Origin of the sequence: Frigoribacterium sp. ACAM 257 (genome assembly GCF_007954365.1) — a bacterium.
Classification (GTDB): Bacteria; Actinomycetota; Actinomycetes; order Actinomycetales; family Microbacteriaceae; genus Frigoribacterium.
Genome location: NZ_VOLO01000007.1, coordinates 1 through 57,049, shown reverse-complemented (window position 1 = coordinate 57,049; position 57,049 = coordinate 1). Strand labels below are relative to the sequence as shown.

Annotated in this window: 50 protein-coding genes (1 of these 50 cut by a window edge); 27 read left to right on the top strand and 23 right to left on the bottom strand. The window is 73.6% G+C overall.

Features of this window, described 5'->3' with window-relative positions:
- Positions 1-2,875 carry the 5' portion of an FtsX-like permease family protein gene (locus ES689_RS14735; protein ID WP_146906204.1) on the bottom strand. 299 nt of this gene lie to the left of the window's left edge, so the window shows 2,875 of its 3,174 coding nt (coding positions 1-2,875); its start codon is at positions 2,873-2,875; the stop codon falls past the left edge of the window.
- A gap of 212 nt (positions 2,876-3,087) precedes the next feature.
- Here ES689_RS14735 and ES689_RS14730 point away from each other — a divergent pair, with 212 nt between their 5' ends.
- Positions 3,088-4,137, top strand: coding sequence for an LLM class flavin-dependent oxidoreductase (locus ES689_RS14730; protein WP_146906202.1), 1,050 nt, complete (start codon positions 3,088-3,090; stop codon positions 4,135-4,137).
- A 52-nt stretch (positions 4,138-4,189) separates the two neighbouring features.
- Here ES689_RS14730 and ES689_RS14725 read toward each other — a convergent pair whose 3' ends face one another.
- The gene (locus ES689_RS14725; RefSeq protein WP_146906200.1) at positions 4,190-4,963 is read right to left on the bottom strand and encodes a FadR/GntR family transcriptional regulator; all 774 of its coding nucleotides are present in this window, start codon (positions 4,961-4,963) and stop codon (positions 4,190-4,192) included.
- Positions 4,964-5,057: 94 nt separating this feature from the next.
- On the opposite strand from ES689_RS14725, the gene ES689_RS14720 reads away from it, so the two are divergent.
- The 3 genes from ES689_RS14720 (at position 5,058) to ES689_RS14710 (ending at position 8,514) form a co-directional block, all read left to right on the top strand.
- Positions 5,058-5,975, top strand: coding sequence for a proline iminopeptidase-family hydrolase (locus tag ES689_RS14720; protein ID WP_223269636.1), 918 nt, complete (start codon positions 5,058-5,060; stop codon positions 5,973-5,975).
- A 125-nt stretch (positions 5,976-6,100) separates the two neighbouring features.
- Entirely contained in the window at positions 6,101-7,546 is a 1,446-nt protein-coding gene (locus ES689_RS14715) for an APC family permease (RefSeq protein ID WP_146906196.1), read from the top strand.
- Between the two features lie 8 nt (positions 7,547-7,554).
- Positions 7,555-8,514 carry an acetamidase/formamidase family protein gene (locus tag ES689_RS14710; protein WP_223269635.1) on the top strand — a complete coding sequence of 320 codons (960 nt, stop codon included), beginning with the start codon at positions 7,555-7,557 and terminating at the stop codon, positions 8,512-8,514.
- Positions 8,515-8,591: 77 nt separating this feature from the next.
- Here ES689_RS14710 and ES689_RS14705 read toward each other — a convergent pair whose 3' ends face one another.
- From ES689_RS14705 to ES689_RS14695, 3 genes are all read right to left on the bottom strand, one after another.
- Positions 8,592-9,308 (bottom strand): hypothetical protein, encoded by a 717-nt coding sequence (locus tag ES689_RS14705; RefSeq protein WP_146906194.1) that lies wholly within the window; start codon positions 9,306-9,308, stop codon positions 8,592-8,594.
- A gap of 121 nt (positions 9,309-9,429) precedes the next feature.
- Entirely contained in the window at positions 9,430-10,605 is a 1,176-nt protein-coding gene (locus tag ES689_RS14700) for a M20/M25/M40 family metallo-hydrolase (RefSeq protein ID WP_223269634.1), read from the bottom strand.
- A 105-nt stretch (positions 10,606-10,710) separates the two neighbouring features.
- Positions 10,711-11,319 (bottom strand): hypothetical protein, encoded by a 609-nt coding sequence (locus ES689_RS14695; protein ID WP_146906192.1) that lies wholly within the window; start codon positions 11,317-11,319, stop codon positions 10,711-10,713.
- Positions 11,320-11,428: 109 nt separating this feature from the next.
- Here ES689_RS14695 and ES689_RS14690 point away from each other — a divergent pair, with 109 nt between their 5' ends.
- Positions 11,429-12,688, top strand: a complete 1,260-nt coding sequence (locus ES689_RS14690; protein WP_146906190.1) for an exonuclease SbcCD subunit D — start codon at positions 11,429-11,431, stop codon at positions 12,686-12,688.
- A complete protein-coding gene (locus tag ES689_RS14685; RefSeq protein WP_146906188.1) occupies positions 12,685-15,927 on the top strand; it encodes an AAA family ATPase in 3,243 nt (1,080 codons plus the stop codon). The genes ES689_RS14690 and ES689_RS14685 overlap by 4 nt, the downstream gene beginning before the upstream one ends.
- Positions 15,928-16,087: 160 nt before the next feature.
- Here the strand turns inward: ES689_RS14685 and ES689_RS14680 are convergent, their stop codons facing one another.
- The 3 genes from ES689_RS14680 to ES689_RS14670 form a co-directional block, all read right to left on the bottom strand.
- Positions 16,088-16,348, bottom strand: coding sequence for a DUF6458 family protein (locus ES689_RS14680; RefSeq protein WP_123547128.1), 261 nt, complete (start codon positions 16,346-16,348; stop codon positions 16,088-16,090).
- 293 nt (positions 16,349-16,641) lie between these two features.
- Positions 16,642-17,436 (bottom strand): type I 3-dehydroquinate dehydratase, encoded by a 795-nt coding sequence (gene aroD / locus ES689_RS14675; RefSeq protein ID WP_146906186.1) that lies wholly within the window; start codon positions 17,434-17,436, stop codon positions 16,642-16,644.
- 1 nt (position 17,437) lies between these two features.
- Positions 17,438-18,334 carry a shikimate dehydrogenase gene (locus ES689_RS14670; RefSeq protein WP_223269633.1) on the bottom strand — a complete coding sequence of 299 codons (897 nt, stop codon included), beginning with the start codon at positions 18,332-18,334 and terminating at the stop codon, positions 17,438-17,440.
- Between the two features lie 91 nt (positions 18,335-18,425).
- Between ES689_RS14670 and ES689_RS14665 the strand changes: the two genes are divergently transcribed.
- Entirely contained in the window at positions 18,426-18,917 is a 492-nt protein-coding gene (locus ES689_RS14665) for a GNAT family N-acetyltransferase (protein WP_146906182.1), read from the top strand.
- A 72-nt stretch (positions 18,918-18,989) separates the two neighbouring features.
- Here the strand turns inward: ES689_RS14665 and ES689_RS14660 are convergent, their stop codons facing one another.
- Positions 18,990-19,880, bottom strand: a complete 891-nt coding sequence (locus tag ES689_RS14660; RefSeq protein ID WP_146906180.1) for an EamA family transporter — start codon at positions 19,878-19,880, stop codon at positions 18,990-18,992.
- A 212-nt stretch (positions 19,881-20,092) separates the two neighbouring features.
- Between ES689_RS14660 and ES689_RS14655 the strand changes: the two genes are divergently transcribed.
- From ES689_RS14655 to recQ, 3 genes are all read left to right on the top strand, one after another.
- A complete protein-coding gene (locus ES689_RS14655; protein WP_146906178.1) occupies positions 20,093-22,399 on the top strand; it encodes a bifunctional UDP-sugar hydrolase/5'-nucleotidase in 2,307 nt (768 codons plus the stop codon).
- A gap of 88 nt (positions 22,400-22,487) precedes the next feature.
- Positions 22,488-23,441 carry a CPBP family intramembrane glutamic endopeptidase gene (locus ES689_RS14650; protein WP_146906176.1) on the top strand — a complete coding sequence of 318 codons (954 nt, stop codon included), beginning with the start codon at positions 22,488-22,490 and terminating at the stop codon, positions 23,439-23,441.
- A gap of 31 nt (positions 23,442-23,472) precedes the next feature.
- On the top strand, positions 23,473-25,692 hold the full coding sequence (gene recQ / locus ES689_RS14645; protein ID WP_146906174.1) for a DNA helicase RecQ: 2,220 nt from the start codon (positions 23,473-23,475) through the stop codon (positions 25,690-25,692).
- A 285-nt stretch (positions 25,693-25,977) separates the two neighbouring features.
- Here the strand turns inward: recQ and ES689_RS14640 are convergent, their stop codons facing one another.
- Complete coding sequence (locus ES689_RS14640; protein WP_146906172.1) at positions 25,978-26,643, bottom strand: hypothetical protein; 666 nt, start codon at positions 26,641-26,643, stop codon at positions 25,978-25,980.
- A 180-nt stretch (positions 26,644-26,823) separates the two neighbouring features.
- Between ES689_RS14640 and ES689_RS14635 the strand changes: the two genes are divergently transcribed.
- The 5 genes from ES689_RS14635 to ES689_RS14615 all read left to right on the top strand — a co-directional run bounded on the left by ES689_RS14635 (position 26,824) and on the right by ES689_RS14615 (position 32,053).
- Complete coding sequence (locus ES689_RS14635; RefSeq protein ID WP_146906170.1) at positions 26,824-27,588, top strand: 1-acyl-sn-glycerol-3-phosphate acyltransferase; 765 nt, start codon at positions 26,824-26,826, stop codon at positions 27,586-27,588.
- 181 nt (positions 27,589-27,769) lie between these two features.
- Positions 27,770-28,693, top strand: a complete 924-nt coding sequence (locus ES689_RS14630) for an NAD(P)-dependent oxidoreductase (RefSeq protein ID WP_191330511.1) — start codon at positions 27,770-27,772, stop codon at positions 28,691-28,693.
- A gap of 181 nt (positions 28,694-28,874) precedes the next feature.
- Positions 28,875-29,960, top strand: coding sequence for an alkene reductase (locus ES689_RS14625; RefSeq protein ID WP_146906168.1), 1,086 nt, complete (start codon positions 28,875-28,877; stop codon positions 29,958-29,960).
- Between the two features lie 253 nt (positions 29,961-30,213).
- Positions 30,214-31,323: a septum formation family protein gene (locus tag ES689_RS14620; RefSeq protein ID WP_146906166.1), complete on the top strand. Its 1,110-nt coding sequence runs from the start codon at positions 30,214-30,216 to the stop codon at positions 31,321-31,323.
- A 106-nt stretch (positions 31,324-31,429) separates the two neighbouring features.
- Positions 31,430-32,053, top strand: coding sequence for a CDP-alcohol phosphatidyltransferase family protein (locus ES689_RS14615; RefSeq protein WP_191330509.1), 624 nt, complete (start codon positions 31,430-31,432; stop codon positions 32,051-32,053).
- Positions 32,054-32,202: 149 nt separating this feature from the next.
- Here ES689_RS14615 and ES689_RS14610 read toward each other — a convergent pair whose 3' ends face one another.
- Both ES689_RS14610 and ES689_RS14605 read right to left on the bottom strand, forming a co-directional pair.
- A complete protein-coding gene (locus tag ES689_RS14610) occupies positions 32,203-32,991 on the bottom strand; it encodes an aminoglycoside 3'-phosphotransferase (RefSeq protein WP_146906161.1) in 789 nt (262 codons plus the stop codon).
- A gap of 241 nt (positions 32,992-33,232) precedes the next feature.
- The gene (locus tag ES689_RS14605; protein WP_146906159.1) at positions 33,233-33,445 is read right to left on the bottom strand and encodes a hypothetical protein; all 213 of its coding nucleotides are present in this window, start codon (positions 33,443-33,445) and stop codon (positions 33,233-33,235) included.
- Positions 33,446-33,650: 205 nt separating this feature from the next.
- On the opposite strand from ES689_RS14605, the gene ES689_RS14600 reads away from it, so the two are divergent.
- The 3 genes from ES689_RS14600 to ES689_RS14590 are packed head-to-tail and all read left to right on the top strand — an operon-like array spanning position 33,651 to position 37,158.
- A complete protein-coding gene (locus tag ES689_RS14600; RefSeq protein ID WP_146906157.1) occupies positions 33,651-35,393 on the top strand; it encodes a circularly permuted type 2 ATP-grasp protein in 1,743 nt (580 codons plus the stop codon).
- A complete protein-coding gene (locus ES689_RS14595; RefSeq protein WP_133738954.1) occupies positions 35,387-36,316 on the top strand; it encodes an alpha-E domain-containing protein in 930 nt (309 codons plus the stop codon). The genes ES689_RS14600 and ES689_RS14595 overlap by 7 nt, the downstream gene beginning before the upstream one ends.
- Complete coding sequence (locus ES689_RS14590) at positions 36,313-37,158, top strand: transglutaminase family protein (protein WP_146906155.1); 846 nt, start codon at positions 36,313-36,315, stop codon at positions 37,156-37,158. The genes ES689_RS14595 and ES689_RS14590 overlap by 4 nt, the downstream gene beginning before the upstream one ends.
- 5 nt (positions 37,159-37,163) lie before the next feature.
- On the opposite strand, the gene ES689_RS14585 is transcribed toward ES689_RS14590, so the two are convergent.
- The 5 genes from ES689_RS14585 to ES689_RS14565 form a co-directional block, all read right to left on the bottom strand.
- Positions 37,164-38,039 (bottom strand): endo alpha-1,4 polygalactosaminidase, encoded by an 876-nt coding sequence (locus ES689_RS14585; protein ID WP_146906153.1) that lies wholly within the window; start codon positions 38,037-38,039, stop codon positions 37,164-37,166.
- Positions 38,040-38,113: 74 nt separating this feature from the next.
- Positions 38,114-39,109, bottom strand: coding sequence for a dihydroxyacetone kinase subunit DhaK (dhaK, locus tag ES689_RS14580; protein ID WP_146906151.1), 996 nt, complete (start codon positions 39,107-39,109; stop codon positions 38,114-38,116).
- Positions 39,110-39,179: 70 nt separating this feature from the next.
- Positions 39,180-39,827, bottom strand: a complete 648-nt coding sequence (dhaL, locus tag ES689_RS14575; protein ID WP_146906149.1) for a dihydroxyacetone kinase subunit DhaL — start codon at positions 39,825-39,827, stop codon at positions 39,180-39,182.
- A 76-nt stretch (positions 39,828-39,903) separates the two neighbouring features.
- Positions 39,904-40,674 carry an HAD-IA family hydrolase gene (locus tag ES689_RS14570; protein ID WP_146906147.1) on the bottom strand — a complete coding sequence of 257 codons (771 nt, stop codon included), beginning with the start codon at positions 40,672-40,674 and terminating at the stop codon, positions 39,904-39,906.
- Positions 40,671-41,525 carry a class II fructose-bisphosphate aldolase gene (locus ES689_RS14565; protein WP_146906145.1) on the bottom strand — a complete coding sequence of 285 codons (855 nt, stop codon included), beginning with the start codon at positions 41,523-41,525 and terminating at the stop codon, positions 40,671-40,673. Before ES689_RS14565 ends, ES689_RS14570 begins: the two co-directional genes overlap by 4 nt.
- A 150-nt stretch (positions 41,526-41,675) precedes the next feature.
- On the opposite strand from ES689_RS14565, the gene ES689_RS14560 reads away from it, so the two are divergent.
- Positions 41,676-42,413: a GntR family transcriptional regulator gene (locus ES689_RS14560; RefSeq protein WP_223269632.1), complete on the top strand. Its 738-nt coding sequence runs from the start codon at positions 41,676-41,678 to the stop codon at positions 42,411-42,413.
- 82 nt (positions 42,414-42,495) lie between these two features.
- Here the strand turns inward: ES689_RS14560 and ES689_RS14555 are convergent, their stop codons facing one another.
- The 3 genes from ES689_RS14555 to ES689_RS14545 all read right to left on the bottom strand — a co-directional run bounded on the left by ES689_RS14555 (position 42,496) and on the right by ES689_RS14545 (position 45,195).
- Positions 42,496-43,104, bottom strand: a complete 609-nt coding sequence (locus tag ES689_RS14555) for a hypothetical protein (RefSeq protein WP_146906141.1) — start codon at positions 43,102-43,104, stop codon at positions 42,496-42,498.
- Positions 43,105-43,345: 241 nt separating this feature from the next.
- Positions 43,346-44,734, bottom strand: a complete 1,389-nt coding sequence (locus ES689_RS14550) for an MFS transporter (protein ID WP_146906139.1) — start codon at positions 44,732-44,734, stop codon at positions 43,346-43,348.
- Positions 44,731-45,195, bottom strand: a complete 465-nt coding sequence (locus ES689_RS14545) for a MarR family winged helix-turn-helix transcriptional regulator (protein ID WP_146906137.1) — start codon at positions 45,193-45,195, stop codon at positions 44,731-44,733. The genes ES689_RS14550 and ES689_RS14545 overlap by 4 nt, the downstream gene beginning before the upstream one ends.
- Before the next feature lie 143 nt (positions 45,196-45,338).
- Between ES689_RS14545 and ES689_RS14540 the strand changes: the two genes are divergently transcribed.
- The 6 genes from ES689_RS14540 (at position 45,339) to ES689_RS14515 (ending at position 51,746) form a co-directional block, all read left to right on the top strand.
- Positions 45,339-46,091 (top strand): SDR family NAD(P)-dependent oxidoreductase, encoded by a 753-nt coding sequence (locus tag ES689_RS14540; protein ID WP_146906134.1) that lies wholly within the window; start codon positions 45,339-45,341, stop codon positions 46,089-46,091.
- A 216-nt stretch (positions 46,092-46,307) separates the two neighbouring features.
- Positions 46,308-46,985 carry a response regulator transcription factor gene (locus tag ES689_RS14535; protein ID WP_133738958.1) on the top strand — a complete coding sequence of 226 codons (678 nt, stop codon included), beginning with the start codon at positions 46,308-46,310 and terminating at the stop codon, positions 46,983-46,985.
- Entirely contained in the window at positions 46,978-48,648 is a 1,671-nt protein-coding gene (locus ES689_RS14530; protein WP_223269631.1) for a cell wall metabolism sensor histidine kinase WalK, read from the top strand. Before ES689_RS14535 ends, ES689_RS14530 begins: the two co-directional genes overlap by 8 nt.
- A gap of 259 nt (positions 48,649-48,907) precedes the next feature.
- Complete coding sequence (locus tag ES689_RS14525; RefSeq protein ID WP_146906132.1) at positions 48,908-49,606, top strand: PepSY domain-containing protein; 699 nt, start codon at positions 48,908-48,910, stop codon at positions 49,604-49,606.
- A gap of 149 nt (positions 49,607-49,755) precedes the next feature.
- Entirely contained in the window at positions 49,756-50,634 is an 879-nt protein-coding gene (locus ES689_RS14520) for an alpha/beta fold hydrolase (RefSeq protein ID WP_146906130.1), read from the top strand.
- Positions 50,635-50,696: 62 nt separating this feature from the next.
- Entirely contained in the window at positions 50,697-51,746 is a 1,050-nt protein-coding gene (locus ES689_RS14515; protein WP_146906128.1) for a biotin/lipoate A/B protein ligase family protein, read from the top strand.
- Positions 51,747-51,925: 179 nt separating this feature from the next.
- Here ES689_RS14515 and ES689_RS14510 read toward each other — a convergent pair whose 3' ends face one another.
- Entirely contained in the window at positions 51,926-52,210 is a 285-nt protein-coding gene (locus tag ES689_RS14510) for a GNAT family N-acetyltransferase (RefSeq protein ID WP_146906125.1), read from the bottom strand.
- Positions 52,211-52,269: 59 nt separating this feature from the next.
- Here ES689_RS14510 and ES689_RS14505 point away from each other — a divergent pair, with 59 nt between their 5' ends.
- Positions 52,270-53,157 (top strand): site-specific DNA-methyltransferase, encoded by an 888-nt coding sequence (locus tag ES689_RS14505; RefSeq protein ID WP_146906124.1) that lies wholly within the window; start codon positions 52,270-52,272, stop codon positions 53,155-53,157.
- Here the strand turns inward: ES689_RS14505 and ES689_RS14500 are convergent.
- Both ES689_RS14500 and ES689_RS14495 read right to left on the bottom strand, forming a co-directional pair.
- On the bottom strand, positions 53,154-53,759 hold the full coding sequence (locus ES689_RS14500) for a MarR family winged helix-turn-helix transcriptional regulator (RefSeq protein WP_146906122.1): 606 nt from the start codon (positions 53,757-53,759) through the stop codon (positions 53,154-53,156). The genes ES689_RS14505 and ES689_RS14500 overlap by 4 nt on opposite strands.
- A gap of 183 nt (positions 53,760-53,942) precedes the next feature.
- Entirely contained in the window at positions 53,943-55,787 is a 1,845-nt protein-coding gene (locus ES689_RS14495) for an MDR family MFS transporter (protein ID WP_370512383.1), read from the bottom strand.
- Positions 55,788-56,029: 242 nt separating this feature from the next.
- Between ES689_RS14495 and ES689_RS14490 the strand changes: the two genes are divergently transcribed.
- Entirely contained in the window at positions 56,030-56,914 is an 885-nt protein-coding gene (locus ES689_RS14490; RefSeq protein ID WP_146906120.1) for a M15 family metallopeptidase, read from the top strand.
- The last annotated feature ends 135 nt before the right edge of the window (positions 56,915-57,049 follow it).

The following is a 57,049-nucleotide window of genomic DNA, read 5'->3' as shown; positions in this document are numbered from 1 at the left end:
CGAGGCTCGCGGCTCGCCGCAGCCGTCGTCGGGGCACCCCGGCCGACTCGAGCGCCGCCCGGTCGCCCCGCCGCGACGGCGCCGAGACGACGCGCGCGGCCACGGTCGCGGCGAGCGTCAGCAGCAGGGCGGCGGCTCCCACCACGAGGGCCAACGAGGAGGCGCGGGTCGGCGACGCGTGCCGGTACCCGGCCGTCACCTCCTGCAGGGTCCTGGTGCCGACGACCTCGACGCCCTGGTCGGACAGGGCCGAGACGACCCGCGCCTCCTCGGCGCTCGTCATCGGCGCGAGCCACACCTCGTGCTCGGCCTCGGACGCGCCGGGATCGCTGACCCGGTCGAGCAGCGGGAGGTCGACGAGGATCCCCTCGCCGCCGATGCGCGGCAGGATCCGGGCGTGGCCGACCTGGGCCAGCACGCGCGACGTCAGGTCGGGGGCGACGCCGACGAGGCCGCCCTCCACCCCGGCGAACGGGGTCGTCGCGGTGCCGTCGGCGACGACGACCGACAGCGGCTCGGGCGCGTCGAGCGGCGCGATCGACGCCGTGTTGCCGCCCTGCTGGTCGAGGAACGACAACGCCAGCCCGGGCACTGCGCCGCCCCGGTCGACCGCGTCGGCGATCGCGGTCGTCGCCGGGCGGGTGGGGTCGACGGCCTCTCCGACGCGGTCGCGCCACCGGTCGGGGGCGAGCCAGTCGGCGGTGTCGGCCGCCGCCTCCTGGTCGGTCGAGATGCCGGTCACGGTGAGGGCGACGCCGAAGGTCGGGGTGGTCGCGCGCGAGCTGGTGACGCCGAGCCAGACGACCCGGCAGCCGGCCTCGCACGGGAACCGGCCGGGCACGCTCGTCAGGGTGCCGTCGCGGGGGTCGCCGAGGTCGACCGTGTGCCAGCCGTCGGCCGCCTGCACCACCACGCGGAGCGACACGTCGGCGAGGTCGGTCGGGAACCCCTCGACGGTGAGCCCCTGCGGCGCGATCGTCGTCACGTCGGCGACGTCGAGCGAGAGGCTCGAGCCGGTCAGCACGAACGAGTCGCCGACCGGCGGGGCGAGCAGCTCGGCCAGGCGCCCCGGGGTGCCGGCGGAGCTCCAGCCGGCCGACCAGGCGGACACCGCGCCGAGGCGCTCCGTGTCGACGGCGACGATGCGGCCGACGCCCTGCCCGCGGCGGAGCACGTCGACGGCCATCGCCCGGTCGCCGTCGGGATCCGCGGCGCGCACCGCGCCGACGAAGTCCACGTCGTCACGGACGCCGACGCTCAGCACGCTGGAGGCCCCCACGGAGGCGCGGGCCCGGTCGACCTGCAGGCGGTCGGCCGTCACGGCGACCTGGCTCGCCCACCCCGTCACCGCCACGCCGAGGCAGACGAGCACGGCCGCGGTGAGCACCGACGGCGTCCGGCCGAGCCGTCGCGTGACGAGCAGAGCGCCGAGCGAGCGAGGCGGTCGTCGGGCCGAGCGGCCGGCGAGCAGGGCGACGAGCCGGAGGGCGCCGACGCCGACGAGCACGGCGACGAGGCTGGGCGCGAGCAGCGCGACGCCCGGGCCGGTGGCCTCGCCCTGCGTGACGAGCGCGCCGAGCACGGTGACGGTGACGAGCGCGAGGCCGGCCTGCACGACGACGCCGAGCCGACCGAGCCGTCTCGGGTCGGCCGACCCGCCGAGCAGCTGGTCGAGGGGCACCCGCGCCGAGCGCAGGCTCGCCACGCCGAGCGCGACGAGCGACCCCATGAGTGCCAGGGAGGCGGCGCCCACCACGAGCGGGCTGGTCGGCTCGACGCGCACGGCGTCGCCCAGCCAGGTCCGGGCCGCGACGGCGGCCGAGCCCCAGCCGGCCAGCGCCCCGAGCACCGCGCCGAGCGCGACGGCCAGGGCGGGCTCGGTGAAGACCGTGGCGAGCCAGCGGCTGCGCGTCAGGCCGCGCAGCCGCGCGAGGCCCCACTCGGCCGCGCGGACGCGCGCGAGGCGCTGCACGACGAGCGCGACTGCGAACCAGGCGAGCGCGAGGGCCTGCAGCGCCGTGGCCGCGGCGATGACGGCGGCCGCGTCGGCCTGCCGGTCGACCTGGCCGAGCACGCCGGTGAGGCCGGTGCGCAGGCTGGCACGGGCGGCGGCGCCGTCCGTGCCGAGGGTCGCCACCTCGAGGGCGGCGGCGTCGGCACGGACCCGGGCCACGTCGTCGAGGGCGAGCGGCCGCGACGGGACGAGGGCGGCGTAGACCTTGGCGTTCAGCAGCAAGGCGTCGAAGCCGTCCGACGTCACCACGAGGTCGTCGGCGCTCGGGACGTCGACCCGCACGGCGCGGGAGGGGGCGGCGAAGAACCGGCCGTCGTCCCGCGTCGGGTCGTAGCGCCCGCTGACGGTCAGCTCGACCTGGTCGCCGTCCGTGACGACCGTCAGGACGTCGCCGACGGCCACGCCCTCGACGGCGGACGACACCATCACCTGGTCGCTCCCGACGGGGCACGTGCCCTCGTCGAGCACGGTGTCGCCGCAGTCGTCGCGGAGGAGGCTCGACACGCGGGCGCCGCCCGTCACGTCCGCGTCGCTCGCCGACGTCCAGAGCACGTCGGCGGCCGACTCCGCGGCCACCACGGGGGCGCGCCACACCGGGCCCGCGTCGACCGACTCGACGACGTCGCGGCCGTTCGACATGCCCACGAGGGTCGAGTCGCCGTAGAGGTCGGACACGACGACGAGGCTCAGGTCGTCGACCCGCGACAGGGCGGTCGCCTCGGCGAGGCCCTGCTGCTGGACGGCCCGGAGCAGCATCGGCGCCAGCACCGAGATCAGCACGGCGAGGGCCGAGAGCACGACGAGGGAGGCGGCGCCCGCGGGACGGCGGCGCACGCTCGTGACCCAGGCAGGTCGAGCCACCGGGCACCTCCTCGTGCGGTCGCGGACGAGCAGACACTACCGCCGAACGGTGCCGCGGCTGCACGTTCCCGGGCGCGGTGGCCGCGTCGGCGCCCCGTCGCTGCGCGAGGCAGGCGTCGTGGGACGGGACAGGCGTGGGCCCACGCCTGCCTCGTCCCACGACGCCGGCGTGACGACGCGCGCGGCGCAGCCGCCCCTGCGAGACTCGGGTCATGCCCGAACACGGTTTCCCCCTGCAGCGCCTCGGCTTCCTCACGATCGGGTCGTTCGACTCCGCGTCGCCGGCCGGCGGCCACGAGGACACGCTGCGCGTCATCGAGCGCGGCGAGCAGCTCGGCCTCGACAGCGCGTGGCTGCGGCACCGGCACCTGCAGCCCGGCATCTCGTCGCCCGTCGCGATCATGGCCGCCGCGTCGCAGCGCACCAGCCGCATCGAGCTCGGCACCGCCGTCACGCCGATCGGCGCCGAGAACCCGTTCCGCCTCGCCGAGGACCTGGGCACCGTCGACGTGCTGCTCGGCGGCCGCCTCAACCCCGGCTTCTCGACGGGCACGCCGATGAACTTCGACCTCTACCGCGACGCGATCTACCCGGACACCCTCGACCAGGAGGACCTCGGTCCCGACCGCCTCCTGCGCCTCCGCGACCTCGTCCGCGGCGACGTTGTCAGCAGCTCGCCGGGCCGCCGCGGCATCGAGGAGTTCAGCGACGTCGTCCAGCCGCACAGCCCGGGGCTCGTCGACCGGCTCTGGTGCGGCGTAGGCAGCACTCGGTCGGCGGTCTGGGCCGGCGAGCATGGGTTCCACCTGCTGGCGTCGAGCGTGACGAAGGCCGAGCAGGGCACCGACTTCGCCGTGAACCAGCGCGCCCAGATCGACGCGTACCGCGACGCCCACCCGGCCGGCGCCTCCGCCAGGGTCTCGCAGGGCCTCGTCGTCGTGCCGACCGACTCGGCGACCCCAGAGCAGCGGGCCCGCTACGCCGCGTACGCCGAGTCACGCGCCGGACGAGTCGGCGTGCCGCAGGGCCCCGGGCAGCTGCTCTTCGCCGCCGACCTGGTCGGCACCTCGGCCGAGATCGCCGACGCCCTGCACGCCGACCCGGCCTACCAGGCGGTCGACGAGGTCGCCTTCGCGCTGCCCTTCGCCCTCGAGCCGGACGACTACGCGCAGATCCTCACGGACCTCGCCGAGCACCTCGGGCCCGAGCTCGGCTGGGCGCCTGCCCCTGCCCCTGCGCCGGCGCCGGCGTCGGCGCCCTGACGCCCGCGGCCACGGCCGCGCAGGAACGCGGTTCGAGGTGGAAGAGAAGACCTCAGGCGCCGCCGCCGCGCACCACGCGCTCGAGCAGCTCCAGGTCGATGCCGACGTGCGCCCGGGCCAGCGACGCCGCCTCGCGCGCACGCCCGGCGCTGATCGCGTCGACGATCGCCTCGTGCTCGGCGAGCGCGCGCAGCTCCATCGCGCGCATGCCGTCCGGCCCTCCCCAGGGGTGGGCCGGCGCGGCGATGCTGACCCGCGCCTCCAGCTCGAGCAGGACGTCGCGCAGCACGGCGTTGTGGGCGGCCTCGGCGATGGCCACGTGCAGCAGCTCGTCGGCCTTCTGCGACGCGAGCCCCGAGTCGGCGGCGCGGTAGGCCTCGAGCCGCTCGCGGAGCAGGACGACGTCGGCGTCGGTGCGGTTCTCGGCGGCCGCCTCCGCGACGGTGCCGTGCAGGCGTCCGATGGCGGCGCTCGTGTCGCTGAGGTCCGACCAGCGGGCCGCGAGCGTGCGCCGCGCGACGGCGGACGTCGATCGGGCGTCCTGCTCGGGGCGGGAGTCCTGCGCGAGCACGAACGAGCCGCCGCCGCGCCCGCGCTGCGTCTCGATCAGCCCCTGCTCGACGAGCCGCGCGAGAGCCTGCCGCACGGTCATGCGCCCGACGCGCAGCGAGGTCGCGAGCTCGCGCTCGGCGGGGAGGCGCTGGCCGGGCAGGTACTCGCCGGTCGCGATCGCGGTGACCAGGCGGTCGGTGATGTCGTCGGCGCGCGTGGTCGGCTCGAGGGGAGCGTCGAGGGCGCCGGAGGCGGTCGTCTCGCTCGTCGTCATCCGTCCCGCCCCTGCCTGCGTCCGTTGTTACGTCCACGTTAAGTCACGAACAAAGGTCTTGGCACGAGACCTTTCCGGGTGCATGCTCTCACGCATGTCCACGAGCACCGCCGACGTCCTCCCCTTCCGTGACGGCCACACCTGGCTCCAGGTGACCACGCCCGACGAGCCGCGCGCGGGCGCCCTGCCCCTCGTCGTGCTGCACGGCGGCCCCGGGATGGCGCACGACTACCTGCGGAACCTCGTGGCGCTCGCCGACGAGACCGGCCGCACGGTCGTGCACTACGACCAGTTCGGCTGCGGCCGCAGCAGCCACCGGCCCGGCGCCCCCGTCGAGACCTGGACCCCGGCGCTCTTCGTCGCCGAGTTCGACGCCGTCGTGGCGCACCTCGGCCTCGCGCGGTTCCACGTGCTCGGCCAGTCGTGGGGCGGCATGCTCGGCGCCGAGATCGCGGTGCGCCAGCCAGCCGGGCTCACCAGCCTCGCGATCTGCAACTCGCCCGCCTCGATGCAGCTCTGGGTCGAGGGCGCGGCCGAGCTGCGGGCCCAGCTGCCGGCCGACACGCAGGAGGCGCTGCAGCGTCACGAGGACGCCGGCACCACCACCGACCCCGAGTACCTCGCCGCGACGCAGGTCTTCTACGAGCGCCACGTCTGCCGAGTGGTCCCGATGCCCCAGGACTTCGTCGACAGCGAGGAGCAGATGGAGGCCGAGCCGACGGTCTACCACACGATGAACGGGCCGAACGAGTTCCACGTCATCGGCACGATGCGCGACTGGAGCATCGTCGACCGGCTGCCGCGCGTGTCCGCGCCGACCCTGGTCGTGGCCGGCGAGCACGACGAGGCGACACCTGCCACCTGGCAGCCCTTCGTCGACGGCATCGCCGACGTCCGCTCGCACGTCTTCGCCGGCGCCAGCCACTGCAGCCACCTCGAGCAGCCCGAGGAGTTCCGCCGCGTCGTCGCGGGGTTCCTGAGCGAGCACGACGTCGCACCGCAGAGCGCCTGACTCCCTCCTGACCGGCGCGGGTCGCGCTCCCTGAACCGACGCGACCCGCGCCTCCCGCACCTCCTCCGTCCCACCCCCACCGCACCTCCTCGTCGTTCACCCGCCTCGACCCGAGAAGAGACACCATGTCCGAGAAGACCGCGTCACCCGAGCTGAGCAACCAGCAGCAGCTCGAGCAGTACGGCTACAAGCAGGAGCTGAAGCGGTCGGTCTCGACCGTCGACCTGCTCATCTACGGCCTGATCTTCATGGTGCCCATCGCGCCGTGGGCGATCTTCGGCACCGTCTACAACGCGTCGTCGGGCATGGTGCCGCTGGTCTACCTCGTGGGCCTCATCGCGATGATCTTCACGGCGCTCGCCTACGCGCAGATGGCGAAGTCGATCCCGCTCGCCGGCTCGGTCTTCTCGTACGTCGGCCGCGGCATCCACCCGATCGCCGGGTTCTTCGCCGGCTGGGCGATCCTGCTCGACTACCTGCTCGTACCGACGCTGCTCTACGTGTTCGCGGCCGAGTCGATGATCGGCATCTTCCCGGGCAGCGCCCGCTGGATGTGGGCGCTCATCTTCGTCGCGATCAACACCGCGGTGAACCTGCTCGGCATCAGCTCGATCAAGATGATGAACCGGGTGTTCCTCGCGATCGAGGTCGTGTTCATCGCGATCTTCGTCATCATCGCCGTGATCGCGCTCAACAACGGCACCATCCCCGGCGCCGAGTTCACGACCGACCCGATCTGGGACTCCAGCAAGGTCACCGCGCCCCTGATCGCCTCGGCGCTGTCGATCGCGGTGCTGAGCTTCCTGGGCTTCGACGGCATCTCGACGCTGTCGGAGGAGAGCACCGGCAAGCGAGGAGGCGCGGGCAAGGCGATGATCATCGCCCTGTTCATCGTGGCGTTCTGCTTCGTCCTGCAGACCTGGCTGGCTAGCGCGCTCGCGGGGGGCCGGGACTCGTTCCCCGAGGGCGAGGCCGGCAACGCGTTCTTCGACCTGGTCAGGGCCGCGTCGAACAGCGGCTGGGCGACGGCGTTCTTCGTCGTGAACGTGCTCGCGGTGGGCATCGCCAACGCGATGGCGGCGCAGGCCGCGACCTCGCGCCTCCTCTTCTCGATGAGCCGCGACAAGCAGCTGCCGGCGTTCCTGTCGAAGATCAACACGCGCAAGGTGCCGCAGGCCGCCATCCTCGTCGTGTCGGCGCTGTCGGCCGTGCTCGTGCTGTTCTTCGTGGGCCAGATCAACCTGATCGCGTCGCTGGTGAACTTCGGCGCGCTGTTCGGCTTCATGCTGCTGCACGTCTCGGTCGTCGTGCACTACGTCGTGAAGAAGAAGTCGCGCAACTGGCTGCTGCACCTCGTCGTGCCCGTGATCGGGTTCCTGATCATCGGCTACGTGCTGGTGAACGCGGCGCCCGAGGCGAAGATCGGCGGGCTCGTCTGGCTCGTGCTCGGCGCCGGGGTGTTCCTGTACTACCGCAGCCGAGGAGGCGCCGCCCCGACCCTGGGACAGGGCGCCGACGACGCTGCGGTCGCGTCCACCCCGGCCGCCGACTCCGAGCGGCACGACGCGTGAGCGGCGGCGTGACTGCCCCACGCGGCGTGACCGGCTCGCGCGACGGCATCGACCACTTCCTCGGCAACGAGCTCGGTCGCCCGGGCTTCAGCGCCGCGGCCTCGCCCGTGCTGCGGATCACACCGGGCACCGGCGAGACGATCGGCTTCGAGACGAGCGACGCGGTCTACGCCGAGCTGCACGACCACCACGACCTCGCGCAGTTGTCGGTGCCGATCAACCCGGTCACCGGCCCGGTCTTCGTCGAGGGCGCGATGCCCGGCGACGCCCTCGCGGTGACGGTGCACGACATCCGCCTCGTCGACCACGGCTGGTCGGTCAGCCTGCCCGGCTCTGGCGCGCTGCAGCACGTGATGGGCGACGAGATGTTCACCCGGCGAGTGCCGATCGACGCCGACGGGGTGCACGTGACGTCGCGGCACACCTTCGCGGCACGGCCGATGATCGGCTGCATGGGCACCGCGCCCGCCGAGGGCGAGAACTCGACGATCATGCCCGCGTACCCGCAGGGCGGCAACATGGACGTCACCGAGAACACGATCGGCTCGACCGTCTTCCTGCCCGTCATGGTCGAGGGAGCGTACCTGTCGATCGGCGACGTGCACGCGATCATGGCCGAGGGCGAGTCGTCGTTCGTGGCGATCGAGGCGCAGGGCACCGCGGTCGTGTCGGTCGACCTCGTGAAGGGCCTCGCGCTGCGGGCGCCGCGGATCGAGACGGCCGACGACTGGATCTTCGTCGGCCTCGGCGATCCCGTGCAGGAGAGCGTGCGGCGGGGGTACGAGGACGCGTTCTCGTTCTTGGTGGACGACCACGGCTGGTCGCGGGGCGACGCCTACGCCGTGCTCAGCGCGGTCGGGCACTCCCGGCTGGGCGGGCCGACGGGGTCGGTCGCCCCGGACCCGCTGCACCCGTTCGCGGCGGTCGGCGCGGTGACGCTGCACCGCGTGCCGAAGAGCGTGCTGTAGCGCGTCTCGCGAGCGGGCACCCGCTCGGAACGCGGTTCTCCGCGAGAACCGCGGCCGCATCGCCGGAGCCGCGCGGGTCAGCTCTCGAGGTGGGCGAGGATCGAGCCGATCAGGTCGTTCGTCGGCACGTTGAACTGCTCGACGGCGATGTAGAGGTCGCCCCGCACGAACCACGTCGCGGCGGCCTCGACGTCGTAGGGCTCGGTGTTCGTCAACGGCTGCTGGCAGAGCTGGCCGCCGTGCGCCTCCTGGCAGGTGGCGCCCGCGGCCGAGACCTGGTCGAGCAGGGAGGCGGCGGTCGGCTGGTCGAGGCGCCCGAGGACCACGCCGATGCCGGTGATGTCGGCAGCGGGGTCGCGCCACAGGCAGTCGAGCTCCGCCGCGGCGTCCACGATCTGGAAGGGCTGGGCTCCGGCCGCAGGGACGGAGGCCGTCCGGGCGCCGCGGGCGGTGCCGTCGCGACGGGGGAACTCCGCCGGGTTGAGCGGGGTGCTGCCGAAGGTGGCCGCGGCCGTGGCCTGGTCGACGATCTGCGTGCAGTCGGCAGGGATGGTCACGAGGGGAGCGGCGACCGCCGTCTCGGTCGGCTCGGCCGTGTCCGTCGGGCCCGTCGGCTCTGCCGTGGGTGACGGGGTCGTGCCCGGCGTCGTCGTGGGTGCCGGGACGGTCACGGTCTCGGTCGGCTCCGCCGTCACGTCGTCGCCGGCGGCGCCTCCCGCACAGCCCGTGAGGCCGATCAGCGTGGCGGCCACGAGAGCCGTGACCCCCAGCGTGGTGCTGCGTCGTCGTGTCATGTCGTTCCCCTGCCTGCCCGTGCGCCCGTCGGTGCGGGCCCCTGCGCTCACGGTAGCGAGCACGAGGAGGCGGACCGTCCTCCCGGAGGATGACGCGGCCGCCTGCCCGGTCACGATCAGGTCACGCCGCCGGTGAGCCCTGCGCCAGCTCGACGAACAACGCCGCCACGAACTCCGTGCGCTCGACCATGCCGCCGAGGCTGATCCACTCGTGGCGCGCGTGCGCCCCGCCGCCGACCCCGCCGACGCCGTCGAGCACCGCGCAGCCGAGCGCCGCGGCGAAGTTGCCGTCGCTGGCACCGCCCACCGAGACCTCGCGCAGCTCGAAGCCGAGCGAGTCGGCCACGGCGGCGGCGCGTCCGTAGAGCGCGGCCGTCGCCTCCGTGCGCTCCATCGGCGGTCGGTTCCAGCCGCCGGTGACCTCGACCCGTGCCAGCGGGTCGTGCGGCGCGAGGGCGGCGAAGACCGCCTCGACCCGCGCGACCTCGTCGGCCGAGGTGACGCGCACGTCGACCGAGGCGCGGGCGTGGCCGGCGCGCACGTTGGTGCGGGTGCCGCCCTGCACGATGCCGACGTTGAGCGAGGTGCCCGCGTCGATGTCGGCGGCGCCGTGCAGCTGCAGGATGATCCGGGCCATCTCGTCGACGGCGCTCGCGCCCGAGCGCGGGTGAAGCCCGGCGTGCACCTCGACGCCGAACGTCTCGACCTCGAAGATGCCCACGCCCTTGCGGGCGGTCTTGACGGCGCCCTCGGCAGCGGACTCGAAGACGAGCACCGCGCCTCCTCGGGAGACCTCGGCCTCGATGGCGGGACGCGACGCGAGGCTGCCGATCTCCTCGTCGCCGTTGAGCAGGAGGCGGACGCCGGGTCGGGGCAGCCCGAGGGCGTCGGAGGCGGCCATCGCGTGCCCGAGCTGGATCAGGCCCGACTTCATGTCGAAGACGCCGGGGCCTGTCATGTGGTCGCCGTCGATCGTGACCGGCCACTCGGCGAGGGTGCCCTCGGACCAGACGGTGTCGTAGTGGCAGAGGGCAGACACCCACTCGGTCGAGCCGCCGGGCGACGGGTACTCGAGGGTGACGGTGTCGCCGAAGCCCTCGACGACGTGCACGCGTCGTTCGGCGGGCGGCCCGACGGTGCGGCCGAGCCAGTGCTCGATCCACTCGAGGCCGCGGGCGAGCAGGTCGACGTCGTCCGACGGCGTCTCGAGCGACGCGTAGCTGACCAGGTCGGCGACCATCGCCTCGCGCCGCTGCTCGATGCGCTCGCGCAGGGCGGTGATGTCGAGGTCTGTCACGGGGGTGCCTCCGGGGGAGTGGCGGCGCGGACGCCGACGTCGCTCGCCAGGAGGACGCACCCCCAGGGTAGGAGGCGCGGGTCGTCACCGCCCGCCGGTCCCGTCTCAGGGCGCGTGCTCGCCCGGTGCCGGCGGCTGCAGCACGACCTGCTCGGCGCCCTCGCGGTCGAGCGTCCCGGGGAAGTTGTACCGGCCGAACGCGCCGGTCGGGTCGTGCGGGCTGACCGGCCGGGCGATGCGCGAGCCGCGGACGACGGCGAGCAGCAGCTCACGCCGCTCGTCGTCGAGCACGTGCTCGGCGCGGTCCCGCAGCAGGACGGACGCCTTGCGTCCCCTCTTCTGCCCGAACCTCAGCAGCAGCCCCGACGCGTCGTCGTTCGACAGGGGCACGAGCTCGGCCGAGTCGACCTGCTCGAACGCGAGCACCCGGCCGCGGATCCGGAGGCGGCGCCCCGTGACGTCGACGGCGAACGGCCGCGAGAGGCGCAGCACGACGTTCCAGGTGATGGCGGCCGCGGTGCTCCAGCCGACGAACCAGATCGGCACCGTGATCAGGCCCCAGGTCTGGAACGGCGACTCGCCCGACTTCGAGAAGAAGGCGCTCGCCGTGCCGACGAGCACCATGATCGGCAGCGCAGTCCGCATCACCCGGAGGAACGCGCGCTGCTTCGGGGCGTCGGCGAACTCGACCCAGGTGCCGGCGTCGTCGGACATGCCCTCGAGGCTACGTGACGCTCGCGCAGGCGGTGTCGGCGGCCGCCGATACAGTGACGGCGACCTGACAGGGACGACACCACCACACCGATCACGACGAGAGGCGACCGTGCGCATCCTGCACACCAGCGACTGGCACCTCGGGCGCACCCTGCACGGGGTCGACCTGCTCGAGCACCAGGCGGCGTTCGTCGACCACCTGGTCGAGCTCGTGGCCGAGCGCGACGTCGACGTCGTCGTGGTGGCGGGCGACGTGTACGACCGGGCCGTCCCCTCGGTGCCGAGCGTCCGCCTCCTCGGCTCGGCCCTGCGGCGCCTCAGCGAGCACGCGGTCGTGATCGTGACCCCGGGCAACCACGACAGCGCGGTGCGGCTCGGCTTCGCGGCCGAGCTGATGCGGGCGGGGCTGCACGTGCTCGCCTCGGTCGAGGCCCTCGACCAGCCGGTCGTGGTCGACGACGAGCACGGGCCCGTCGCGTTCTACGGGCTGCCCTACCTCGACCCGGACACGGTCCGGCACACGTTGGCGCCCGGTGCCGGTGCGGCCGCCGGCGGCGATGCGGGCCCCAGCGCCGACGCGGGCCCCAGTGCCGACGAGGGCCCCAGTGCCGACGCCGGCCCCGACGCCGAGCGCCCGCCGTTGCCGAGGTCGCACGAAGCCGTCGTCGCGGCCGCGATGGGCAAGGTGCGGGCCGACCTCGCCTCGCGTCCCGGCACCCGCTCGGTCGTCGTCGCCCACGCGTTCGTCAGCGGAGGCGAGGCCAGCGAGAGCGAGCGCGACATCCGCGTCGGCGGGGTCGACTCGGTCCCCTCGGCCGTGCTCGCCGGCGTCGACTACGTCGCGCTCGGCCACCTGCACGGTGCGCAGCGCATCGGGGCGTCCCGGGGCGAGCGGCCCGTGATCCGGTACTCGGGCTCGCCCGTGGCCTTCTCGTTCGGCGAGCTCGGCCACGCCAAGTCGACCGCCCTCGTCGACATCGACCGCGACGGAGGCGTGACGGTCGAGCTCGTCCCCGCTCCCGTCCCGCGCAGGCTCGCGGAGGTGACCGACACGCTGGAGCACCTGCTCGACGGCCGGCACGACGGCCTGCGCGACGCGTGGCTGCGCGTGCACGTCACCGATCCGGTCCACCCCGAACGTCTCTACAGCCGGGTCAAGGCGCATTTCCCGCACGCTCTCGTCGTGCTGCACGAGCCCGTCGGCGCGGTCGACGCCCCTGCGCTGCGCCTCGTGACCGCCGAGACCGACCCGCTCGAGGTGGCCGCCGACTTCGTCGCCTTCGCCTCGGGCGCCCTGCCGACCGAGGCCGAGCTCGCGGCCGTGCGGCACGCCTACGAGTCCGCCCGCCGTGCCGAGGAGTCCGCGTGAACCTGCACCGCCTCACCCTCCGCGCCATCGGCCCCTACGCGGGCGAGCACACCGTCGACTTCGCCGAGCTGGGGGCGTCCGGCACCTTCCTGCTCGAGGGCCCCACGGGCGCGGGCAAGTCGACGGTGATCGACGCGATCGTCTTCGCGCTCTACGGGTCGCTCGCCGGCGAGGGCGCGAGTCGCGACCGGCTGCGCAGCCACCACGCGGCTCCCGAGGTCGAGCCGTTCGTCGAGCTCGTCTTCGAGACGGCCGCGGGCATCCACCGGGTGCGGCGCACCCCGGCCTGGCGGCGGCCGAAGAAGAGCGGCACGGGCACGACCCCGGCGAACGCGACCGCGACCCTCGTGCGTCTCACTGCGCCGGACGCGACGGCCGGCGAGCCGGTGTCGACCAGCACCCAGGAGGTCGGGGGCGAGATCGGCCGCATCCTCGGCCTGACCCGACAGCAGTTCGTGCAGACGGTCGTGCTGCCGCAGGGCGAGTTCGCGGCGTTCCTCCGCTCGACGGGCGAGGAGCGTCGCACGATGCTCCAGTCGCTCTTCGGCACCGAGGTCTACGAGGCGACGACGGCGCAGCTCGTCGAGGCGCGGCGCTCGGCGAACACCGAGGTCGCCGCCGCCGACCACGCCGTCGAGCTCGGCTGGGCACGTCTGCGCGAGGCCGCCGGGGTCGGCAGCGACGACGAGCTCGTCGGCGCCCGCCACGAGCCTTCAGCCGGCGACTCCGAGGTCGTCGGCGACGCCGCCCCGGGCGACGGGGCATCGTCCTCCGAGAAGCCCGCCCCCGTCGGCATCGTCCGCGGCCTCGCCGAGCGGCTGGACGCCGGGCCCGCCGCCGACCCGGACGCGGTGCTGGCCGACCTCGCCGTGGCAGCGGCCACGGCGCAGTCCGAGCGTGACTCACGGGCTGTCCGTCGTGACGAGCTGAGGTCCGACCTCGAGTCACGACGCCGGCTCAGGCAGGCGCTCGACCGCCGAGCCGCTCTGCTCGTCCGCGCGGCCGAGCTCGAGGCTGCCGAGCCGGCCGTCGGCGAGGCGCGTGAGCGCCTGGACGCCGCCGCCCGGGCCGATCTCGTCACAGGGGCAGCCCGAGGGGCAGCCCGAGCCGAGGAGGCGGTCCGCGCGACGGCGGACGAACTCGCGCGGGCAGCGCGGGCGGCCTCGGCAGCCGGGGTTGCCGCCGCTGCCGACCCCGATCTCGACCCCGACCCGGCGCCCGAGGTCGACCCCGACCCGGCGCCCGAGGTCGACCCCGACCCGGCGTCCGAGGTCGACCCGGCGCGCGATGCGGACCCCGATCCCACGCCCGCCCCTGACGCGGCCGAGCTGGCCGCCGAGCGCGACCGCCTCCGTTCCGAGCTGGCCTTGCTCGCCGAGACGGCCAAGGTCGAGGCCGCGCTGCCGGCCCGCCGAGCCGCCGTCGAGTCGACCCACGCCCGGCTGTCAGCACTCGACGAGGCCCGTGGCGCCGCCGACGCCGAGCTCACCGGTCGACCCGCGGCCCGAGAGGCGCTCGTGGCCGAGCGCGACGACGCCGCGCGGCGAGCAGGTGGCCGCCCCGCCGCCGAGCAGGCGCTGACGACCGCCGAGCAGCAGGCAGCCGCCCTCGATCGTGTCGTGGTCCTCGACCAGGACGCCGAGCAGGCCGCTGCCGCACTGACGTCCGCCAGTCGCGACGCGGTCTCGGCCGTCGAGGCCGAGTCCGCCCTGCGGCTCCGCCAGATCGCCGGGATCGCGGGCCAGCTCGCGACGACGCTCTCGGCGGGCGAGCCCTGCCCGGTCTGCGGCTCCCTCGAGCACCCTGCCCCGGCCGCCCTCACAGCCGAGCACCCGAGCGACGACGACGTCGAGCGCGCCTCCGCCCGTGCCCGGTCGGCGCAGGGCGAGCAGCGCCGCGCGGCTGAGCTCGCCTCCGTCGCCGAGGCCCGACGCGACGACGCCCGTGCCGAACTCGGCGGCCTCGAGGCCGACGCGGCCCGGACGGTCGTCGACGCCGCGCGTCTCCTCGTGCGCGAGGCCGTGGCCGCCGAGCAGTTCCTCGCGGCGGCCGAGCGCGCGCTCGCCGCGTTCGACGCCGACACCGAGCGTCGGCGGTCGGCGCTCGCCGCGGTCCTGACCGAGCACGCGACCCTGGCCGAGCGCCTCATCGGCGAGCAGCGGCGACTCGACGACGACGCGGCCGTGGTCGCGGCCGCGCTGGCGGGGGCAGGCGAGTCCGTCGCCGGCATCGTCGCCGAGCGTCGGGCCCGTGCCGAGGTCGTCGAGCGCCTCCTGCGGGCTGTCGACGCGCACGGGGCCTCGGTCGACGCGCGGGCCCAGCGTGCGGCCGAGCTGGACGCGGCCCTCGCTGAGTCGGGCTTCGACGACGCGGCCGCCGCGGCACGAGCCGTCCTGCCGGCGACCGAGCGCGACGCGCTGCGTGCCCGGGTCGGCCGCCACGAGGCCGATCTCGCGGTCGTCGCCTCGGGGCTCGCCGAGCCCGAGGTCGCCGATCTGTCCGGCGACGAGGAGGCCGATGTCGACACCGTCGTCGAGGCGCTGGAGGCGGCCGAGGCCGCCCTCGGGACGGCATCGGACCTGGCTGCCCGGCGTGCCGCTCGGTCGACCGCGTCGGCCGCGGCCCTCGACGATCTGCGACGAGCACAGCGGGCCGGTGCCGAGGTCGCCGACGAGGCCCGCGCCGTCGTGAGGATGGCCGACCTCGCGAGCGCGACCGGCTCCGTCAACGTCAAGGGCGTGACCCTCGGCACCTACGTGCTGCTGCGGCGGTTCGACGACGTGGTCGCCGCCGCCAACGCCCGGCTCAGCGTCATGTCGAGCGGCCGGTACGCGCTGGAGGCGTCCGACGAGCGCGAGCAGCGGTCACGGTCGCGCCGGGTCGGCCTCGCCCTCGCCATCCGCGACCACGCGACGGACACCACGCGCGACCCCGCGAGCTTCTCGGGCGGCGAGACCTTCTACGCGTCGCTGAGCCTGGCGCTGGGGCTGGCCGACGTCGTGCAGGCCGAGGCAGGCGGGCTCGAGCTCGGCACCCTGTTCGTCGACGAGGGCTTCGGCTCGCTCGACCCCGAGACGCTCGACGCGGTGATGACCGAGCTCGGGCGGCTGTCCGAGACGGGACGGGTGATCGGCATCGTCAGCCACGTCGACGAGCTCAAGCAGCGGATCGCCGACCGCATCGAGGTGCGACGGCAGCCCGACGGCTCGTCCGTGCTGCGCACCACCGTCGGCTCCTAGGTGCACGCGTCCGCGCCCTCGCCCGGCTGCGCCGGAGCCCGCACCGGGCACACGACGACGGGCGGGTCCGTCGAGACCGGGCGCTCATGAGCGCCCGTCTGCGACGAACCCGCCCGACGTCGTGCGTCGGCCCGGGGAGGGCGCGTGTCGGCAGGGGCGGTCAGACGACCGGGCCGCCGCCGTCCTGCGTCGAGCGACGCGTGACCTGCTCGCCGCTGGCCGGGTCGACCGCCGTGCGCGCCTCGGTGACCGTGCGACGACGACGCGTCGCGAAGACGATGCCGAGGATCGTCACGAGCACGCCCGCCGCGATGAGGATGTAGCCGATCAGCATGATGTCGATGCCCGCGACCTGGAAGTCCAGGGCGTACGCGAGGATCGCGCCGATCACGATCAAGGCGATTCCGCCGCCGATGCTCATGGTGTCTCCTTCGTCGAGCGGGGGAGTGTCCACCGCGGTGGGCCACGGTACCGACACCGCGCCTCCCGCGTCACCCCTTCTTCGGGCAGGTGCCCGGTACTGCGACGACGTCCGTTGCGCAAGTCCTCCCGCCAGGCCTGCTCCTCGCGCTATCCTCGACTCACTTCGGCGGATCCCCGGCCCTGGAGTCCCTGTTCAGCGACGCCCGTCGCTCGTGTTTCCCGGTGTGGGACACAGGGCCGGGTCCGTCGGAGCCCTGACCGTGACAGATCCTCCGGCGGCACGGCAGGCGGTCAGGACCCGGTGGTCGCCGCTCCGTGCAGCAGGTCCAGCGCCGCGTGCACGCCCGACGCGTCGAGCTGTCCGGGGGCGCTCACGCCGTCGGCCGTCGCCGCGGCGAAGGTCAGGCACGACCCGAAGGTCTCCCCGACGAGTCGCGACGCCGCCCCGAGCGGTCCCATCGACATGGTGACCGCCGGCACGAGCCCCGGGCCCGACCGGAAGTCGTCCGTCGCCGCGAGCAGGGTGAGCACGTCGGCCGGGCTCGACGGCATCGCCGCGAGCTTGACGACGTCGGCCCCGTGCTCCTGCTGCTGCAGCAGGCGCGACAGGATCTCGGCCCGCGACGGCGTGGCCGCGAAGTCGTGCGACGACATGACGACGACGACGCCCGCGTGGTGCGCGGTCTCGACCACCGCCTCCCGGACGTCGGGCTGGGTGAACATCTCGACGTCGACCGCGTCGACGACGCCGTCGCGGATCGTCCGCGTGAGCAGGTCGCCGTACTCCTCGGGCGTGATGTCGCGGTCGCCGCCCTCCTGCTTGGTGCGGAAGGTGAAGAGCACGGGCACGTCGTCGGGCAGCGCCGCCCTGACGGCCGCGACCGCCTCACGGACCTTCTCGGCGTCGTCGACAGCGGTGAGGTGGTCGACGCGCAGCTCGACGAGGTCGTAGGAGGCGCGGGTCAGGGAGCCGGCAGCCCCGCCGAGCGCCGAGGCGGTCCGGCCGACGAGGGGCACGCACACCGCGGGCCTGCCGTCGCCGAGCACGAGCGACCGCAGCGTCGCGGGCTGGGGCGTCGGGCGCACGTCAGGCCACCGCGGAGGTCGCCGGCGGCGTGCTCGTCGACCGCGTCGCCAGGCCGACGGCCGCGCGCATCGCCGAACGCACGCGGTCCTCGTCGTCGAGCGGCACCTCCTGCGGGAGTCCCGTGAAGAGGCGCACCTGCGACACCGCCTGCTCGACGAGCATGTCGAGGCCGCTGAACGCGATCCCGCCGTCGGCTGCCCAGGTCGACGCGATGCGGGTGGGCCACGGCTCGTAGGCGACGTCGAACAGGACGGACGACGCGCTCCGGGGACGCAGCGGCAGCGCGTCGGCGACCCCGCCGGGCAGGGTGCTGATGACGAAGTCGAGCGGGGCCAGCGTGCCGAGCTCGGTCAGGGGCGCGACGCTGATGTCGCAGCCCAGCTCGCTGGCGAGCGAGGTCAGCTCGCCGGCGCGCATCGGGTTCCGCAGGTGCACCGAGAACGAACGGGCGCCGAGCTGCCACGCAGCCCACATCGCCGAGGAGGCGGTGGCCCCGCCGCCGAGGATCGTCGCGCTCGCGGGGCGCGCGTCGTGGTGCGACTCGACCGAGCGGACGATGCCGTCGACGTCGGTGTTGTGGCCGTGGCGGCGACCGTCGTCGTCGATGACGACGGTGTTCGCGACGCCGAGCGAGGCCGCGAGCGGCGACACCGTGTCGAGCAGGGGCAGGACCTCGCGCTTCAGGGGCATCGTGAGGCTGAGGCCGCGCCAGGGGCGGGCGGCGGTGCCTGAGCCAGCCTGGTCGAGGAACTGCCCGAGCTCGCCCGAGGCGACCTCGGCACGGTCGTAGTGCCAGTCGAGCCCCAGCTGGGCGTAGGCCGCGCGGTGCAGGGCAGGCGACAGGGAGTGGGCGATCGGGGAGCCGAGCACGGCCAGGCGGCGGGGAGCAGCGGACAAATCGGGCACCTCTCGGACGGCGGACGGACGCGACACAGTATGCCCGGGGCCGCTGGGGCGACCCTGCTCCCGTCCGTGCCAGCATCGTCGGATGCAGATCCGCGCCTTCGACCCTGCCGACACCGAGCCCGTCGTCGCCCTCTGGCACGAGTGCGGCCTCACTCGCCCGTGGAACGACCCCCACCGCGACATCGAGCGCAAGCTGGCGGTGCAGCCCGAGCTGTTCCTCGTCGGCACCGAGCTCGTCGAGCCGCGCGCCGCGGAAGGCGACGGCGACGGCGACGGCGCGAGCGACGGCACCGACGGCGGCAGCACCGAGGAGGTGCTGGTCGCGACCGCGATGGCCGGTCACGACGGCCACCGCGGCTGGCTCTGGTACGTCGCCGTCGCGCCAGGGCACCGCGGCGGCGGCCGCGCTCGGCAGATCGTCGCCGAGGCCGAGCGTCTCCTCACGGAGGCCGGCTGCCCGAAGGTGATGCTGATGGTGCGCTCCGGCAACGACGCGGCCGCGGCCACGTGGGGCGGCCTCGGCTACGAGCCGGACGACGTCGCCGTGTACGGCAAGCGCCTGATCGCCGACTGACCCGCGCCCCCGGCGAGCGGCAGGCCCGAGCGGCCGGCGCGCAGACGCCGAGCAGCCGCCGCGCGGCATCGCTCAGTCGAGCGCCAGCAAGGCCGCCGCGCCGAGGGCGAGCACGAGCCCGCCGACCTGCGACCGGGTCAGCCGCTCGCGCAGCACGACGGCCGCGAGCACCACCGTCGCCGCCGAGTAGAGGGCGGTCAGCACGCTCATCACGGTGAGGTCCCCGACCCGCAGCCCCACGAGGATGAGCACGTTCGCCCCGCTGTCGGCGACGCCGCAGGCGACGGCCAGCCCGAGGGCGCGACGCAGGGGCAGCAGGTGCGGGCCGTCCTGCGGGTGCGCTCGCGCTCGCCGCCGCGTCCGGGCCCGGGCGACGACCAGCAGCACCAGCACCGTCCCGCCCGTCAGCACCAGGTTCGTCGCTCGGTTGGCGACGAGGGGCACGAGCCCGGAGTCGTCGGGCGTCCGGTCGAGGAACACCAGCACCAGCCCGATCCCCGCGCCCGCGCCGAGCGCCATCAGCAGCCCCCGTGCGCTCGGTCGCGGTGCGGCAGGGTCGGGGACGAATCCGACCAGCACCACCGCGACGAGGGCGAGCGCGATGCCGGCCCAGCCCGCCCCTCCCAGCCGGGAGCCCTGGGCCAGCCCCACGGCCACCGGCACGACGGCCGAGACGACCGCGGTCAGCGGCGAGAGGATGCTCATCGGCCCGAGCGCGAGGCACGCGTAGAGCAGCGCGAGGGCCACGGCGCCCGCGACGCCGCTGAGCAGGCCCCAGCCGACCGCGGACGTCGAGGCCGTGCCGGGAACGACGAGCAGCAGCAGGGCGAGCAGCACCAGTCCGCTCGCGGCGGCGATCGCGGTGACCCGCAGCGGGGCGAGGCGTCGCGCGGCGAGCCCGCCCAGGAAGTCGGCCGAGCCGTAGGAGGCGGCGGCCAGCAGGCCGAGGACGGCGGCGATCACGGCGACTCCAGGAGGTGCGGGGCGGGCCAGGACGACAGCTGTCGTCTCGCGAGACGGTCGTCGCGTTAACAACGGATGACGAAGCCGCGGGAGGCCTTGTCGGACTCCCAGCTGGATCTTATGGTCGTGGGGGCCGCCCCTCGACCGGGGGGCAGGCCGTCGGGGCCGATCCGGCCCCTCCACCTCGCAGCCCACCAGGAGACACACTCGTCATGCGCCCCCGCCCCACTGCCTCACCTCAGCGCGAGAACGGGGGCGGGCGACGTCGCCGCGCCGCCCTCTCGCTCGTCGCCGTCACCACGATGGGGCTCGGCGTGCTCGTCGCGGCCCCGGCCGCCCAGGCTGCTCCTGCGACGATCGACATCGTCGGCATCAACGACTTCCACGGCCGCATCGAGGCCGACGCACCCGGCTCTCGTGCATCCATCGCCGGGGCCGCAGTCCTGTCGAGCGCCGTCAAGGCGGTCGAGGCGGAGAACGCGAACACTCTCTTCGTCTCTGCCGGCGACAACATCGGCGCCTCGACGTTCACCTCGTTCATCCAGGACGACGAGCCGACGCTCGACGCCCTGAACGCCATGGGCCTCGACGTGAGCACCCCGGGCAACCACGAGTTCGACAAGGGGCAGCTCGACTTCAACGGCCGCGTGCGGACGAACAGCGAGTTCGACTACGTCAACGCCAACATCATGAAGGCCGACGGGACCAACGCCTACCGGCCCTACGAGGTCGAGACCATCGGCGGCGTTCGGGTCGCCTTCATCGGGGCCCTGACCGAGTCGATGCCCACCCTCGTCAGCCCGGGCGGCATCGAGGGCCTCTCCTTCGCGCCGATCGTGAAGTCCGTCAACGACACGGCTCGACAGATCGTCGAGGCGGACGAGGCGGACGCCATCGTCCTGCTCCTCCACGAGGGCGCTGAGACCGGCACGGAGGCAGCCGTCTCCGGCGACAACGCCTTCGGGGCGATCGCCAGAGGTGTCTCCGGCGACGTGTCCGCCATCTTCTCCGGCCACACGCACCAGGGCTACGACTACCTCGTGCAGCCGTCCGACGGCAAGGCGCCGCGAGCCGTGGTCCAGACCGGCAGCTACGGCACCAACCTGGCCCGGGTCACCATGAGCGTCGACCCTGAAGCGGCCACCTTCCGCGACAAGGTGACCATCGCCTCGAGCGAGCTCATCCCGCTCTACGACGCCTACGACCCCGACCCCGTCGTCGAGGCGATCGTGGACGCGGCCGTGGCGGTCGCACGCGACCGCGGCCAGGAAGTCATCGGCTCCGTCGGCGATTCCTTCGACCGTGCCTACGACTCCCTCCTCGACTCGTCCGGCATCCCCGTCGCCAACCGCGCGGGGGAGTCGACCCTGGGCAACTTCGTCGCCGACGTGCAGCTCTCCGCGACGACCGCGAACGGCGCCCAGCTCGCCCTGATGAACCCCGGCGGGCTCCGTGAGGACCTGTCCTACGTCGCGCCGGACGGCGCCGTCACGTACGAGGCGGCCGCGGCCGTGCAGCCATTCGCCAACACCCTCGTCGTCGTCGACATGACCGGCGCGGAGATCCGCCAGGCACTTGAGCAGCAGTGGCCCACGGCGACCCGCAGCACCACCTTGAAGCTGGGCACCTCCGCAGGCCTCACGTACACGTACGACCCGACGGCCGACACGGGCTCGCGCATCGGGGACGTGTTCCTCGAGGGCGCCGCGATCAACGACGCGGTCGTCTACAAGGTGACCGTCAACTCGTTCCTCGCCACCGGCGGCGACGGCTTCACGGCCTTCGCGAACGGGCGTGCGCACGCGGACAGCGGCAAGGTCGACCTGCAGAGCCAGCTCGAGTACTTCGATGCCCAGACCGAGCCGTCGTCGCCCGACTTCGCGTCGCGGTCCGTCGGGGTCTCCGGCGTCGCTCCCGCACCCGCGGGCGGCTTCGAGGCAGGCGACACCGTGTCGATGAGCTTGTCGTCGCTGGTGCTCAGCCAGCTCGGGTCGGACGGGCCGGTCTCGGTCACGGCCTCGCTCGACGGCGTCGAGCTCGCGTCGGCGCCCGTCGACGTCACCGTCCTCGACGCGGCCGACGAGCAGGGCCGCGCCGCCCTGACCGTCACCGTGCCCGAGGGCATCACCGCCCCGACGGCCGGACCGGTCACGCGCTCGCTCCGGATCGCGGTCGCCGGCACCGGCACCGAGGTCGACCTGCCGATCGTGTTCGCGGCGGCAGCGGCCCCCGTGGTCGTCGACCCGACCCCGACCGACCCGACCCCGACCGACCCGGCCCCGACCGACCCGACCACGCCCGGCACCCCGGGCACCGGTGCGGGCGCAGCCCCGGGCGCCGGCAACGGCGCGGGCTCGACTCCGCGCCCCGCCGCCGCGGGCGACCTGGCCTTCACCGGCTCGGACACGGCCACGACGGGCCTCCTCGCGGCACTCGCGCTGATGTTCGCCGGGGCCGGCGTGCTCACGGCCACGCGCCTCCGTCGCCGTCGTGCTCTGCTGGTCGAGACGGCCGACTGACCGGCATCCCGCACGTCGCTCGCGGCACCCGCCGGCCCGGTCGCACCTGCACAGGTGCGACCGGGCCGGCGGCGTTAACCTCGGGGGCGTGACCACCGCCTCCGTCGAGTACCACCGGCTGTTCCGCACCCTGCCGCGCTGGCGGTGGTGGCGGCCGCTGCTCGCGGCGGTGATCGGCGCCGTCCTCTACTGGGTGTTCGCCAACGCGATCGTGCTGGGCATCTTCGCCGTCCTGCGGGCGGTCGGCGGCCAGGAGCTGACGTCCACGGTGGCGCAGGGCGTCCAGGACGACCCGCTGGACGCCTCCCGGCCGCTCGTCCTGCTGACGACGCTCGCGTCCATCGCGACGCTGCTGCCCGCCGCGCTGCTCGCGACGAGGCTCGCGGGGCTCGGCCGTCTCGGGCAGCTCTCGAGCGTCACCGGCCGCCTGCGCTGGCGCTGGATGCTCCGCACCCTGCCCGCCGCCCTCGTGCTGATGGTGCTGACCGTCGGCCTGAGCTACCTGGTGCTGCCCCCGCTGACGGGCCAGGCGATCGGCACGGGGCCGGTCACGACGCCGACCGGGACGATCGTCTGGTCGGCGCTGGTGATCCTCCTGCTCGTGCCGCTGCAGGCCTCCGCCGAGGAGTACGTCTTCCGCGGCTTCGCGATGCAGGCGCTGGGCTCGTGGATCGTCTGGCCCGCGGTCGCGATCGTGCTGCCGACGGCCCTGTTCGCGCTGTCGCACGCCTACAACCCGTGGGGGATGCTCGACGTCGCCGTCTTCGGCGTCGCGGCTGCCTGGCTCACCTGGCGCACCGGGGGGCTCGAGGCCGCGATCGTCGGCCACGTGCTCAACAACACCGTGCTGTTCCTGCTGCTCGCGCCGTTCGCGGGGACCGAGGCGAGCGACGGCAGCCCGCTCGGCCTGGCCGTGACGGTCGTCTGCACGCCGGTCTGGATGTGGCTCGTGACCCGGGCCTTCCGCAGGTCGGGCGAGCGTCGTTCCTCCCCGGGGCTGCCCGATCCCGGCACCGTGCACGAGGAGGCGCGGGTCGGCTGAGCCTGTCGGCCCGGCCTCCTAGACTCGTCGCGTGACCGACCCCGCCGCACCCACCGCCCCCGCCGAGCCCTCCTCGTCGGGCCCCTCTGCGCCCCTCGAGGTGCTGCAGCGCGTGTTCGGCTACGACGCCTTCCGCGGCGACCAGGCGGCGATCATCGACCAGGTCGTCGGCGGCGGCGACGCCCTCGTGCTGATGCCCACCGGCGGCGGCAAGTCGCTCTGCTACCAGGTGCCCGCGATCGTCCGGCCGGGCACCGGCGTCGTCGTCTCGCCGCTGATCGCGCTGATGCAAGACCAGGTCGACGCCCTCGAGGCCGTCGGAGTGCGGGCGTCGTTCCTCAACTCGACGCAAGATCCCGACCAGCGCCGCGCCGTCGAGCAGGCCTTCGTCTCGGGCGAGCTCGACATGCTATACCTCGCTCCCGAGCGGCTCAAGCTCGACTCGACCAAGTCGCTGCTCGACCGCGGCAGGGTCTCGCTCTTCGCGATCGACGAGGCACACTGCGTGGCGCAGTGGGGTCACGACTTCCGCCCCGACTACCTCGAGCTGTCGGTGCTGCACGAGCGCTGGCCCGACGTGCCGCGCATCGCCCTGACCGCGACCGCTACCGAGACGACGCACCGCGAGATCTCGCGCCGACTCGAGCTCGACGACGCGGCGCACTTCGTCGCCGACTTCGACCGCCCCAACATCCAGTACCGCATCGAGGCGAAAGACGGCCCGCAGCAGCAGCTGCTGCGCTTCATCCGTGCCGAGCACGAGGGCGACGCGGGCATCGTCTACTGCCTGTCGCGCAAGTCGGTCGAGGGCACGGCAGAGTTCCTCGTGAAGCAGGGCATCGCCGCCCTGCCGTACCACGCGGGTCTCGACGCCGGCACGAGAGCGCGCAACCAGTCGCGGTTCCTCCGCGAGGACGGCATCGTGATGGTCGCCACCATCGCCTTCGGCATGGGCATCGACAAGCCCGACGTGCGGTTCGTCGCGCACCTCGACCTGCCGAAGTCGGTCGAGGGCTACTACCAGGAGACGGGCCGGGCGGGGCGCGACGGCCTGCCGTCGACCGCGTGGCTCGCCTACGGCCTGCAGGACGTGATGCAGCAGCGCCGCATGATCGACCAGTCCGAGGGCGACGCCGAGCACCGGCGCAAGCTCGGCGCGCACCTCGACGCGATGCTCGCCCTCTGCGAGACCGTCGAGTGCCGCCGGGTGCAGCTGCTCGGCTACTTCGGCCAGGCCAGCGCGCCGTGCCACAACTGCGACACCTGCCTGAACCCGCCGCAGTCCCTCGACGGCACCGTTCCCGCACAGAAGCTGCTGTCGACGATCGTCCGGCTCAAGCGCGAGCGGAACCAGCAGTTCGGCGCCGGGCAGGTCATCGACATCCTGCTCGGGCGGACCACCCCGCGCATCACCCAGAACCGCCACGAGCAGCTCTCCACGTTCGGCATCGGCACCGAGCTCAGCGAGATCGAGTGGCGCGGGGTGGTCCGGCAGCTGCTGGCCCAGTCGGTGCTGGCGGTCTCGCCCGACGGCTACGGCACCCTGCTCATCACCGACGCTGCCGCCGAGGTTCTGTCGGGGGCGAAGCAGGTCCGGCTCCGGAAGGAGCCGGAGAGGGCCCCGCGCGTCCGCGGCGCCCGAGGGTCGTCGGGCGGCGGCGGCTCGGGCTCGGGCTCCTCGCGCGGATCGCGTGGCGGCTCGGGGGCGGCCGACCTCGACGCGGCCGACGTGCCGCTGTTCGAGACGCTGCGCCAGTGGCGTGCGGGCATCGCGAAGGCGCAGGGCGTGCCGGCCTACGTCGTCTTCGGCGACGTGACGCTGCGCGGCATCGCGTCGACTCGCCCGGGCTCGAGGGGCGAGCTCGCCGGCATCAGCGGCGTCGGACAGAAGAAGCTCGACACCTACGGCCAGCAGGTGCTCGACGTCGTCTCGGGGGTCGCCCCCGAGGAGGCGGCGGCCCGGGCGGCCGGGGCGGACTCCGACCCCGACGGGGCCGGCTCCGGGGCGTCCGGTTCGGGCTCGGGCTCGGGTTCGGCGCCGTCGTTCGGTGCGGCCGGCCCGACCAGCCGCCCCGCTGCCGCTGCCGCTGCCGCTGCCGCTGCAGCTGCAGCGCGGGGGGCCCGCCGCCCGGCGCCGGCCGCGAGCGCGGCGGCGACGCCGGCGGCAGCCGACTCCGAGCCTTTCCCGTTCGACGACGAGCCGCCCTGGGACCCTTACGACGAGTCCGTCCCGCCCGACGACAGCTACTGACGCGGGCTGCGGCGCTGCCGCGCTGCCGGCGCTGGCCGCGCCCGCTCGGCCCGGCCGCCGCCTCCTCGACCGGCTCCGGCCGAGTCCCCACGTGGCAGCGACAAAGCGACGCGATGGATCGCGTCGCTTTGTCGCTCCCGCGGCGTTTCAGTCGTCCCTGCTCGCAACGACTCCGACGAGCGGGCCTGACTGACACTGAAGGGGCACAGTGACGCGGGGCCCCGCGTCACCTCGGCCCTTTCGAGGGGACACCCGCCTCTGACGGGGACCGGGCGCTGCCGGAGGTCAGCGGCGCGGGGTGGCCTGGTCGGCAGAGGCAGAGGCAGAGGCAGAGGCAGAGACAACTCCCGACGCGGGTGTGCTCACGGGCGCGGCCGCAGGCACGGCCCCGACGACGGCGACGGGCGCCGTCGGCGTCCGTCGCTCGGAGACCGGCCCCGCCGACCCGAGCCGCAGCTCCGTCGTCCGCTGCGCGAGCATCACGAGCGCAACGGTGAGCGCGACCATCGCGCCGAACCCGCCGAAGAAGGGGCCGCCGCCCAGTCGGGTCACGTACGCGGCCGAGAGCAGCACGGCGCTCGCGACGGGCGTCGTCAGGTAGGCCGCGCGCACCGGGGCCAACGGCACCCCGCCTCCTCGGGTCCCCTGCACGCGGAGCGCGACGAGCGTCGCGGCGACTGCGGTGAACAGCGCCCCGGCCGTCGCGTAGAGCATCGTCGCCGCGAGCGGGGCCACGGTGCCGGCGTGCCCAGCGTGGACAGCGCCGAGGACCGACAGCACGGCGAAGCCCACGTGCCAGACGGGCGCGACCAGCCAGGCGGCCCGGCGCGCTCGTCCTGCGGGCAGCGGCAGCACGCCGTCGAGCGGTCCGTCGACGAGGTCGCCCTGCGGTCGTCGTTCGTCGTCGAGTGCCAGCCCCCGCTGCGCCCCTGTGCCTCGTCCAGTGCCCACGCGGCGAGCCTAGGGACGGGCTCGGACGAGGCGCAATCCTCCCTCAGGAGGACACCCGTTGTCCCCGAACCGGGCGACTGCGGGCGACTGCGGGCGAGTCGGACGGTGTCGCCCGCCACCCGCCCGAGACCAGGAGGCGACCAGAAGGGTGAGTGGAAATCGCTTCTCGAGCGGCCCCGCATGCCCCGCTCGGCATGCGCCCTGCGCCACAGTGGTGCTGTGCTCACCATCCTCAGCCGCGTCGTGCTCGTGCCCCTCGTCCGGCTCCTCTGGCGCCCGAAGGTCGTCGGTCGGCGGAACGTGCCCCGGCGCGGAGCCGTGATCCTCGCGAGCAACCACCTCTCGTTCATGGACAGCGTCGTGATCACGCTCATGGCCCCGCGCGAGGTCTCGTTCCTCGCCAAGAACGCCTACTTCACGGGCACGGGCCTGAAGGGACGCCTCAGTCGTTCGTTCTTCTCGGGCATCGGCGCGATCGGCGTCGAGCGCGGTGCCGGCGCGGCCGCCCAGCAGGCCCTCGACCTCGGCCTCGACCGACTCGCCGGAGGGCACGCCTTCGCCATCTACCCCGAGGGCACCCGCTCGCTCGACGGCCGTCTCTACAGGGGCCGGACCGGGGTCGCCTGGCTCGCGCTCACGAGCGGCGCGCCGGTCGTGCCCGTCGCGCTGACCGGCACCCAGGAGCTGCAGCCGGTGGGCACGACGGTCCCGCGCCTCCGCCGGTTCACGGTAGAGTTCGGCGAGCCGATCGATCTCTCGCACCACGGCGACGCGAAGTCGGGCCGCGCACGGCGACACGCGACCGACGAGGTGATGGCGGCGATCCAGCGGCTCAGCGGCCAGGAGGAGGCGGGCGCGTACAACGAGCCGCCGGCGCCGTCGGTCGTCGAGCGGGTCCGCCGCGCGATCCGGCGCGATCCTCTCGGGTCGGGCGAGGTCGACTGACTCGGCCTGCGCCTCCTGCGGTCCCTGGAAGGGCCCCGAGGAGGCGCGGCGTCCGTCCCGGGTCCGGTGTCGGCGGCCGGGCGTACGGTCGACCCCGGCGGAGAGCGGGTCCGCCGAGGACGCCGACGAGAACGACGACGACACGGCCGGCGAGGTGCTCGGCCCGGACAGAGGAGCAGGCATGAGGGTCGCGGTGCTGGGCACGGGGATCATGGGGCAGGGCGTCGTCAGGACGCTGCTGCGCGAGGGGCACGACGTCACGGTGTGGAACCGCACGCGCGACAAGGCCGAGCCGCTCGCGGGCGACGGGGCGACCGTCGTCGGAACGGCGCGTGAGGCCGTCGACCGTGCCGAGGTGGTGGTCGCGGCGCTGTTCGACGGCGAGGCCGTCCTGAGCGTGCTGCGCGAGGCGACCGACCCCGGCACCTCGACCGGCGCCGGCACCTCGACCGACCCTGGCACCTCGACCGACCCGGGCACCCCGACCGACCCTGGCCCCGTCTGGGTCCAGGCGAGCACGATCGGCGCGGCCGACACCGCGCGGGTCGTCGACCTCGCCGCCGAGCGAGGCGTGCCGCTCGTCGAGGCGATGATGCTCGGCACGAAGAAGCCCGCCGAGACAGGCAACCTGGTCATGCTCGCGGCCGGCGACGCGGACCTCCTCGTCCGTGTGCGGCCCGTGCTCGACGCGATGGGCGCGAAGACCGTCGTCGCCGGCGACGACGTGGGCCAGGGCACGGCGCTGAAGCTCGCCACCAACGCGTGGATCGCGTCGATCACCGCGGCGACCGCCCAGTCGATCGCGCTGACCCGCTCGCTCGGGCTCGACCCGCAGCTGTTCCTCGACGCGATCGAGGGCGGCCAGGCCGACACTCCCTACGCGCACGTCAAGGGCGCGAGCATGATCGCCGGCGACTACCCGCCGCAGTTCGCGCTCGACGGCCTCCGCAAAGACGTCGCGCTCATGCGCGAGGCCGCCGCCGAGTCCGACACCGGCTTCGACACCTCCTTGTTGGAGGCGCTGGCCGGCCTCTACGGCACCGCCTCCGACCGCGGGCACGGCGGCGACGACATCGCCGCGGTGCGCACGGCCTTCACCGACTGACCGCCGGCCGAGACGGCGTCCCCGGGCCGCGTTCCTGAGAACCTCCCCCGCCCTGCCCGTCGTGCGGAATGACCTCGCCGGTCCCTGAGTTGGCACGCAGGTGCGCGACGACGGGCACGACCCCCGACGCGCCGCGAGGCGGCGCGGCCACCTCCTCCCCTCCACCGGAAAGGACCCCTTCGTGGATCTCTTCTCCTCCGCCGTCCTCGGCGACCTCGTCCTCTCGAACCGCGTCACCATGGCGCCGCTGACCCGCACCCGCGCAGACGCGGGCGACGTGCCCGGCGACGTCGTCGTCGAGCACTACGGCCAGCGCGCGACCCTCGGCATGATCGTCACGGAGGGCACCTACCCGACGCAGGAGGGCAAGGGCTACACCGGTCAGCCCGGCATCGTCACCGACGAGCAGGTCGCCGGCTGGAAGCGCGTGGCCGACGAGGTGCACGCGAAGGGCGGCACCATCGTCATGCAGGTCATGCACGCCGGTCGTGTCTCGCACCCCGACGTCACCGGCACCGACCGCATCGTCGCCCCGAGCGCCGTCGCCATCGACGGACAGGTGCACGTCCCCTCCGGCAAGGCCGACTTCCCCGTGCCGCACGCCCTCAGCACCGAGGAGGTGCGCCAGACCGTGCAGGACTTCGTCACCGCCTCGAAGCGCGCCGTCCTCGAGGCCGGCCTCGACGGCGTCGAGCTGCACAGCGCCAACGGGTACCTGCTGCACGAGTTCCTGTCGCCCGTGTCGAACGTCCGCACCGACGAGTACGGCGGCAGCCCCGCCGCGCGCGCCCGCCTCGGCATCGAGGTCGCCGAGGCCGTGTCCGCCGCGATCGGCGCGGGCCGCGTCGGCATCCGCATCTCGCCGATGCACAACATCCAGGACGTCGTCGAGACCGACCTCGACGACGTGACCGCGACCTACGACGCGCTGATGGACGGCCTCGCCCCCCTCGGCCTCGCCTACATGAGCGTCCTGCACTCCGACCCGCGTGGCGAGCTCGTCCAGCGCCTCCGCCGCCGCTTCGGCCAGGCGGTCGTGCTCAACAGCGGCTTCGGCACGGTCACCGACCTGGCCGAGGCGAAGGACCTGGTCGAGAACGGCCACGCCGACGCCGTCGCCGTCGGCCGCATGGCCATCGCGAACCCGGACCTCGTCGCCCGCTGGGAGCGCGAGACCGAGCTCAACGAGCCGAACCCCGCCACCTTCTACGCCGACGGGGCGACCGGCTACACCGACTACCCGACGCTCGAGTCCGTCTCGCGCTGACCTCGGGGCGCCCTCCGCGCCTCCGCCGTTCGTTCGGCTGCTCCTCTCGCCGATGACGAGCGGGCGTCCGGGCCCTCGCACCACCGGCCACGCCACGGCGTGCGGCCTGCACCTGCAGGGCGCACGCCGTCGTGCGTCCGCCCCCGATCGAGGCCTGTGCGACGTCGGCGGCGCGGGATACGATCGCCCCGGCGGACGCACCGGACGCCGTCCAGGAGCCGTCGCACCCGGCTCTGCCCGACAGGAGCAGCCCGTGTCGACGTCGATCCCTCCCTCGCCTGCCGAGCTCGAGCGCCTCGCGGGCCTCATCCGCCACGAGCTGACCGGGTCGGAGGTCGTCGTCGTCCCGTCCGCGTACTCCGCCGACCCGCGGGGGGCGGTCCGGGTGCGTCTCGGGCACCGGGCGTTCCTCGACCTCGCCGACGACGGGGCTGCCTGGTTCGTCGCCGGCCTCTGGTCCGACCAGGGCGGCGAGACCCCTCCGGGCGAGCGCCGTCGCGAACTCCTGGCCGTGCCGCTGCGGGCCGACGCGCCCGTCGTCGCGACCGCGGTCGTCGCCTCCGTCTGGCGCTGGGTCGAGGCGATCGGCCCGCGGGAGGCGGACGCTCCGTTCACGCGCTCGTCACGTTCCGCTCCTCCCGCGATCCCCGGCCCGGCGGTCTTCGGGGCGCCGGCTCCCGCGCCGTACGCGACGGCCGCGCCCGCCACGGGCCCCTTCGCCTCAGCCGCGCCCGCGACCACCTGGTCGGCTCCGGCCGCCCGACCTCGGCGGCCCCGCAAGGGCCTGCTGATCGGCGGCCTCGTGGCTGCCGGCCTGCTCGTGCTCACGGGCGGCACGGTCGCCGCCGTCGCCGTCGCGCACACCGCGGCCGAGCTCGCGTCCGCGTCGTCCCCGGGCGGCGGGTCCGTCGAGGCGGGCGGCGATCCCGGCGACGCAGGCGGCGACCCCGACGACACGGGCAGCGACCCCGGCGCGACCGGGGGCGTCCCCGACATCTCCGCGTTCGACCTCGCGGTCGGCGACTGCTTCGCCCTGGGGGAGGGCGACGCGACCGGGTCCGGCGAGATCGACGGTGTCGAGCTCCAGTCGTGCAACGACCAGCACGACAACGAGGCGTACCTCGTCTTCGACGCGACGCAGGCGAGCTGGCCGGGAGAGCGGGCCCTGTGGGACCTCGCCGACGAGGGCTGCTCCACCGGGTTCGAGGCGTTCGTCGGCATCCCGTGGGACGAATCGGTGGCCGACTACGCGTACCTGACGCCGACCGAGCAGAGCTGGTCCGAAGGCGACCATGACGTGCTCTGCTACGCGTGGATCGAGGGCGACACGTCGCCCGGCACCCTCGAGGGCTACGGGTACTGAAGACCGTCATCGGGCCGAGGGCCTCGCGTTCCGAGCTGCCGCCTAGGATCATCAGGACGCCCGCCCCCGATCGTCGCCGCCCCGCCCCGTGACCCCAGGAGCCCCCGTGCAGCTCGTCGACCGCCTCTTCCGCACCGACGAGTGGCGGACCGTGCCGAACGCGATCACGGCCCTCCGCCTCCTGCTGCTGCCGGTCTTCGTCGTCCTCATCGTCGGCGAGCGCTACTGGTCGTCGATGGTCGTCATCGCGATCGTGTTCCTCACCGACTTCGTCGACGGCTTCGTCGCACGCCGCACGAACACCACCTCCGAGCTGGGTGCCTGGCTCGACCCGGTGGCCGACCGGCTCACGGTCATCGTCGTGGTGCTGGCCTTCTGGCTGGGCGGGCTGCTCCCCGGGGTCGTCTTCCTCCTGATCTTGCTTCCCGACATCGTCCTGAGCCTCGTCGCCCTGATCGTCTTCGGCGGTGCATCGTTCCCCGTGACGTGGGTGGGCAAGATACGGACTGCCCTGATCTTCGTCGGGCTGCTCATGCTCCTCGTCGGGCGGGCCGTCATCGCCCAGTGGCGTGATGCCGACGACCAGCTCGACGTGCTCGGCCAACTGCTCGTCGTCGTCAGCAGCTTCGTGCTGCTGCTCGGGCTCGTCGGGCACTACGTCGCTGCGGTGCTCTACGGCCGCGACCTCGCCCGTCGCTGGCGAGCGCGCAGGGGCGGCGCCGCCGCCTGACCCGTCGCGCCGACCCGCTCGCCGGCGCCCGCCCGCCCGGAAGCCACCCGAGAGCGACAAGACGACGCGATCTTCCGCGTCGTCTTGTCGCTTTCGCGGAGGGACTGCGTGATCGCGCGCCTCTCGCGGGCGCCGCCCGCGGGAGCGCCTCAGGTCGCGTTCCAGAGTCCGCGGTAGAAGGCGGTCCGCACGGGGTCGGGGTCGATCTCGTAGGCGTCGAGCCAGACGGCCTCCCAGCCGGGGCCGTAGTTCCACTCGAGGCTCATGGTCGCGACGGCGATGTCGGCCCAGCGGTCGGCGACCCCGAGCGCGTCGAGGTCGACGTGCCCCGACCACGTCCCGTCGTCGAGCAGCAGCGTGTTCGGCACGCACGCGTCCCCGTGGCACACCACGAGCCGGTCGACCTCCGGGGCCGGCCCGAGCGAGTCGGGCTGCGAGTCGCGCTGCGAGCCGGGCTGCGACGCAGGAGGCGCGGTGCGCGCCCGCGCACTCGTCGCGATCCGGTCGTCGACCGACCAGCTGAACGGGCAGTCGTCCACCGGCAAGGTGTCGTGCAGCACGCGGAGCCCGTGCCCCGCCGCCCGCACGGCCCGCTCCGGGTCGCGCACCCAGCGCAGGTCGACGGCGCTCCGGCCCGGCAGGCCCGCCGTGACGAGGTGGTCGCCCTCGTCGTCGCTGCCGATCTCGAGCACCCGAGGCACCGTCGCGAAGTCCACGGCCCAGCGCAGGCGCATCTCCTCGGCGTGCAGGTCGAGCCCGCTGCCGTGCGGCGCCCACTTGGCGAACCGCCGGTCGGGACCGTCCCCGAGGCGGTACGTCACGCCTCCGGCCTCGTTCAGCCAGACCGGCGTGACGGTGTCGCCGTCGGCCGCGGCGAGCACGGGGGCCGGCACCACGAGGAGGCGGTCGTCGCCGCCCGAGGACGCGTCGGGGATCATCCGCCCACGCTACGGCAGCGCCCGCACAGCCCGCGGCGGCCCCCACCGCCCACAGCCGCGGGCGCCCACGCGGCCGCACCCGCCGAACCCGCGCGCACCCCTCGGCGCGCACGAGGGTGCGCGCGGGTTCGGCGGGTCCGGACGCGCGGCCCGCTCCGCCGGGCCGGGCCGCCGCCGCCCGCACACGACGAGGCCCGCCCCGCTCAGCGGGACGGGCCTCGTCGACGTACGTGCGCTCAGGTCAGCGCGAGGCCTTCTTGGCCTTCTTGATCGCGGCCTTGCGGGCGGTCGCGACGTTCTTCTTGGCGCTCTTGCGCGCCTTCTTCACCTGGGGGTCGTTCCAGAACGAGCCGACGTAGCCCGAGATCTGCTTGTAGCGACCGTGCCCGGCCTTCGCGCCGAAGGTGTAGGCGATGAACGCGATGATGGCGATGAGCAAGAAACGGAAACTCATGGGTCCTCCCAGGGAACGTTGACGTGTTCCTCGACGCTAGTCCCCACGCCTGTGCGGCGTCTCGCCCGCACGGATGAGACCGCCGAGAGCGCAGTCAGCGGCCAGCGGCCAGCAGTCGGCGGCCAGCCGCACCCGGCGCGACCCTCGTCGCCGCCTGCAACCGCCCGGAAACACCCTCGCAACACCTCGTCAGTAGCGTCGAGCCATGGCAGACCTCTTCGACCGCTACGCCGCCGGCACCGCGGCCCGGGGCGTCTCCGAGGGCCGGCCTGTCCGCCCCGGCCAGCCTGCAGGACCAGGCCGGCCCGCGCCTCCCTGGGACGAGATGTTCGCCTCCGACCGAGAGGTCCGCAGGGCCTACCAGGAGATCCACGCGACCCTCGAGGGCATGACGCAGGACGACCTGCGCGGCCGCACCGCCGCCCTCGCCGACTCCTACCTCGCGCAGGGCGTCACGTTCGACTTCGCCGGAGAGGAGCGGCCGTTCCCCCTCGACGCCGTGCCCCGCGTGATCGAGCACGACGAGTGGCAGGACGTCGAGAAGGGCGTGAAGCAGCGCGTCAAGGCGCTCGAGGCGTTCCTCGCCGACGTCTACGGCCCGCAGCGGGCCGTCGCCGACGGGGTGATCCCCGCGGGGCTGATCACGAGCTCGAGCCACTTCCACCGTCAGGCCGCAGGCATCGACCCGGCGAACGGCGTGCGCATCCAGGTCAGCGGCATCGACCTGATCCGCGACGAGGCGGGCGCCTGGTGCGTCCTCGAGGACAACGTCCGCGTGCCCAGCGGGGTCAGCTACGTGATCTCGAACCGGCGGGTGATGGCACAGACGCTGCCCGAGCTCTTCGTCTCGATGAAGGTGCGCCCCGTGGGCGACTATCCCGCGCGCCTCCTCGCGGCCCTGAAGAAGAGCGCGCCGTCGGGGGTCGACGAGCCGACGGTGGTCGTGCTGACCCCCGGGGTCTTCAACTCGGCGTACTACGAGCACACGCTGCTGGCCCGGCTGATGGGCGTCGAGCTCGTCGAGGGCCGCGACCTCTACTGCTCGGGCGGCCGCGTGTTCATGCGCACCACGGGCGGTCCCGAGCGCGTCGACGTGATCTACCGCCGGGTCGACGACGAGTTCCTCGACCCGCTGCAGTTCCGTGCCGACTCGGTGCTCGGCTCGCCGGGCCTGTTGATGGCGGCGCGCCTCGGCACCGTCACCATCGCGAACGCGGTCGGCAACGGCGTCGCCGACGACAAGCTCGTCTACACGTACCTGCCCGAGCTGATCCGGTACTACCTGGGCGAGGAGGCGCTGCTGCCGAACGTGCGGACCTGGCGCCTCGAGGACCCCGGCGCGCTCGAGGAGGTGCTCGACCGCCTCGACGAGCTCGTGGTCAAGCCCGTCGACGGCTCCGGCGGCAAGGGCCTCGTCGTGGGGCCTGCCGCCAGCCGACGCGAGCTCGACGAGCTGCGGACCCGCCTGCAGGCGGACCCGCGCGGCTGGATCGCCCAGCCCGTCGTGCAGCTGAGCACCATCCCGACCCTCGTCGACGACGGCCTGCAGCCCCGTCACGCCGACCTGCGGCCCTTCGCCGTGCACGACGGCGACGACGTCTGGGTGCTGCCCGGCGGGCTGACGCGGGTGGCCCTGCCCGAGGGCCAGCTGGTCGTGAACAGCAGCCAGGGAGGCGGGTCGAAGGACACCTGGGTCGTCGGCGGCGACGTGGCGGCCTGGGCAGGGCACGACGTGAGCGCCCTCATCGCGGAGCAGACGACGCCGACGCAGTCGATACCGGTGATCACGCCGGAGGCGGCGGCCGCGGCGGCAGCGGCGGCCGCGGACCACACTCCCGACCACGCCCCGCAGGACGACCCCCGCAACGACCAGCAGGCGCAGCAGCAGCAACAGCAGCAACAGCAGCAGGCGAGACCCGCCACCACGACCGAAGGACGACCATGCTGAGCCGCATCGCCGAGAGCCTCTTCTGGATCGGCCGGTACATCGAGCGGTCCGACGGGACGGCGCGCATCCTCGACGTGCACCTCCAGCTGCTGCTCGAGGACCCGTGGATCGACGAGGACACCGCCTGCCGCAGCCTGCTCTCGGTCATGGGCAGCGAGGCGGCCTCCGACGTGGCGCTCACGCGGGGCGACGTGCTCGCGCGGCTGGCCGTCGACCGGCACGACCCGGCCTCCATCGCGTACTCGCTCGGCGCCGCGCGCGAGAACGCCCGGCGGGCCCGCGAGATCGTCTCGACCGAGCTCTGGGAGTGCCTGAACACGACCCGCGCCCGCATGCCGCGCAAGGTCGCGGGCGACAAGGTGCACGAGTTCTTCGCCTGGGTGCGCGAGAGGAGCGCACTCGCCGTCGGCATCATCGAGAGCGCGACGAGCCGCGACGAGGTCTGGCAGTTCTTCACCCTCGGCCGCTCGATCGAGCGCGCGGACATGACGGCGCGGCTGCTCGCGACGCGCACGCTGACCGAGGCGTCGGGGCCGTCGTGGACGACGATCCTCCGCTCGTGCGGCGCCTACGAGGCCTACCTGCGCACCTACCGGGGCGTGCCGAGCGCCCGCAACGCGGCGGAGTTCCTGCTGCTCGACCGGTTGTTCCCGCGCAGCGTGATGTTCGCGGTCAGCCGTGCCGAGGCGTGCCTCCGCGAGGTCGAGCCGTCGAACGGGCGCGTCATCGCGACCGACGGGGGCGTGCGCATCCTCGGGCAGATGCGCAGCGAGCTCGAGTTCCGGCCGATCGGCGACATCCTCGACGACCTGCCCGCCCAGATGGACGCGGTCCAGGCGGCGACGAGTGCCGCCTCCGAGGCCATCCGGCAGCGGTACTTCCCGACCAGCGCGGCGCCGACCTGGGTCGGTGAGCGGTCGTGAGCCGGCTGCGGATCCGTCACCACACCGGCTTCTCCTACGCCGGGGAGGCCGTCGCGAGCTACAACGAGGCGCGCATGCTGCCGGCGCACGCCGAGGGGCAGTTCGTGCTGTCGTCCCACCTCCGCATCGACCCGGCGGCGGGCACGCACGAGTACGTCGACTACTGGGGCACCCGGGTGTCGGCGTTCGAGGTGCTGCTGCCGCACCGGCAGCTCTCGCTCACGGCGACCTCGACCGTCGAGCTGAGGCCGGTGCTGCACCCCGAGACGACGACCGGCTGGGACGACCTCGCCCGCGTCGCCGGCGCCACCGCCCAGTTCGTCGAGCACCTCGAGCAGACGCCGCTGACCGCGCCGCCGGCCGACCTCGTCGACCTGGCGCTCGAGGCCCGCGGGGCGTCGACGTCGCCCTGCTCGACCGCGATGGAGATCTGCCAGCGCGTAGGAGGCGCGGTGCAGTACCTGCCCGGCGTCACGAACGTGAAGACGACGGCCGCCGAGAGCTGGGCCGCCCGGGCCGGGGTCTGCCAGGACATCGCGCACGTGACCGTGGGGGCGCTCCGCGCGGCGGGGATCCCGGCGCGGTACGTCAGCGGGTATCTGCACCCCCGGCCGTCGGCCGAGCTGCGCGAGACCGTCACGGGAGAGTCGCACGCCTGGATCGAGTGGTTCTGCGGTGCCTGGCACGGCTACGACCCCACCAACCTGATCGACATCGGCGAGCGTCACGTGGTCGTCGGCCACGGCCGCGACTACCGCGACGTGCCGCCGTTGCGCGGGGTCTACGCGGGGTCGGGCGCGTCGTCGCTGTTCGTGACCGTGGAGATCACGCGCGAGGCGTAGCCGGCTCAGCAGCGGGCGAACGAGTACGCGGGGTCGTCGGGGGTGACGAGGTCACGGTCGCGCACCACCGTGCTGCGCGGGGTCGACTCCCGCGAGCAGAGCCCCTCGACCGTGTCGCGGAGGTCGTCCGTGTACTCGACCGCGAGCACGCGCTCCCCGTAGACGGACGTGAAGGCGTCGCACTCGGCGTAGCGGTCGCACTCCTCGACGACGGCGAAGTCGAAGCCGATCTCGTCACGGCCGCGCCCCTCCAGCTCGGCGGTGTTCTTCTGGCCGGCGAGCAGCCCGGCGTCGTGGGCCTCACCGACGAGCAACGTCGCGAAGGCGACCGCGTCGTCGAGGTCGAAGGCGCCGTCCGACCGGGTGTACGAGTCGAGGTTGTCGAACTCGACGGCGTCGAAGCCGTCGTCCGCGCAGCCCTGGACGGTCGAGCGCATCCGCTCGGCCACCGCCTCCCTCGTGGTCGCGTCGGCCAGGTCGAAGAGGTGCTCGTCGGGCCAGCCGGGGTCGACCAGCAGCTCACCGGAGGAGCGGTGCAGCAACCACTCGTCGGGCCACTCCACGCCCGGCTGGGTCTGGAACCCGTTCACGTAGCAGACGTTCCACACCCCGGAGGCAGGCTGCTCGGTGCTGTCGCGCACGACGATCCCGGTGCCGCTCGGCGGGTCGTACGCGCCGCCCAGCTGGTAGTCGAGGGCCGCGCCGACGGGGAAGCCGTCGGCGTCGGGGGTGGCCGGGGGCATCGTCTCGACGAGGAGGGGAGCACTGGCGCCGGACTCGCTCGGCGTGCAGCCCGTCAGAGCGAGGGCGACGACGACGATCCCCGCGGCGGCGGCGGCGGTGCCGACCGCCCTGGCCGCGGCTGTCCTGGGTCTGCGCATGCAGCGAGCATAGGTCCCCGGACAGCTGCGGCCGCAGCGGCGGCCGCAGCCGCGGGCACGGCCGCTCCCGGTCCCTAGAACGTCCGCATCGGGATCTCCGCCGGCGCCTCCAGCAGGCGCTTCACCTCGTCGTCGAGCTTGACGAGCGTGATCGACGCGCCGGCCATGTCGAGCGACGTGCAGTACTCGCCGACGTAGCTGCGGACCGGGGTGATGCCCTGGGCGACGAGCTTCTCGTGGGCGATGCCGTAGAGCAGGTACAGCTCGCTGATCGGCGTGCCGCCGAGGCCGTTGACCATCAGCGCGACCTCGTCGCCGTCCGAGAACGGCAGGTCGGACACGATCGGCTCGAGCAGCAGGTCGACGATCTCGTCCGCGGGCACGATCTTCTGTCGGGCCCGGCCCGGCTCGCCGTGGATGCCGACGCCGACCTCGATCTCGTCGTCGCCGAGCTCGAACAGCGGCGAGCCCTTCGAGGGGGGAGTGCAGGCGGTCAGGGCCACGCCCATCGTCCGCGTGACCGAGTTGACCTTCTCGCCGACGCGGACGACCTCGTCGAGGTCGGCGCCCTCCTCGGCCGCCGCTCCGACCGCCTTGATCACGAAGAAGTTGCCGGCCACTCCTCGACGGCCGATCGTGTAGGTCGAGTCCTTGACGGCGACGTCGTCGTCGATGAACAGGGTCTTGACCTTGATGCCCTCGGCGTCGGCGAGCTCCTCCGCCATCTCGAAGGCCATCTTGTCGCCGGTGTAGTTGTTGACCAGCAGCAGCACGCCCTTCTCGCTCTGGACGCGCCGCGCCGCCTCGACCACGTAGTCGGTCGGCGGGGCCGCGAAGACGTCGCCGGGGCAGGCAGCGTCGAGCATCCCCTTGCCGACGACCATCACGTGGGCGGGCTCGTGGCCGGAGCCGGAGCCCTGCACGATCGACACCTTGTCCTGGTCCGGCGCGTCGGCACGGACGATCAGGTTGTACTTCGGGTCGTAGGTGAGCGTGTCGGGGTTCGCCAGGGCGAGGCCCTTGAGCATCTCCGGGACGAACGCCTTCGGGTCGTTGATGAACTTCTTCATTGCGGGTGCCTCACTTCGTCGTGTGTCGCCGTGGTGGGAGGGGGAGGGGAAGTCGGTCGGACGCGCCGGGTCACCACGCGTCCGCGACGCGCTCGGCGAGCACGGCGACCGCGATCGCTCCGGGGTCGGGGGACCCGATGCTCCGCTCGCCCGTGTAGGAGGCGCGGCCCCGTCGTGCCTGGAGGCTCGCGGTGGCCTCGGCGGCGGCCCGCGCGACCTCGGCGCCGTGCCGTGCCGTGCCGGCCGCGTCGGTGCCCGCGGCGACGTCGGCCTCGACGGCGTCGGTCAGGGGCACCAGCGCGTCGAGCAGGGTCTTGTCGCCGACGTCGGCGCCGCCGCGCTTCTTGATGCCCTCGATCGCGGCCCGGAGCATCGCGACCGTGTCGTCGGGCGTGGTCTCGCTCTTGCCCTTCATCGTGATCGCGGCCCGGAGGAAGGCGGTGCCCCAGATCGGGCCCGAGGTGCCGCCCATCCGGCTGCTCATCGTCGTGGCCACCTTCTGCAGGAAAGCCCCGAGGTCGTCGTGGTCGAACTGGTCGAGGTCGGCGAGGACGGTCTCGAAGCCGCGCGCCAGGGAGTAGCCGAAGTCGCCGTCGCCCGCGACCGCGTCGAGGTCGCAGAAGTACGCCTCGTTGTCGACGCAGGTCTGGGCGATCAGCCGGACGACGTCCACGAGACGGGACGAGTTAGTGTCGGCGGGGGGAGCGTCGTTGCTCATGTGTTCCTCGGTCTCCTGTGTTCGGGTTCGGTCGGGTCGGTGCGTCGGTGCGTCGGTGCGTCGGTGCGTCAGTGCGTCAGTGCGTCAGTGCGACGAGGGTGCCGAGGTCCACGAGGTCGAGGGGACCGACGCCGCGCGGGTCGGCGAGCACCCGGCTCGGGGCGTCGGGCAGGTCGCCCAGGCTGTCGACGACGAGCGCGGCCCCCGCGAAGTCCTCGTCGACGGTGAAGCTGCTCGTCGTCACGACCGTCGCGAGGTCGGCGGCGACCGCGGCACGCAGGCCGTTGGCGCTGTCCTCGACGACGACGGCGTCGTCGGCCGACACCCTCAGCTCGCGGAGCGCCAGCTCGTAGATGTCCGGGGCGGGCTTCTTGCGGGGGACGACGTCCCCGGCGAACACCGCGAACCGCGAGGCGGCCTCGGGCCCCACCACGTGCTCGAGCACGGCCCGGACGGACTCCTCGGCCGAGGTCGACGCGACCGCGAGCAGCCAGCCGGCGTCGTGCGCCTCGTCGGCGATGCGGGCTATGCCCGGGCGCCCGGGCATCTCGCCCGCCCGCACCTTCGCGGTGTACCGGCGGGTCTTCTCGGCGTGCCACTCCGCGATCGCCGCGCGCTGCGCCTCCTCGTCGTCGGGCAGCCCGGCGCGCTCGACGAACTCGGGCGTCAGCAGCGAGGCGAGGCGCTCCTTGCCGCCGCCGATGCGCAGCACCCGTGCGTAGTCGTCGGCGCTCCACCGGACGGGCAGCCCGAGGTGCTCGAACGTCTCGTTGAACGCGGGGAGGTGGCCGTCGCGTTCCGTGTCGGCGAGCACCCCGTCGCAGTCGAAGAGGAGTGCCCTCGTCATCGTGCGCTCCCGGTGCCGGCGGCCTTGCCGTCGGCCCCGAACCAGGCGACGTGCTCGGCGATGACGTCGGTCACGGCGGCGGAGACGTCGGCGATCAGTCGGGGCGGGTCCCAGCGGTCCTTCGCGCGCGCCACCTCGAGGTGGGCCAGGGACGCCTGCATGTAGGCGTGCTTGACCGCCGTCGATATGTTGATCTTCGAGACCCCCGCGTCGATGAACGACCGGAAGTCCGCCTCCGACAGGCCGGTCCCGCCGTGCAGCACGATCGGGCGGTCGGTCAGCGCCGCGAGCTCGGCCGCCCGCTGCGGCAGCAGCTGCGGGTGCGCCTTGTAGAGCCCGTGGCTCGTGCCGAGCTGCGGGGCGAGCAGGTCGCTGCCGGTGCTCTCCGCGATCTCGGCGAGCTGCTCGACGGAGTAGGCGTGCTGCGACTCGTCGCTGCCGACCCCGTCCTCGACGCCCAGGATGTTCTCGATCTCGGACTCGACGTCCACCCCGGCCGCGTGGGCCTCGGCGGTGACCTCGTGCGTCTCGCGCACGGCGTCGTCGAGGTCGCGGTCGGAGGCGTCGAAGAGCACCGAGGACCAGTCGGAGGCGATGACCTCGGTGAGGACCGCCCGGTCGGGGCAGTGGTCGAGGTGCAGGGCGACCGGCACGGTCACGTCGCGTGCCAGGGCGGCGAAGAGGTCGGTGACGAACGCGCAGCCGGCGGTGCGGACGGTCTTGGTCGAGATCTGGACGATGAGCGGGGACGCGGTGCGCTCCGCGGCGGCGAGCACGGCTCGCATGCTGATCTCGTCGAAGACGTTGACCGCGGGCACCGCGTAGCCGGCGTCCCGAGCGGTTCGGGTCATGGACAGTGTCGATGCGACCACGGATTTGTCCTCACTTCCTCGTGGGGTGGTGCCGCCTCCGGCACCTGCTCGGAATGTACATGTCCATACAGGGCTAGACAAGTAGACTCCGCAAGAATTCGCCGTGAGGGATCTGGGAAGGTGGTGCTCGTGTCCGACGTCGTCGACCGGGACTCCCTCGTCCCCCTCTACCAGCAGCTCGAAGAGATCTTCCGCGCGCGCATCGCGAGCGGCGAGTGGGCCCCGAGCCAGCGCATCCCGTCCGAGAACGAGCTCAACCGGCTGTTCGGCCTCAGCCGGATGACCGTCCGGGGGGTCCTCACCAAGCTCACCGCCGACGGGCTGCTCGTGCGCGTCCAGGGCAAGGGCACCTACGTCGCCCCCGACAAGATCACGGCCGTCTCGCCGGCCTACCAGGGCATCCGGGAGCAGCTCGAGGTGCTCGGCTACGACATCTCGACCGAGCTCGTCTCGTTGGTCTGCGAGCCCGCGCCGACGCGCGTCCGCGAGCGGCTGAGGCTGCCGCCGGGTGCCCTCGTCTTCGCGATCGTCCGGCTGCGCTCCGTCGACGGGCAGCCGCTGAGTGTCCACCGCTCGTTCGTGCCCGCCGACCTCGCCCCGACCCTCGACCGTCTCGACGTCGTGGGCGAGCAGCTCTGCGTCGTGCTCGAGTCGGCGTTCGACCTGGCCATGCACGACGTCGCCGAGTCGCTCGAGGCGGTGGCCGTCACCGCGACCGACGCCGAGCTGCTGCACCTGCAGCCGCGTGACCCCGTCCTGCAGCTGACCGACGTCATCTCGGACGCCGCAGGCGGTGCCTTCGAGTACTCGACGATCGTGTTCCGGGGCGACCGGATGCGGCTCTCCTTCGACTACAGCAAGCGCTGAGCCGCGGCCCCGCGGGGTGCTGCACCGTGCCCGTCGCCGGGGCGCCCGGGCCGTCTGGGTGCTCAGGGGGCTCGGCCGGGCTCTAGTCGTCGTGCTGCGGACGGTCCGCGTCCCGGGCTGCCGCGGGTGACGACGTGGCGAGCGCGACGCCCGCGCCGACGGCGGTCCGCTCGGACTCGTCATCGAGTGGTCCGGCAGCCGAGGTCGCGGTCGCAGCCGTCGACCTCGCCGCGCCGGCGGCACGCGCGACGGCCACGGACCGCGTGACCGCGTCCGTGAGGGAGCTCGTCGCGGAACGTCGCGCCGCAGCCGCTCGGCGGGTCGCCGAGGTCGCCGCCCGCCCTGCCCTGGCTGCGTGCCGGCGGGTCGTCGTCCAGGCCGCCGCGAGAGCAGCCGGCTCCGAGGTCGACGTGCGAACCGCCTCCTCGGGGGTGGGCACGGGCGCGACTGGGGCTGGGGTCGGGGCCGACTCCGAGCTCGACGTCGGCAGTCGCCCGAGCAGGCGGTCGGCCAGGGCGACGAGCAGCACGACGACGCCCCCGACGACGAGCGCCGACGCCAGCAGGAGGAACGCGACCGCGACGTAGTCGTAGGGGCCGTCGACGGCGCGGGCGTCCGCTGCCAGGCCGAGCGCGCCTCCGGCGACGACGGCGGCGAGAGCCGCTGCCGCGCACCGCGCTGTCCTGCCCATGTCGGGACCCTCCACGACGGGACGCCGCGGGGCCGGATCAGACCCGAGGACTCGTCATGGGCGGACTGTACGCCGGGCGGCCCGCAGGCGGTAGCCCCCTGCGCTCAGCGGACACGGCTCAGCCCTCGGGCCCCCGGCACCCCTCGAACCCGCGCGCACCCTCGCGCGCGCCGAGGGGTGTGCGCGGGTTCGAGGGGTGCGGCCGCCCCGCTGACGCCGCCGCCGCAGCCGCGGGCTCAGCTCAAGACGTGCGCGCGGCGACCTCGTCCGCGGCGAGCACGGCGGCCGCTTCGTCGCGTCGGTCGCGGGCGGGCCTGCCCCCGTCGCCGTCGTGCTCGACGGTGAAGTGCGGCACGAGCCGCGGCGCGATCCGCCGCACGACCCCGGCGTCCGCGGCCGCGGCGACCGGTGCCACCCGGCGCACCCGCAGGTGCTGTCGGCGCACGAGCCAGACGACCGCGATCCCGGCGGCGACGAAGCCGGCGGCGGCACCGACGCCGATCGCCCAGCGGGGCCCTGCCGTGTCGGCGACCCAGCCCACGATCGGGGCGCCGAGCGGCGTGCCGCCCGTGAAGATCGCCATGTACAGCGCCATCACGCGGCCGCGCATCTCGGGCGCGGTCGACAGCTGCACGGTGCTGTTGGCCGTGGTCATCAGCGTGATCGACGAGAGCCCGACGGCGACGAGCACGGCGGCGAACGTCCAGTAGCTGGGCATCAGCGCGGCGACGGTGCAGGTCACCCCGAAGGAGGCGGCGGCCAGCACCAGCACCCGCATCCGCGGGCGCTCCCGTCGCGCCGAGAGCAGGGCGCCGGTCAGCGACCCCACGGCGATGCAGGACGAGAGCAGGCCGAACCCGCTGGCGTCCACGCCGAACTCGACGCTCGCCATCGTCGACGTGAAGATCGGGAAGTTGAGGCCGAAGGTGCCGATCACGAAGATCATCGTGAAGACGACGAGCAGGTCGGGGCGCCCCTTGACGTACCGGAACCCCTCGCGGATCTGCCCCTTCGCCCGGGACACCGGCGGCTTGTGCTGCAGCTGAGAGACGCGGATGAAGCGCAGCGACAGCAGCACCGCGGCGAACGACGCCGCGTTGATCAGGAACACCCAGCCGGTGCCCACGCTCGCGATCAGCACGCCGGCGACGGCAGGGCCGAGGAGGCGCGCGCCGTTGAACGAGGCGGAGTTCAGCGAGACGGCGTTCGAGAGGTGGCCGGGGGGCACGAGCTCCGAGACGAAGCTCTGTCGGATCGGGGCGTCGATCGCGTTGACCGTGCCGAGCAGGAGCGCGAAGACCCACACCATCCAGAGCTGCGCGACGTCGGTGAGCACGAGCAGGCCGAGGGCCAGGCCGAGCAGCGCCATCGTGCCCTGGGTGAGCATCAGCATGCGGCGGCGGTCGAACCGGTCGGCGATCAGCCCCGTGACGGGCACGAGCAAGATGGGCGGCGCGAACTGCAGGGCCATCGTGATGCCGACCGCGGTCGCGTCGTGGTCGGTCAGGTGGGTGAGCACGAGCCAGTCCTGCGCGGTGGCCTGCATCCACGTGCCCGTGTTCGAGACGAGCGCGCCGCCGAACCAGAGCCGGTAGTTGTAGAGGCCGAGCGAGCGGAACATCGCGCTCACGAGCGGTTCAGCTTCCGGAGGATCTCGGTGGCGTCGGCCAGGGTGCGGCGCTCGTCGGCGGTCAGCGCGGCCAGCCGCGGCACCAGCCACTCGTCGCGGCGGCGTCGGGTCTCGAGCACGAACGCGGCACCCGCCTCCGTCGTCTCGAGCACCACCCGGCGACGGTCGTCGTCGTCGACCCGGCGGCTGAGCAGGCCGGCGTCGACGAGCTTGCCGACCGTGCGGTTCATCGACGGGGGAGTGACGCCCTCGTGCTCGGTCAGGGCGCCGATGGTGAGCGGCTGCTCCTGGAACACGTAGCCGAGGGCCGTCATCTGCGCGTCGGAGACGTCGACGTCGGCCTTCTGCTGACGCATGCGGCGGGCGAGGCGGAGCACGGAGCCGCGCACGTCGCTCGCGAGCTGGGCGTGCGGAACGGTGCGGCGTGCGGGTGCGGGTGCGGGTGTTGCGGTGTCGGTCATCGCCCGTCAGCTTAATCATTTAGCTCGCCTAAGTAAACGATCGGGCACGATGTCCGACACCTGTTGCCGCCAGGTCCATGCAGGCGTATCGTCGAGGACGGCTCATCGACGAGCCCCACACGACACGAGGAAGAAGCGACAGCATGGGCAAGTTCAGCGGCAAGACGGCGATCGTCACCGGCGGCGGGAGCGGCATCGGCGCCGAGGTCTCGCGGCAGCTCGCCGCGGAGGGCGCGTCGGTCGTCGTGACCGACATCAACGTCGAGGCGGCACAGCGCATCGTCGACGAGATCACCTCGACCGGCGGCACGGCCGTCGCGTTCGAGCAGAACACCGCGAAGTGGGAGCACTCGGAGGCGGCCGTCGCGTTCGCGAAGGAGACCTACGGAGCCCTGCACCTCGCCGTCAACAACGCGGGCATCGGCGCCGCGCCGCAGACCATCGGCGACTACGACATCGCCGCCTGGGACAGGGTCCGCTCGGTCGACCTCGACGGCGTCTTCTACGGCCTCAAGTTCCAGCTGCCCGCGATGGTGGAGGCCGGCGGCGGAGCCGTCGTCAACATGGCCTCCGTGCTGGGCTCGGTCGGCATCGCGAAGAACGCGGCCTACGTCACCTCGAAGCACGCTCTCATCGGTCTGACCAAGGTCGCCGCGCTCGAGTACACGGCGCAGGGCGTCCGCACCAACGCCGTCGGCCCCGGCTTCATCGACACGCCCCTCGTCCGCTCGTCGATGTCGACCGACGAGCTGCACGCGCTCGAGGGCCAGCACGCGTCGGGCCGGCTCGGCACCGACTCGGAGGTCGCGGCTCTCGTGCTGTTCCTCCTCAGCCCCGAGGCCTCGTTCATCTCGGGCAGCTACCACCTCGTCGACGGCGGCTACTCGGCGCACTAGCGCTCGCGCTCAGGCTCGCGGCTGAGCGGGGCACAGCTCGAGGGCGGGTCATCCGGGTCGAGGGCGGGTCCCGAACGACCCGCCCTCGACCCAGATGACCCGCCCTCGACGTGAGCCGCATCGCGGGAGGCGCTTCGGCGCCGCTTCAGCGGCGCTTCAGCGCACCCGCGCCAGGATGGGCACGCGGGCATGGTGCGCGCGAGGAAGGGGCCGACCGTGCGCGTGCTCGTCGTCGAGGACCAGCCGACCCTGGCCGAGGGGCTCCGCGTCGGGCTCGAGGCCGAGGGCATGGCCGTCGACGTGGCCGGCACCGGTACAGACGCCCTCTGGCGCACCCGCGAGGGCAGCTACGACGTGGTCGTCCTCGACATCATGCTGCCCGGCATGAGCGGCTACGCCGTCTGCCGGGCGATGCGCGAAGGAGGCGACTGGACGCCGGTCATCATGCTCACGGCCAAGGACGGCGAGTGGGACCAGGTCGAGGCCCTCGACACCGGGGCCGACGACTACCTCACGAAGCCGTTCTCGTTCGCGGTGCTGCTCGCGCGCCTCCGTGCGCTCGTCCGCCGCGGGGCCCGGGAGCGTCCGGTCGTGCTCGAAGCCGGCGACCTCCGGCTCGACCCGGCGTCGCGCGACGTCCGGCGCGGCGACGAGCAGATCGAGCTGACGAGTCGCGAGTTCGCCGTGCTCGAGTTCCTGATGCGCCGTGCGGGCAGCGTGGTCACGAAGCGCGAGGTGCTCGACGGCGTCTGGAACGACGACTTCGAGGGCGACCCGAACATCGTGGAGGTGTACGTCCGGCATCTCCGCAACAAGGTCGACCGGCCCTTCGGCCGCGAGTCGATCGTCACGCTGCGCGGGGCCGGGTACCGGCTGGAGGCGCGGGGTGGCTGACGACGCCGGTCGCGTCGGCCGCCGTGGTCGCCGCGGTCCTCGTGGCCGCCGCGGCTCGCTGCGCCTCCGCATCACCGCGGCCGCCGTGCTCGCCGTGGCCCTCACCCTCGGCGCGTTCGCGATCGTCTTCGCGCTGGTGCAGCAGGCGGTGCTCGCGGACGCCCCGCGGTCTGCCGCGTCCGCCGACGTCGACCGTGCAGTCGCCGCCCTCGCGGGCGGCTCGAGTCCTGCCGTCGCCGTCTCCGGCGACGCGGACGGTGCGCTCGTGGCGGTCTTCGACTCCTCCGGCAGGCTCGTCGCGACGGGCGGCGACGACGACCTCGCCGAGCACGCACGCGAGCTCGCCGGCGTGACCTCCGGCAGCCGGGTCTCGCTCGACGGGGACGACTTCGTCGTCGAGGCCGACGGCGCCGAGTCGGCGACGACTGCGACGTCGACCGCATCGCCGAGCCTCAGCCCGAGCCCGTCGTCGAGTCCCTCCCCTGTGCCCGAGCCGTCGGAGTCCTCGTCCGACGACGACGCCCTCGACGAGGACGACGCCGCCGAGGCTGCGCGGGACGCCGCCGAGGATGCCCGCGACGCCGCCGAGGACGCCGCCGAGGACGCCGCCGCCCGGGCAGCTGACGACGCGGCCGCCTCCTCGGGCTCGGACGAGTCGTCGGACGACTCCGCCGACGACGTCCAGACCGTCACGACCCGGTGGGACGTCGTGGCCGCGCGCTCCCTCGACGAGGCGCAGGCCGCCTCCTCGGCCAGCCTGCTCACGCTCGGCGTGGCCGTCCCCGTGGCGCTGCTCGTGCTGGGCGTGACGACCTGGTTCGTGGTCGGGCGGGCGCTGCGCCCGGTCGAGTCGATGCGCCGCGAGGTCGCCGAGGTGACCGCCGCGAACCTGTCGCACCGCCTCGCCGACCCGGGAGGGGGAGACGAGGTGTCGCGGCTCGCGTCGACCCTGAACGGCATGCTCGACCGGCTCGACGCCTCCGCGACGGCGCAGCGGCGCTTCGTCGGCGACGCCTCGCACGAGCTCAAGACGCCGCTCGCGACGATCAGGCAGCACGCCGAGGTCGCCCTGCTGCACCCCGACAGCATCGACGGACGGGCGCTCGCCGGCACCGTCCTCGGCGAGGAGGCGCGCCTCACCTCCCTGGTGCAGGGCCTGCTGGTCCTCGCCCGGTCCGACGAGGGCGCTCTCGGCGTCGCCCGCCGCCCCGTCGACCTCGACGACCTCGTGCTGACCGAGGCGGCGCGTCTGCGATCGGCAGCGGGCACTGGTCCGGGTGTCTCCGTCGACGCGACGGCGGTGGGCCCTGCCCGTGTGCGCGGCGACGAGGGGCTGCTCGGCCAGGTCGTCCGCAACCTCGTCGCGAACGCGTCCCGGCACGCCCGCTCGACCGTGGCCCTCGGGCTGGTCGAGACTCCTGGGGGGCGTGCCGTGCTGACCGTGGACGACGACGGCGCGGGAGTCGCGCCGGAGGACCACGTGCGCATCTTCGAGCGCTTCGTCCGGCTCGACGAGGCCCGCGACCGCGACGCCGGCGGCAGCGGTCTCGGCCTCGCCATCGTCGCCGAGATCGTGCGGGTGCACGGGGGCTCGGTGCGGGTCGAGACGGCACCGCTCGGCGGCGCCCGGTTCGTGGTCGACCTCCCCGCCGACGCGGCCTGACCTGTCGGCGTGACCAGCGCCTCCTCGATGTCGAAACACCCCGGAGTGGACGATGCACCCCGGAACGACGGGGTGCATCGTCCACTCCGGGGTGCGGGGTGCGGGGTGCGGGGTGCTGCGGGGTGCGGGGTGCGGGGCGACGCTCGCTGAAGGTTCCTTCAGGTCGCTTCAGGGGTGCTTCAGCGCCCGCCCGCGACAGTGGGGTCATCGCTCGAGAGAGCACCGCCCGCCGCGCAGCGGCCCCACGATCGGAGACACCGTGAAGAACGTCCTGAAGAGCAAGAAGTCCCTCCTCATCGCCGGCGGCGTCGTCGGGGTGCTCGTGCTCGGCGGCGGCGGCGTGGCCGTCGCGTCGACGCTCGACGACCGGGTCGGCGGCGCGGCGAACGACCGGGCGCAGGAGGCGGCGCTCGCCGAGACCGGCGGAGGCACCGTCACCGACGTCGACCGTCTCGACGACGGCCTGCCCGGCTACGAGGTCGACGTCGTGCTGCCCGACGGCCGCGAGAGCACGGTGCTGCTGGGCGACGACTTCAGCGTCTCGTCGTCGCGGATCGACGACGACCGCGACGACCGCTCGAGCAGCGACGACCGCTCGAGCAGCGACGACCGCGACAGCAGCGACGACCGCGACAGCCGCGACGGCCGTGACGACGATTCCGACGTCTCCGACGACTCGACCTCGACGCCCGGAGCCTCGAGCACGCCCGGCTCGGGCGGCACCTCGGGCAGCACCCCCGGCACGGACGACGACGACCTCGTCGGAGCCGACTTCGACCAGGCTGCCGCGGCCGCGATCGCCGCTGCAGGCGGCGGAACCGTGACCGACGCCGACCGCAGCGACGACGGCGACACCGCCTACGAGGTCGACGTGCGCCTCGACGACGGGACCGAGGTCGACGTCGACCTCGACGCCTCCTTCGGGGTGCTCCGCACCGACGTCGACGACCGCCGCTGACCTGCCCGGCGCGCTCCGCGCCTCCTCCGCACCCTCCGCACCCTCCGGACCCGCGCACGCCCCCGTGCGCGCCGGAGGGTGCGCGCGGTTCCAGGGGGTCTCGACGACGACCAGCGCCGCCGGCGGCCCGACGATGCGAGGATGACCCCGTGCCCACCTTCTCCGCCGCCCGAGGCGACCACACGTTCGTCGACGCCCACGGCGTCACCGTCCACTGGTACGTCTGGCGTGCGGCCGACCCGCGCGGCTCCGTCCAGCTGATGCACGGCGTCGGCGAGCACGCGCTCCGCTACGAGGAGCTGGCGCAGGAGCTCGTCCGCGCCGGCTGGACGGTCTACGCCGACGACCACCTCGGCCACGGTGCGACCGGCCTCGGCCAGCACGGCGGCGACCACACGAAGCTCGGCCGGCTCGGCCCGTCGGGGCTGCGGGGGGCGGTGGAGGCGGTCGTCCAGTTCACGGGGATCATCCGCGACGACGCCCCTGGCCTGCCGCTCGTGGCGCTCGGCCACTCGTGGGGCTCGCTGATGCTGCAGAAGATCGTCGACGAGCGGGCCTCCCTCTACGACGCCGTCGTGCTCAGCGGCACCGCCTACCGGGTGCCGGGCAGCATGAACGGCGGAGACCTGAACGCGCGGCACGCCCACCTCGGCACCACCGGGTACGAGTGGCTGAGCCGTGACCCGGCCGTCGCGGCCGAGATGGCGGCCGACCCGCTCGCCGTCGACGCGAAGGTGGCGACCCTCTTCGGCTGGCGCGACGCGCTGCGCCTGCTCGGGCGTCCGGCTCGGAACCTCGACGCCGACGTGCCGCTGCTGATCCTCGTGGGCGGCGACGACCCGCTCGGAGGCGAGGAGAGCGCGCGCAAGCTGGCCACGGCGTACGCGTCGCGCAGCGGGCTGACCGACGTCGAGCTCGTCGTGTACGACGGCGCCCGGCACGAGGTCTTCAAGGAGACGAACCGGGCCCAGGTCTTCGCCGACCTCGTCGCGTGGCTCGACGCCCGCCTCCCGCGCCCGCGCCCCTGACCCTGACCTCGCGCTGACCTGGCGCCGACCGGCCGCAGACCGCGCAGGCATAGGCTGCAGCCATGCACGGTGAGTACAAGGTCCCTGGCGGCAAGCTCGTGGTGGTCGACCTGGAGGTGCGTGAGGGCCGCATCGCCGAGTTCCGGCTCGCGGGCGACTTCTTCCTCGAGCCCGACACGGCGCTCGACGCCATCGACCGTGCGGTGAACGGCCTCCCGGTCGAGTCCGACGCGGCGTCGATCGCCGCCGCGATCAAGACGGGCCTGCCCGACGACGCGGTCCTGCTCGGCTTCTCGCCCGACGCGGTCGCCACGGCGATCCGCCGCAGCCTCTCGAAGGCCACCGACTGGCGCGACCACGACTGGCAGATCATCCACGACGCGCCCGTCTCGCCGAACATGCACCTCGCCCTCGACCAGGTCCTCACCGAGGAGGTGGGGGCCGGTCGCCGCCAGCCCACCCTCCGCTTCTGGGAGTGGGACCAGCCCGCCGTCGTCATCGGCAGCTTCCAGTCCCTGCGCAACGAGGTCGACCTCGACGCGGCAGCCGAGCACGGCTTCGAGGTCGTGCGGCGCATCAGCGGGGGCGGCGCCATGTTCATGGACGCGCAGTCGATCGTCACCTACTCGCTCTACGCCCCCGGCGAGCTCGTGCAGGGCATGAGCTTCGCCGACAGCTACGCGTACCTCGACGAGTGGGTGATCACGGCCCTCAAGTCGCTCGGGATCGACGCCTTCTACCAGCCGCTCAACGACATCACGAGCGCGAAGGGCAAGATCGGCGGGGCCGCCCAGAAGCGCCTCGGCAACGGGGCCCTGCTGCACCACGCCACGATGTCGTACGACATGGACGGCGAGAAGATGGTGAAGGTGCTCCGGATCGGGCGCGAGAAGATGAGCGACAAGGGCACGACCAGCGCCGCGAAGCGCGTCGACCCCCTCCGCAGCCAGACGGGCCTGGCGCGCGCGGAGATCATCGAGCGCATGAAGCAGACCTTCACCGGTCTCTACGGCGCCGAGGTCGGACACGTCACCGACGACGAGCTCGACAAGGCCGAGCAGCTCGTCACCACGAAGTTCGCGACGCCGGAGTGGCTCCGCCGCGTCCCCTGACCCGAGGAGGCGGGGGCCGGGCCGCCGAGGTCGGTCGCGACGATCGGGACTCGCCCCCGTGCTCGGACCCTCGAGTGGTCAGTTCCCGTCCCTCCCGCTCATGGGAACGACAGGAACTGACCACTCGAGGTGAGGTCCGGGCCGAGCCGGTGCGGGCCGAGCCCGAGGTCAGGACCTAGCTAGCGGGTCAGCAGCTCCTGGTAGTCGACGTGCTCGTCGACCCAGTCGACGACGAACGGGCACATCGGCACGACGCGCAGCGACGTCTCCGAGCGGACGTCGTCGAGCGCACCCTGCACGAGCTGTGCCCCGAGGCCGGCGCCGCGGCGGGCGGGCTCGATCTCGGTGTGCGTGAAGCGGATCTCGTCGCCGACGACGTCGTAGGCGGCGAGGCCGATCGTGCTGCCGTCCTCGACGAGGACGTACTGGTTCTGGTCGGGGCGGTTCTCGACTGTGGTGCTCATCCCGACACGGTACGCCCGGTGGCTCGGGCGCTGTCCCGCGGTGCGAGAGGATGGCGACCATGCCCGTCGACTGGACCCGCGCCTCCTCGAGTCTCGTGGTCCACGGCGACAACCTCGACGTGACCTCGACGCTGCCCGACGGAGCGTTCACGGTCGTCTACCTCGACCCGCCGTTCAACACGGGTCGACCCCAGACGCGGCGCGCGACGACGTCGGTGCGCAGCGTGCCCGACTCGGTGACCGCCGTGACCGGTTTCAAGGGCCTCGGCTACGAGCGGATCCGCGGCGACCTGATGCGCTACGACGACCGCTTCGACGACTACTGGTCGTTCCTCGAGCCGAGGCTCGCCGAGGCGTGGCGGCTGCTCGCCGACGACGGCACGCTCTACCTGCACCTCGACTACCGCGAGGCGCACTACGCGAAGGTGCTGCTCGACGCCCTGTTCGGCCGCGACTCGTTCCTCAACGAGATCATCTGGGCCTACGACTACGGCGCCAAGAGCCGCAACCGGTGGCCGACGAAGCACGACACGATCCTCGTCTACGTGAAGAGCCCGAAGGGGTACTTCTTCGACTCGGAGACCGTCGATCGCGAGCCGTACATGGCGCCCGGGCTGGTGACGCCCGAGAAGGTCGCGCGCGGCAAATTGCCGACCGACGTCTGGTGGCACACGATCGTCTCGCCGACGGGGCGCGAGAAGACCGGCTACCCGACGCAGAAGCCCGAGGGGGTGCTGCGCCGGATGGTGCAGGCGTCGTCGCGCGAGGGAGACTGGGTGCTGGACTTCTTCGCCGGCAGCGGCACGCTCGGCGCGGTCGCCGAGGCGCTGGGGCGCCGCTACGTGCTGGTCGACAGCAACGAGGAGGCGGTGGCCGTGATGCGCAGACGCCTGCCCGACGCGACGTTCGTCGTCGCCGAGCCGCCCCGGGCCTCCACGGCCAGCTAGGCGGTGGCAGCAGCGGCTGGGAGGCGGCCCTCGAGCTCGGCGAGGGCCTCGGCCTCTGCCTCGGCGCGGGCCTCGGCGAGGGCGATCTCGGCGAGGGCGTGGTCGTCGACGTCGACGGCGGCCGTCATGGCCTCGAGGAACGAGACGACCGCTGCGGTCTCGTCGGGCGACAGACCCTGCGCCGCCGTGATCATGCGGCTGTGCATGCCGGAGAGCGTGTCGGTGACCTCGGCGTGCGTTCCCTCGGTGGCCCGGAGCAGGACGCCGCGCTTGTCGGTGGGGTGGGGAAGGCGCTCGACGTGGCCGCTCGCGACGAGTCGGTTGATCAGCACGGAGGTCGACGCAGAGGTGATGGCGAGGTGCTCGGCCAGCACCTTCGCGCTGACGGGCTCGTGCTTGCGCCCGGCCCGCACGAGGAACCTCAGCGCGGCCAGGTCGGTCTCGTTCATCTTCATGCTGTCGCGCGTGCGACGACGCATGTCCGACTCGGCTGCACGGTAGCGGCGAAGGGCGTTCAGCACGGCGACCCCGCGCTCGCTGGCGCTGGAGCCGTACCAGTACCCCGTCGCGTCGTAGGTGCGCCGGGTCGGCTCGGAACTCATGCTAGAGAGTGTAGCTAAGCCGATCAGGGAGTTCCAGGAGCGGGGCTGCGCCCCGAGCGGTTCCCAGCCAGTTCGAGGGCTGCGCGACGGGCCGGTCAGCTGGACGCGCGTCCGGCCCGTGTGCGGGGCCGGACAGCTCGACGCGCGTCCGGCCCGTGCGCGGGGCCGGTCAGCTCGACGCGGTCAGCTCGACGTCGTCGGGCCGGATGCGGGTCGGGCCGACCCCTCCCCGTCGCCCTCGACGACCGGGACGCTGCCCGTCGTCGGCGCGACCAGCGCGCCCGACGCGGCCGCCGCCTCCTGCGCCGCCAGCTCGGCCGCCAGCCGGTCGTCGTTCGCCTCGTCGATGGCCGACTTCTGCCTCAGCGGCGACGCCTTGAGGAAGAAGCTGAGCACGAAGGCGAGCAGCACGATGCCGAGCGCGACCCAGAACACGGTGACGGTCGCCTGCGCGAACCCGTCGAGGAACGGCGCCGCCAGCCGGCTGTCGGCCGTGTTCAGGAACGACGTGTTGCCGTTCAGCGCCCCGCCGACCTGCGACGTGTCGCCGTTCTGCGCCGCCTGGTAGAGACCGAGGATGCTCGCGTTCGCGCTGTCGGCGGTGACGCTCGGGTCGGCCAGCGCTGCCTGGGCGTCGCGCTGCAGGGCCGGGTCGGCGAACGCCGCGGCGATCGTCTGCGGGATGCGCGAGAAGAGCACCGAGAACAGCACGGCGGTGCCGAGCGTGCCGCCGATCTGGCGGAAGAACGTCGACGCCGAGGTGGCGACGCCGATGTCGCGCGGCCCGACCGAGTTCTGCGACGCGATGGTGAGCGTCTGCATCAGCTGGCCGAGGCCCAGGCCGATCAGCAGCATGCCGATCATCATGAACCAGTAGGGCTTGTCGTACGACAGGTTCGTGAACCAGAAGAAGCCGAGCGACATGAACGCGGTGCCCGTGATCGGGAAGATCCGGTAGCGGCCGGTCCGCGAGATGAGCTGGCCCGACACGATGGACGAGATCATCAGCCCGGCGATCATCGGCAGCATCTGGAAGCCGCTCTCGGTCGGCGTCGAGCCGAGCACCAGCTGCAGGTAGAGGGGCACGGTCAGCAGCGCGCCGAACATGCCGAAGCCGACCAGCACGCCGAGCACGGTCGCCATCGAGAAGGTGGCGTTGCGGAACAGCTTCAGCGGGATGAGCGCGTCGTCGCCCATCGCTCGCTCGACCATGACGAACGACACGATGCCGACCGCGCCGATGACGTAGCAGGCGAAGGCTCCTGGCGACGACCAGCCCCACTCGCGGCCCTGCTCGGCGACGAGCAGCAGGGGCACCGCGGCCACGATCACCGAGGCCGCGCCCCACCAGTCGATGCGGACGTTCTCGCGACGCACCTGGCCGGGGATGTGCAGGAACCGCACGACGATCGCCAGCGCGACGACGCCGATCGGGAGGTTGACGAGGAACACCCAGCGCCAGCCGGTGACGAACAGGATCTGGTCGGCGCCCGCGAAGAGCCCGCCGACCAGCGGGCCGATCACGCTCGAGATGCCGAACACGGCGAGGAAGTAGCCCTGGTACTTGGCGCGTTCGCGCGGGGCGAGGATGTCGCCCATGATCGTCAGCGGCAGCGCCATCAGGCCGCCGGCGCCCATGCCCTGCACGGCGCGGAAGATCGCGAGCTGGTACATGCTCGTCGAGAAGCCGGCCAGCACCGAGCCCAGCAGGAAGATCGAGATCGCGATCAGGAACAGCGGCCGACGCCCGAAGATGTCCGAGAGCTTGCCGTAGATCGGCGTCGAGATCGTCGACACGATCAGGTAGGCGGTGGTCACCCACGCCTGCAGGCTCAGCCCGTCGAGGTCGTCGGCGATGGTGCGCATCGACGTGCCGACGATCGTCTGGTCGAGCGCCGACAGGAACATGCCCGCCATCAGCCCGAAGATCACGAAGAGGATCTGGCGGTGGGTCATGAGCCCCTCTCGCTCCGCGGGCGCCGAGGAGGCGGTGGTCGCCGGGGAGGAAGAGGCGGTGGTTCTCGACATGGTGCGGCGTCCTTCGGAGGGCACGAGGTGGTGAGGCTGCGGAGCAGCACAGGAGCTGCGGGACCGGGCGTGGGCTGCGGAACGGGAGGAGCGGGGCGGCGACGCTGCAGCCGAGGGAGGCGCACCGAACGTGCGCAGACCGCAAAAGTACTGCACCGGCACGGCTTCCACCAGACGTCGTGGGGAGCCTGTGGACAGAGAGGGCCGAGCCGCGGCCGGGGGAGGGGCCTTAGCCTGGTGCGATGCCGTCCTCCCGCCGTCGCCGATCGTCGGCTCGCCGCTCGTCGCGTCGCCGCTCGTCGTCGGCCCCGCTGGCCGCGCTCGCGCTGGCACTGGTGACGGCAGCCCTCGCGGGGTGCACCTCGGGCGCCGCGCCCGGCGCGAGCACGAGCGCGAGGCCGAGCGCACCTCCTTCGTCGTCGTCGCCCTCGTCGACCCCCGAGCCCCCCGAGGAATCCGCCCCCGTGACCAGCCCCGCCGAGCCGCCGGCGCCGTCGGCACCCGCCGTGCCCGCCTTCGACAAGTCGGCGCTGTCGATCGACGACCCGGCGAGCCTCTGGGTCGTGACCGACAAGCTGCGGACCGTGGACCCGATCGACTACGTGCCGAGCGATCTCGTCACGGTCGACGTGGCGTCGCAGAACCCGCCCGTGTTCCGCCGCGAGGCCGGCGACGCGCTGCTCGCGCTGTTCGCCGCGGGGGAGGCGGAGGGTGCGGGACAGTTCCAGGTGCAGAGCGCGTATCGGTCGTACGCCACGCAGGTGAGCGTCTACCAGGGCTGGGTCGACCGGCTCGGCCAGGCGCAGGCCGACATCCAGAGCGCTCGGCCCGGGCACAGCGAGCACCAGACCGGGCTCGTCGCCGACATCAGCCCGGTCCCGCTGAGCTGTGCTCTGCAGGCGTGCTTCGGCGACACCGCCCAGGGGCAGTGGCTGGCCGCCAACGCCTGGCGCTACGGGTGGCTGCTGCGCTACCCGGCCGACAAGACGGCGATCACGGGCTTCACCTACGAGCCGTGGCACTTCCGCTACGTCGGGGTGCCGCTCGCGACCGAGATGCACGCGACGGGCGTCACCACGCTCGAGGAGTTCTTCGGCCTGCCGGCTGCGCCGACCTACGCCGGCTAGGCGCCGCCGCCAGCTGGCCCCCGCCCCCCCCCCCCCCCCCCCCCCCCCCCCCCCCCCCCCCGCAAACCGACAAGCCCCGCGGAGTTTCCCGCCGGGGTTTTGCCTTCCCCTCCCCTTTCCCCCCCCCCCCGGGCG

Excerpts from the sequence above, each read along its gene's own strand:
- ES689_RS14730 (WP_146906202.1), top strand. The coding sequence starts at position 3,088 with ATGCCCGAACACGGTTTCCCCCTGCAGCGCCTCGGCTTCCTCACGATC.
- ES689_RS14725 (WP_146906200.1), bottom strand. The coding sequence starts at position 4,963 with ATGACGACGAGCGAGACGACCGCCTCCGGCGCCCTCGACGCTCCCCTC.
- ES689_RS14720 (WP_223269636.1), top strand. The coding sequence starts at position 5,058 with ATGTCCACGAGCACCGCCGACGTCCTCCCCTTCCGTGACGGCCACACC.
- ES689_RS14715 (WP_146906196.1), top strand. The coding sequence starts at position 6,101 with ATGTCCGAGAAGACCGCGTCACCCGAGCTGAGCAACCAGCAGCAGCTC.
- ES689_RS14705 (WP_146906194.1), bottom strand. The coding sequence starts at position 9,308 with ATGACACGACGACGCAGCACCACGCTGGGGGTCACGGCTCTCGTGGCC.
- ES689_RS14695 (WP_146906192.1), bottom strand. The coding sequence starts at position 11,319 with ATGTCCGACGACGCCGGCACCTGGGTCGAGTTCGCCGACGCCCCGAAG.
- ES689_RS14680 (WP_123547128.1), bottom strand. The coding sequence starts at position 16,348 with ATGAGCATCGGCGGCGGAATCGCCTTGATCGTGATCGGCGCGATCCTC.
- ES689_RS14665 (WP_146906182.1), top strand. The coding sequence starts at position 18,426 with ATGCAGATCCGCGCCTTCGACCCTGCCGACACCGAGCCCGTCGTCGCC.
- ES689_RS14655 (WP_146906178.1), top strand. The coding sequence starts at position 20,093 with ATGCGCCCCCGCCCCACTGCCTCACCTCAGCGCGAGAACGGGGGCGGG.
- ES689_RS14635 (WP_146906170.1), top strand. The coding sequence starts at position 26,824 with ATGCCCCGCTCGGCATGCGCCCTGCGCCACAGTGGTGCTGTGCTCACC.
- ES689_RS14630 (WP_191330511.1), top strand. The coding sequence starts at position 27,770 with ATGAGGGTCGCGGTGCTGGGCACGGGGATCATGGGGCAGGGCGTCGTC.
- ES689_RS14610 (WP_146906161.1), bottom strand. The coding sequence starts at position 32,991 with ATGATCCCCGACGCGTCCTCGGGCGGCGACGACCGCCTCCTCGTGGTG.
- ES689_RS14605 (WP_146906159.1), bottom strand. The coding sequence starts at position 33,445 with ATGAGTTTCCGTTTCTTGCTCATCGCCATCATCGCGTTCATCGCCTAC.
- ES689_RS14600 (WP_146906157.1), top strand. The coding sequence starts at position 33,651 with ATGGCAGACCTCTTCGACCGCTACGCCGCCGGCACCGCGGCCCGGGGC.
- ES689_RS14595 (WP_133738954.1), top strand. The coding sequence starts at position 35,387 with ATGCTGAGCCGCATCGCCGAGAGCCTCTTCTGGATCGGCCGGTACATC.
- ES689_RS14585 (WP_146906153.1), bottom strand. The coding sequence starts at position 38,039 with ATGCGCAGACCCAGGACAGCCGCGGCCAGGGCGGTCGGCACCGCCGCC.
- dhaK (WP_146906151.1), bottom strand. The coding sequence starts at position 39,109 with ATGAAGAAGTTCATCAACGACCCGAAGGCGTTCGTCCCGGAGATGCTC.
- dhaL (WP_146906149.1), bottom strand. The coding sequence starts at position 39,827 with ATGAGCAACGACGCTCCCCCCGCCGACACTAACTCGTCCCGTCTCGTG.
- ES689_RS14570 (WP_146906147.1), bottom strand. The coding sequence starts at position 40,674 with ATGACGAGGGCACTCCTCTTCGACTGCGACGGGGTGCTCGCCGACACG.
- ES689_RS14565 (WP_146906145.1), bottom strand. The coding sequence starts at position 41,525 with ATGACCCGAACCGCTCGGGACGCCGGCTACGCGGTGCCCGCGGTCAAC.
- ES689_RS14555 (WP_146906141.1), bottom strand. The coding sequence starts at position 43,104 with ATGGGCAGGACAGCGCGGTGCGCGGCAGCGGCTCTCGCCGCCGTCGTC.
- ES689_RS14545 (WP_146906137.1), bottom strand. The coding sequence starts at position 45,195 with ATGACCGACACCGCAACACCCGCACCCGCACCCGCACGCCGCACCGTT.
- ES689_RS14540 (WP_146906134.1), top strand. The coding sequence starts at position 45,339 with ATGGGCAAGTTCAGCGGCAAGACGGCGATCGTCACCGGCGGCGGGAGC.
- ES689_RS14515 (WP_146906128.1), top strand. The coding sequence starts at position 50,697 with ATGCACGGTGAGTACAAGGTCCCTGGCGGCAAGCTCGTGGTGGTCGAC.
- ES689_RS14510 (WP_146906125.1), bottom strand. The coding sequence starts at position 52,210 with ATGAGCACCACAGTCGAGAACCGCCCCGACCAGAACCAGTACGTCCTC.
- ES689_RS14505 (WP_146906124.1), top strand. The coding sequence starts at position 52,270 with ATGCCCGTCGACTGGACCCGCGCCTCCTCGAGTCTCGTGGTCCACGGC.
- ES689_RS14500 (WP_146906122.1), bottom strand. The coding sequence starts at position 53,759 with ATGAGTTCCGAGCCGACCCGGCGCACCTACGACGCGACGGGGTACTGG.
- ES689_RS14495 (WP_370512383.1), bottom strand. The coding sequence starts at position 55,787 with ATGTCGAGAACCACCGCCTCTTCCTCCCCGGCGACCACCGCCTCCTCG.
- ES689_RS14490 (WP_146906120.1), top strand. The coding sequence starts at position 56,030 with ATGCCGTCCTCCCGCCGTCGCCGATCGTCGGCTCGCCGCTCGTCGCGT.